The sequence below is a fragment of the Arthrobacter sp. ok909 genome, assembly GCF_900104405.1.
GTDB classification, from domain to species: Bacteria; Actinomycetota; Actinomycetes; order Actinomycetales; family Micrococcaceae; genus Arthrobacter; species Arthrobacter humicola.
The window spans coordinates 1-57,143 of record NZ_FNJS01000014.1 but is presented as its reverse complement, the minus strand read 5'-3'; the positions used below and the strand labels follow the sequence as shown (position 1 = coordinate 57,143).

50 protein-coding genes and 1 pseudogene (1 of these 51 running past the window's edge) are annotated in these 57,143 nt (G+C 66.6%); 32 read left to right on the top strand and 19 right to left on the bottom strand.

Translation table 11 applies throughout. The features are described from left to right. The 3 genes from BLR03_RS12855 to BLR03_RS12845 form a co-directional block, all read left to right on the top strand. A protein-coding gene (locus BLR03_RS12855; RefSeq protein ID WP_175460530.1) for a sugar ABC transporter ATP-binding protein crosses the window boundary here: on the top strand, positions 1-1,263 show its 3' portion. 288 nt of this gene lie to the left of the window's left edge; only the last 1,263 of its 1,551 coding nucleotides appear in the window; its start codon lies beyond the left edge, outside the window; its stop codon occupies positions 1,261-1,263. Between the two features lie 68 nt (positions 1,264-1,331). Then, on the top strand, positions 1,332-2,294 hold the full coding sequence (locus tag BLR03_RS12850) for an ABC transporter permease (protein ID WP_175460529.1): 963 nt from the start codon (positions 1,332-1,334) through the stop codon (positions 2,292-2,294). Positions 2,295-2,345: 51 nt separating this feature from the next. Then, entirely contained in the window at positions 2,346-3,140 is a 795-nt protein-coding gene (locus BLR03_RS12845; RefSeq protein WP_091253099.1) for an SDR family NAD(P)-dependent oxidoreductase, read from the top strand. 444 nt (positions 3,141-3,584) lie between these two features. Here the strand turns inward: BLR03_RS12845 and BLR03_RS12835 are convergent, their stop codons facing one another. Next, positions 3,585-5,402, bottom strand: coding sequence for a glycoside hydrolase family 15 protein (locus BLR03_RS12835; RefSeq protein WP_091253095.1), 1,818 nt, complete (start codon positions 5,400-5,402; stop codon positions 3,585-3,587). An 871-nt stretch (positions 5,403-6,273) separates the two neighbouring features. On the opposite strand from BLR03_RS12835, the gene BLR03_RS12830 reads away from it, so the two are divergent. Together BLR03_RS12830 and BLR03_RS12825 are read left to right on the top strand one after the other, a co-directional pair. Then, positions 6,274-6,657, top strand: coding sequence for a VOC family protein (locus tag BLR03_RS12830; protein ID WP_091253093.1), 384 nt, complete (start codon positions 6,274-6,276; stop codon positions 6,655-6,657). Between the two features lie 178 nt (positions 6,658-6,835). Then, positions 6,836-7,612: a DUF4386 family protein gene (locus tag BLR03_RS12825; protein WP_091253208.1), complete on the top strand. Its 777-nt coding sequence runs from the start codon at positions 6,836-6,838 to the stop codon at positions 7,610-7,612. Between the two features lie 126 nt (positions 7,613-7,738). On the opposite strand, the gene BLR03_RS12820 is transcribed toward BLR03_RS12825, so the two are convergent. The 3 genes from BLR03_RS12820 to BLR03_RS12810 form a co-directional block, all read right to left on the bottom strand. After that, positions 7,739-8,659 carry an aldose 1-epimerase family protein gene (locus BLR03_RS12820; RefSeq protein ID WP_091253091.1) on the bottom strand — a complete coding sequence of 307 codons (921 nt, stop codon included), beginning with the start codon at positions 8,657-8,659 and terminating at the stop codon, positions 7,739-7,741. A gap of 86 nt (positions 8,660-8,745) precedes the next feature. After that, positions 8,746-10,002, bottom strand: a complete 1,257-nt coding sequence (locus tag BLR03_RS12815) for an ROK family protein (protein WP_175460528.1) — start codon at positions 10,000-10,002, stop codon at positions 8,746-8,748. Between the two features lie 10 nt (positions 10,003-10,012). Further along, positions 10,013-11,272, bottom strand: a complete 1,260-nt coding sequence (locus BLR03_RS12810) for an FAD-binding protein (RefSeq protein WP_175460536.1) — start codon at positions 11,270-11,272, stop codon at positions 10,013-10,015. Positions 11,273-11,518: 246 nt separating this feature from the next. Between BLR03_RS12810 and xylA the strand changes: the two genes are divergently transcribed. Both xylA and BLR03_RS12800 read left to right on the top strand, forming a co-directional pair. Then, positions 11,519-12,709, top strand: coding sequence for a xylose isomerase (xylA, locus tag BLR03_RS12805; protein WP_091253089.1), 1,191 nt, complete (start codon positions 11,519-11,521; stop codon positions 12,707-12,709). 19 nt (positions 12,710-12,728) lie between these two features. After that, positions 12,729-14,270, top strand: a complete 1,542-nt coding sequence (locus tag BLR03_RS12800; RefSeq protein ID WP_091253087.1) for a xylulokinase — start codon at positions 12,729-12,731, stop codon at positions 14,268-14,270. Positions 14,271-14,283: 13 nt separating this feature from the next. Here BLR03_RS12800 and BLR03_RS12795 read toward each other — a convergent pair whose 3' ends face one another. Beyond that, a complete protein-coding gene (locus BLR03_RS12795; protein WP_254788463.1) occupies positions 14,284-15,351 on the bottom strand; it encodes a LacI family DNA-binding transcriptional regulator in 1,068 nt (355 codons plus the stop codon). A 290-nt stretch (positions 15,352-15,641) separates the two neighbouring features. Here BLR03_RS12795 and BLR03_RS12790 point away from each other — a divergent pair, with 290 nt between their 5' ends. The 7 genes from BLR03_RS12790 to BLR03_RS12760 are packed head-to-tail and all read left to right on the top strand — an operon-like array spanning position 15,642 to position 22,909. Further along, positions 15,642-16,961 carry an extracellular solute-binding protein gene (locus tag BLR03_RS12790; RefSeq protein WP_091253201.1) on the top strand — a complete coding sequence of 440 codons (1,320 nt, stop codon included), beginning with the start codon at positions 15,642-15,644 and terminating at the stop codon, positions 16,959-16,961. Positions 16,962-16,965: 4 nt separating this feature from the next. Further along, positions 16,966-17,868 carry a carbohydrate ABC transporter permease gene (locus BLR03_RS12785; RefSeq protein ID WP_091253085.1) on the top strand — a complete coding sequence of 301 codons (903 nt, stop codon included), beginning with the start codon at positions 16,966-16,968 and terminating at the stop codon, positions 17,866-17,868. Beyond that, the gene (locus BLR03_RS12780) at positions 17,868-18,770 is read left to right on the top strand and encodes a carbohydrate ABC transporter permease (protein WP_091253082.1); all 903 of its coding nucleotides are present in this window, start codon (positions 17,868-17,870) and stop codon (positions 18,768-18,770) included. Before BLR03_RS12785 ends, BLR03_RS12780 begins: the two co-directional genes overlap by 1 nt. A 60-nt stretch (positions 18,771-18,830) precedes the next feature. Beyond that, on the top strand, positions 18,831-20,042 hold the full coding sequence (locus tag BLR03_RS12775; RefSeq protein WP_091253080.1) for a Gfo/Idh/MocA family protein: 1,212 nt from the start codon (positions 18,831-18,833) through the stop codon (positions 20,040-20,042). 11 nt (positions 20,043-20,053) lie between these two features. Further along, the gene (locus BLR03_RS12770; RefSeq protein ID WP_091253078.1) at positions 20,054-21,058 is read left to right on the top strand and encodes a sugar phosphate isomerase/epimerase family protein; all 1,005 of its coding nucleotides are present in this window, start codon (positions 20,054-20,056) and stop codon (positions 21,056-21,058) included. Between the two features lie 34 nt (positions 21,059-21,092). After that, positions 21,093-21,794, top strand: coding sequence for a ThuA domain-containing protein (locus tag BLR03_RS12765; RefSeq protein ID WP_091253076.1), 702 nt, complete (start codon positions 21,093-21,095; stop codon positions 21,792-21,794). Then, positions 21,779-22,909: a Gfo/Idh/MocA family protein gene (locus tag BLR03_RS12760; protein WP_091253074.1), complete on the top strand. Its 1,131-nt coding sequence runs from the start codon at positions 21,779-21,781 to the stop codon at positions 22,907-22,909. The genes BLR03_RS12765 and BLR03_RS12760 overlap by 16 nt, the downstream gene beginning before the upstream one ends. Positions 22,910-23,130: 221 nt before the next feature. Here the strand turns inward: BLR03_RS12760 and BLR03_RS12755 are convergent, their stop codons facing one another. Beyond that, positions 23,131-23,403 (bottom strand): FadR/GntR family transcriptional regulator, encoded by a 273-nt coding sequence (locus BLR03_RS12755; RefSeq protein WP_254788461.1) that lies wholly within the window; start codon positions 23,401-23,403, stop codon positions 23,131-23,133. A gap of 5 nt (positions 23,404-23,408) precedes the next feature. Between BLR03_RS12755 and BLR03_RS25305 the strand changes: the two genes are divergently transcribed. Continuing rightward, positions 23,409-23,531, top strand: coding sequence for a phosphogluconate dehydrogenase C-terminal domain-containing protein (locus BLR03_RS25305; RefSeq protein ID WP_139184547.1), 123 nt, complete (start codon positions 23,409-23,411; stop codon positions 23,529-23,531). Positions 23,532-23,626: 95 nt separating this feature from the next. On the opposite strand, the gene BLR03_RS12750 is transcribed toward BLR03_RS25305, so the two are convergent. From BLR03_RS12750 to BLR03_RS12730, 6 genes are all read right to left on the bottom strand, one after another. Continuing rightward, positions 23,627-24,268, bottom strand: coding sequence for an NADPH-dependent F420 reductase (locus tag BLR03_RS12750; protein WP_091253072.1), 642 nt, complete (start codon positions 24,266-24,268; stop codon positions 23,627-23,629). Between the two features lie 47 nt (positions 24,269-24,315). Then, positions 24,316-24,459 (bottom strand): hypothetical protein, encoded by a 144-nt coding sequence (locus tag BLR03_RS24420; RefSeq protein ID WP_175460527.1) that lies wholly within the window; start codon positions 24,457-24,459, stop codon positions 24,316-24,318. Between the two features lie 129 nt (positions 24,460-24,588). Next, on the bottom strand, positions 24,589-25,935 hold the full coding sequence (locus tag BLR03_RS12745; RefSeq protein WP_254788459.1) for an LssY C-terminal domain-containing protein: 1,347 nt from the start codon (positions 25,933-25,935) through the stop codon (positions 24,589-24,591). A 113-nt stretch (positions 25,936-26,048) separates the two neighbouring features. Further along, entirely contained in the window at positions 26,049-27,494 is a 1,446-nt protein-coding gene (locus BLR03_RS12740; RefSeq protein ID WP_091253068.1) for a S8 family peptidase, read from the bottom strand. A 131-nt stretch (positions 27,495-27,625) separates the two neighbouring features. Then, positions 27,626-28,996 (bottom strand): ammonium transporter, encoded by a 1,371-nt coding sequence (locus BLR03_RS12735; RefSeq protein ID WP_254788457.1) that lies wholly within the window; start codon positions 28,994-28,996, stop codon positions 27,626-27,628. A gap of 309 nt (positions 28,997-29,305) precedes the next feature. Beyond that, positions 29,306-31,489 carry a transglycosylase domain-containing protein gene (locus BLR03_RS12730; protein WP_091253197.1) on the bottom strand — a complete coding sequence of 728 codons (2,184 nt, stop codon included), beginning with the start codon at positions 31,487-31,489 and terminating at the stop codon, positions 29,306-29,308. 174 nt (positions 31,490-31,663) lie between these two features. Here BLR03_RS12730 and BLR03_RS12725 point away from each other — a divergent pair, with 174 nt between their 5' ends. After that, complete coding sequence (locus BLR03_RS12725; RefSeq protein ID WP_217639782.1) at positions 31,664-32,746, top strand: LLM class flavin-dependent oxidoreductase; 1,083 nt, start codon at positions 31,664-31,666, stop codon at positions 32,744-32,746. Between the two features lie 72 nt (positions 32,747-32,818). On the opposite strand, the gene BLR03_RS12720 is transcribed toward BLR03_RS12725, so the two are convergent. The 3 genes from BLR03_RS12720 to BLR03_RS12710 all read right to left on the bottom strand — a co-directional run bounded on the left by BLR03_RS12720 (position 32,819) and on the right by BLR03_RS12710 (position 36,103). Then, entirely contained in the window at positions 32,819-33,796 is a 978-nt protein-coding gene (locus BLR03_RS12720; RefSeq protein ID WP_091253066.1) for a CapA family protein, read from the bottom strand. A 32-nt stretch (positions 33,797-33,828) separates the two neighbouring features. Continuing rightward, positions 33,829-34,065, bottom strand: a complete 237-nt coding sequence (locus tag BLR03_RS12715) for a DUF2630 family protein (RefSeq protein WP_091253065.1) — start codon at positions 34,063-34,065, stop codon at positions 33,829-33,831. 163 nt (positions 34,066-34,228) lie between these two features. Next, positions 34,229-36,103, bottom strand: coding sequence for a Na+/H+ antiporter (locus BLR03_RS12710; protein ID WP_091253063.1), 1,875 nt, complete (start codon positions 36,101-36,103; stop codon positions 34,229-34,231). A gap of 176 nt (positions 36,104-36,279) precedes the next feature. On the opposite strand from BLR03_RS12710, the gene BLR03_RS12705 reads away from it, so the two are divergent. From BLR03_RS12705 to BLR03_RS12685, 5 genes are all read left to right on the top strand, one after another. Next, entirely contained in the window at positions 36,280-36,846 is a 567-nt protein-coding gene (locus BLR03_RS12705; RefSeq protein ID WP_091253061.1) for a type 1 glutamine amidotransferase domain-containing protein, read from the top strand. A 196-nt stretch (positions 36,847-37,042) separates the two neighbouring features. After that, positions 37,043-37,456, top strand: a complete 414-nt coding sequence (locus BLR03_RS12700) for a VOC family protein (RefSeq protein ID WP_091253193.1) — start codon at positions 37,043-37,045, stop codon at positions 37,454-37,456. Positions 37,457-37,621: 165 nt separating this feature from the next. After that, a complete protein-coding gene (locus tag BLR03_RS12695) occupies positions 37,622-37,831 on the top strand; it encodes a hypothetical protein (protein WP_091253059.1) in 210 nt (69 codons plus the stop codon). 106 nt (positions 37,832-37,937) lie between these two features. Next, on the top strand, positions 37,938-39,992 hold the full coding sequence (gene glgX / locus BLR03_RS12690; RefSeq protein ID WP_091253058.1) for a glycogen debranching protein GlgX: 2,055 nt from the start codon (positions 37,938-37,940) through the stop codon (positions 39,990-39,992). Next, positions 39,989-40,795 carry an alpha/beta fold hydrolase gene (locus BLR03_RS12685; protein WP_091253056.1) on the top strand — a complete coding sequence of 269 codons (807 nt, stop codon included), beginning with the start codon at positions 39,989-39,991 and terminating at the stop codon, positions 40,793-40,795. Before glgX ends, BLR03_RS12685 begins: the two co-directional genes overlap by 4 nt. A gap of 45 nt (positions 40,796-40,840) precedes the next feature. Here the strand turns inward: BLR03_RS12685 and BLR03_RS12680 are convergent, their stop codons facing one another. Continuing rightward, entirely contained in the window at positions 40,841-41,575 is a 735-nt protein-coding gene (locus BLR03_RS12680) for a GAF and ANTAR domain-containing protein (protein WP_091253055.1), read from the bottom strand. A 251-nt stretch (positions 41,576-41,826) separates the two neighbouring features. On the opposite strand from BLR03_RS12680, the gene mgtA reads away from it, so the two are divergent. After that, positions 41,827-44,556: a magnesium-translocating P-type ATPase gene (gene mgtA / locus BLR03_RS12675; protein ID WP_091253053.1), complete on the top strand. Its 2,730-nt coding sequence runs from the start codon at positions 41,827-41,829 to the stop codon at positions 44,554-44,556. A gap of 118 nt (positions 44,557-44,674) precedes the next feature. Beyond that, positions 44,675-46,045 carry a phosphoribosyltransferase gene (locus BLR03_RS12670; RefSeq protein ID WP_091253052.1) on the top strand — a complete coding sequence of 457 codons (1,371 nt, stop codon included), beginning with the start codon at positions 44,675-44,677 and terminating at the stop codon, positions 46,043-46,045. Positions 46,046-46,133: 88 nt separating this feature from the next. Here the strand turns inward: BLR03_RS12670 and BLR03_RS12665 are convergent, their stop codons facing one another. Further along, entirely contained in the window at positions 46,134-46,955 is an 822-nt protein-coding gene (locus tag BLR03_RS12665; RefSeq protein WP_217639781.1) for an SRPBCC family protein, read from the bottom strand. After that, entirely contained in the window at positions 46,952-47,422 is a 471-nt protein-coding gene (locus BLR03_RS12660) for a universal stress protein (protein ID WP_091253050.1), read from the bottom strand. The genes BLR03_RS12665 and BLR03_RS12660 overlap by 4 nt, the downstream gene beginning before the upstream one ends. 174 nt (positions 47,423-47,596) lie before the next feature. Between BLR03_RS12660 and BLR03_RS12655 the strand changes: the two genes are divergently transcribed. Both BLR03_RS12655 and BLR03_RS12650 read left to right on the top strand, forming a co-directional pair. Further along, a complete protein-coding gene (locus BLR03_RS12655; RefSeq protein WP_091253190.1) occupies positions 47,597-48,469 on the top strand; it encodes an NAD-dependent epimerase/dehydratase family protein in 873 nt (290 codons plus the stop codon). Between the two features lie 53 nt (positions 48,470-48,522). Continuing rightward, positions 48,523-49,554 carry an aldo/keto reductase gene (locus BLR03_RS12650; protein ID WP_091253048.1) on the top strand — a complete coding sequence of 344 codons (1,032 nt, stop codon included), beginning with the start codon at positions 48,523-48,525 and terminating at the stop codon, positions 49,552-49,554. Positions 49,555-49,580: 26 nt separating this feature from the next. On the opposite strand, the gene BLR03_RS12645 is transcribed toward BLR03_RS12650, so the two are convergent. Beyond that, entirely contained in the window at positions 49,581-50,372 is a 792-nt protein-coding gene (locus BLR03_RS12645; protein WP_091253046.1) for a FadR/GntR family transcriptional regulator, read from the bottom strand. A 141-nt stretch (positions 50,373-50,513) separates the two neighbouring features. On the opposite strand from BLR03_RS12645, the gene BLR03_RS12640 reads away from it, so the two are divergent. The 7 genes and pseudogenes from BLR03_RS12640 to BLR03_RS12610 form a co-directional block, all read left to right on the top strand. Further along, entirely contained in the window at positions 50,514-51,809 is a 1,296-nt protein-coding gene (locus BLR03_RS12640) for an ABC transporter substrate-binding protein (protein WP_091253044.1), read from the top strand. Positions 51,810-51,923: 114 nt separating this feature from the next. Further along, positions 51,924-52,892 carry a carbohydrate ABC transporter permease gene (locus tag BLR03_RS12635; RefSeq protein WP_254788455.1) on the top strand — a complete coding sequence of 323 codons (969 nt, stop codon included), beginning with the start codon at positions 51,924-51,926 and terminating at the stop codon, positions 52,890-52,892. Beyond that, positions 52,889-53,779, top strand: a complete 891-nt coding sequence (locus tag BLR03_RS12630) for a carbohydrate ABC transporter permease (RefSeq protein WP_091253042.1) — start codon at positions 52,889-52,891, stop codon at positions 53,777-53,779. Before BLR03_RS12635 ends, BLR03_RS12630 begins: the two co-directional genes overlap by 4 nt. A gap of 7 nt (positions 53,780-53,786) precedes the next feature. After that, positions 53,787-54,935, top strand: coding sequence for a galactonate dehydratase (gene dgoD / locus BLR03_RS12625; RefSeq protein WP_091253040.1), 1,149 nt, complete (start codon positions 53,787-53,789; stop codon positions 54,933-54,935). 5 nt (positions 54,936-54,940) lie between these two features. Continuing rightward, a complete protein-coding gene (locus BLR03_RS12620; protein ID WP_091253038.1) occupies positions 54,941-55,615 on the top strand; it encodes a bifunctional 4-hydroxy-2-oxoglutarate aldolase/2-dehydro-3-deoxy-phosphogluconate aldolase in 675 nt (224 codons plus the stop codon). Continuing rightward, positions 55,612-56,580 carry a sugar kinase gene (locus BLR03_RS12615; protein ID WP_254788453.1) on the top strand — a complete coding sequence of 323 codons (969 nt, stop codon included), beginning with the start codon at positions 55,612-55,614 and terminating at the stop codon, positions 56,578-56,580. Before BLR03_RS12620 ends, BLR03_RS12615 begins: the two co-directional genes overlap by 4 nt. A 69-nt stretch (positions 56,581-56,649) precedes the next feature. Then, positions 56,650-57,143: pseudogene (locus tag BLR03_RS12610) on the top strand (bifunctional D-altronate/D-mannonate dehydratase); the annotation flags it as partial.

Below are 57,143 nucleotides of genomic sequence, written 5' to 3'. Positions count from 1 at the left end.
GGCCTTATTCCGAATCTTTCCATCACCGAGAATTTCGAAGCCTCAAGACGATACGGGACTGGGCTCTTCTCACGGATCCCGTGGTCCCGGATGCGAGAAAACACCACCGCAGAGCTGGCACTTCTCGGGCACCCGGATCTTGACCCCGGCACGCCGGTCGGTCGTCTCCCGATCGCCCAACAGACCATTGTCGCCATAGCGCGCGCGCTGAGCTCGGCCGGCGAAGGGGCCAAGATCCTCGTCCTAGACGAACCTACGGCTGCTCTGCCTGACTCGGAAGCCGCGTTGCTCTTCAAAGCAGTCCGACGAGTCGTGGACAGGGGCGTGGCCGTCCTCTACGTCACCCACAAACTCGAAGAGTTGTCCGCATTTGCAGACAGGGCGACCATCCTGCGCGATGGCCGGAACGTGGAAACGGTCGACATAGCCGATACCGACCGGGACAGCCTCGTTCGGCTGATCGTTGGACGAGACGTGGAGGCCGTCACCCGCGCACATGGGCCACAGTCCACCGGACGAGAGCTCATGAACGTCCGCCGCATCTCCGGAAAGCGGCTCCGGGACGTCTCGTTCACAATCGGGGCGGGAGAAATCATCGGGATCGCAGGAATGCTGGGATCAGGCCGGAGCGAACTCGCCCGGATTCTCTTTGGTGCGCAGGAACCCTTGAGCGGCACCATCACTGTCCAGGGCAAAGAGTGTCGGTTCAGGACGCCCCGGGATGCGGTGGCGCGGAAGATTGCCCTAATCCCGGAGAACCGGCGTCGGGACGGCGGGGTGCTCGACATGAGCGTCGGAGAGAACCTCACAATGCCATCAATCGGCCGGTTCTGGCACGGCGTCAGGCTGTCCAAAGCCGCGGAACGGCAATGGATATCGCAACAGATCCGCGACTACGACGTCAGGCCGGCTTCGTCCGGCAGGCTGTTCCGGGTGCTCTCCGGGGGAAACCAGCAAAAAGTCGTCATCGCCAAATGGTTAGAGACCAATCCCGACATTGTCATCTTTGACGAACCTGTCCAAGGAGTGGACATTGGTGCGCGGGCGGAAATATTCGACCTCATTAGCAGTGCGGCGGAACGGGGGGCCGCGGTCCTGTTGATCTCCTCCGAGATCGAGCAGATGATTGCCCTCAGTCATCGGATCCTCACTCTCCGGCGCGGACGGATCGTCGCCGACGAATCAACCACAGGCCTGACCGCCGGCAAGGTCACACAGTCGATGTACTTCGACGGTGAAAGAACTAAGGAAACAACACAATGACTTCGACCCTAGACCCGACGTCCGCAACACCGCCGACTAGCGACCCCCGGAAAACCGGGAAGCGTTTGATGAATAGACGGCCCAACGAACCTCTGTCGTTGTTCTTTGCCCGGATAGCACTGCCGCTGCTCCTGGTGCTGTTGATTGTCGTTTTCTCCGTTGCGGCCCCCGAGACATTTGCGACTGTCGACAATCTCAAGACGGTGCTGAATCTTCAGGCGGTTCTGACGATCCTGGCAATTGGACTCCTCCTGCCGCTCATCGTCGGTGAACTTGATCTCTCCGTCGCTGCCAACCTGGGCCTTGGACTGATTCTCGTAACTGGCCTGACATCCCAGCAGGGCGTGTCGGCGGTCCCTGCCATCATCATCGCCGTTGCGGCCTGCACCGCCGTCGGCCTCATCAATGGACTGCTGGTCAGCAAGGCCGGGATCAATTCATTCATCGTCACTATTGGCATGAGTACGATCCTCACGGGGCTGATTGGCGCCTACACGCTCGGAAACGTCTTCTACGAGAACATCCCCAAGGAGCTCACAGAGCTGGGACAAGGCAACCTTCTTGGCATTCCGTTGCCCGTGCTCGCCGCGGCAGCCATTGGACTGATCCTCTGGTACATACTGTCGCAGACACCTGCAGGGCGGTTTCTTTACGCCATTGGGGGATCACGGGACGCCGCACGGCTCTCGGGGATCGCGGTACCCCGGCTCACAATCGGCGCATTCGCCGGCGCAGGCGCCCTAGCCGGCATCGCCGGCGTCATCCAGGCAGGAATCCTCGGGAGCGGCAGCCCTACAGTGGGGCCACCGATGTTGCTGCCGGCCTATGCCGCAGTCTTCCTCGGCGCCACCGCATTCCTCCCCGGAACCTTTAATGTCTGGGGGACCATTGTTGCCGTTATCACTCTCCAGGTGGGCACCACAGGACTGGCCCTCATTGGCGCGCCGTTCTGGATTGAACCATTGTTCACCGGTACTGCCCTCATCGCCGCCGTCGCCGCCACCCGGTTCCTGCGCGGCGAGGCCACCTAAGCCGGGCATGAAAGCCCAAGAAACCACCACATCAACGAGAAGGCGATTCACATGAACATCAATCTTGCGGGCAAGAAAGCTCTGGTAACAGGGTCCAGCCAGGGTATAGGCCTCGCCATCGCCAAGGGTCTCGCTGCAGCGGGAGCCACCGTGACAATCACGGGTCGCAATCAGGAGCGGGTGGAGAAGGCTGCCCAGACCGTAAACAACCTCAACCTGCCGGGACGACTCACACCGCTTGCGGTTGACCTCTGCACAGAGGAGGGAACTGCCAAACTTTTCAGTGCGCTCCCTGCCGTGGACATCCTGATCAACAATCTGGGCATCTTTGAGCCCAAGTCGTTCTTCGACATCGATGACGACGAATGGATCCGGTATTTCGAAGTCAACGTCCTCACCGGAATTCGGACGGCCCGCCAGTATCTCCCCGGAATGATGAAGGACGGCTGGGGCCGCGTTGTATTCATCTCGAGCGAATCAGCGTTGCAGATTCCGCCCGAGATGATGCACTACGGCGCAACAAAAACGATGCAGCTGGGCATTTCCCGCGGTCTGGCGGAACTGACTGCCGGGACCGGCGTCACCGTCAACTCTGTCCTGCCCGGACCGACATTCTCAGAAGGCGTGTCCGAATTTGTCGTGAAGATGGGGGGAGATTCCCAGCTCTCCGCCCAGGAACAGACAGATGATTTCGTACGGGAACACAGGCCCACATCGTTGCTGCGCCGCGCGGCCACGACAGACGAAGTTGCCAACTTGGTCGTTTATCTCAGCTCACCCCAGGCCTCGGCGACTGTGGGCGCCGCTGTTTCCGTTGATGGCGGGACCCGGCGCGCGATCTTCTAAGCCGCCGTGAAGGCCCAACGCAACTGTGGAGGGCGGCAGGTACAGAGGCGTGGAGAGGGAACCCATGGCACAGCGCCGGCCCTCTCCACGCCCGCCCCTGTCATGACTTGTAGGCCCCATGATCTTTGTTCCAAGAGGGCCATTTCACCAACTAATCGCGTGCAGGCAAGACCGTGAAGCGGGCACTGTGTTTGCTGGACGGAAAGGAATGGGAGGCCCAGGATTTCGCGGCCAAACCCAAGGCCTGGAGGATGCGCCACAGAAGCCACCTCATATGCCTTGGCTGCGGCTCTCGCGCCTTCTTTCGAGACACCTCCAGGCACGGGAGCCGGGCATTCTTCGGCGCGAAGCCTCACGGGTGGGCCTGTCCCGTCGTCTCCTATAGTTACGGCGTCTTCAGGTACCTGCAGTAACGAACCGCATTGAGTCGGCCTGCCCATTGGTTCAATGCCTCGGTTGGAGGCTTAGGCGGTCCACGCCGTGCATGGCATCTGCGGCCCGCACCAGGGTCAGGTGGGAGAAGGCCTGTGGAAAATTTCCCGCCATCCGCTTGTCCTTCATTGAGTATTCTTCGCTGAGCAGGCCGAGGTCGTTGGGGAGTCCCACCAGCATGTCCATCAGGTTCCCGGCATCGGTCCGGCGGCCCGAGCGCGCGTACTGTTCCACCAGCCAGAAGGAACACGCGAGGAATGGATGCTCACCCGGTTCCAATCCGTCAACTCCCGTCTCGGTGCGGTAGCGCAGCAGCAGGCCCTCCGCGGTGAGAAGCTCCTTTTCCAGCTGGGCGACGGTGCCGAGCATGTGCTCATCGTCGTAGGCCAGGAAGCCAACCTGCGGCAAGGCCAGCAGGGCAGCGTCCGTCTGCTGACCGCCGTAGGTTTGCGTGAACGAGTTGAGGTCCCGGTTGAATCCGAGATCCATGACTTCCGCGGACAATCTCTCACGGAGCCTCTCCCAATGCTCCACAGGACCCGGCAGGCCGTGATCGCGAACGGCCCTCACCCCGCTGTCAAAGGCGGCCCACATCATCACTCTGGAGTGGGTGAAATACTGGGCATCGCCACGCACTTCCCACAGGCCGAAGTCTTTGTCGTCGAGGTGATTTTCCACGGACCCGAGGAGCGCCCGCTGAAGCGCCCAGGAAAAATGGTCTTCTTTTCCCCCGGCGAGACGAAGCCGTTCAAGCGCCACCATCACTTCGCCGACGACATCGGCCTGGTACTGGGCGACGGCAGCGTTACCGATGCGCACCGGCCTGGCGTTCCGGTATCCGGGAAGGTGGGGCAGCTCCTTTTCCGCCAGGTCCCGTTCGCCCCCCACCCCGTACATTATTTGCAGGTCCTCGGGATCGCCGGCGAGGGCGCGCAAAAGCCAGTTACGCCACTTCAGCGCCTCGGTCTCATAGCCGTGCGTCAACATGGCCTCCAACGTCAAAGACGCATCGCGCAGCCAACAGTAGCGGTAGTCCCAGTTGCGCGTCCCGCCAAAATCTTCCGGCAGGGAAGTGGTGGGCGCGGCGACAATGCCGCCGGTCTCATAGTGGGTGAGCGCACGCAGCACCAGCAGCGAACGCTTCACTGCCCCGCCGTATCTGCCGTCATCGCGGCAATTGCCGGCCCAGGTGGTCCAATAGTCCACGGCGAGTTCGAGGGCATCATCGACATTGACGGCCGCCGGCACATCCTCGTGTGAAGGGAACCATGTCAGTTCGAAGTCCACGGTCTGCCCCTGTGCAACCGTAAATTCCCCGGCATGCCGGTGACCTTCGGCCATCGGAAGGTAGTCTCCCCGTAAGGCGAGGGCGTCCGGGCCCGACATGGCCAGCAGTATCTCCGCACCCCGAACCGCCGCGCTATCAAGGACCCGGCTTACCCAGGGCAACACGGTGGCGTATTGGGGTCGGATTCTTATCTCCTGGCGCATGAGGACGGTCCCGCTCAGTCCTGTCACGCGACGGACAAGACGCGAACGTCGGTCACCCACCGGCATGAATTCCGTCACCAACACCCGTCCGGTGTCGGTCTGCCACGTTGTCTGGAGTACGAAGGTCGAGTCCACATAGTGACGATCAATCACGACGGCCTCCGGCGGGCTCGGCGCCAACAGCCATCGGCCGTGTTCCTCGCTCCCGAGTAGGGCAGCAAACACCGACGGCGAGTCGAAGCGAGGGAAACACAGCCAATCCACGCTGCCCTGCCGGGAAACAAGAGGTCCGGTGTGAAGATCGGAAAGCAGCGCATAATCCTCTATCGGTGCGGCCATGCTTCACTCAATCACGACGGGACGGAATCCAGATAGGCTCTGTCTTTGCCCGCCTCTCGGATTCCACTGGGCTACTTCCGTCTGTGCTGAGCATCCGGCCGCAGGAACCGTATGTCACGCAGTGGTTTGCTTCATTCCGGGGAGCAACTCAGGCGCGGGGGAGTCGAAGTCCTGGGGTGCAGTCGAAGAATGCCGGCTGTACAACGCGCGCAAACGGAATGATGAGCCATTGGTTCCCGTAGAACTCCACATAGGAGTCAGAGGGGCAATGCGCAAAGGCTTCTTCGCGAGTCATGTCGGCGTTCCCTTCCATGGTGTCGAGCGGGTAGGCTCTGCCCGGGCCGCGTCATCCTGACGCTCTTCAGCCTTGAGACTTCCTGACCGCCGAGCGTGATGTCGGAGTGTTGTTACTCATCATAATAGCAGGAATTTTCCACCTAGTTATCGTTTTGGAAAGAAATTTCCCGTTGAAGACCTGCCCGACCTCCTCCCGGGCAGGTCTTCAACGACTTGGTCCCTCCGCGAGGCCTTGCTTCCCGGATTCAGCGCCCGCGGTTGTGCATGACGTGCTTGGTGTGAGAGTAGTCATCGAGGGCGTAAATCGAGAGATCACGCCCAGGGTTCCCTGGGTACTGCCGGGCATGGCTCTCTGTGGCGCTATCAGCAGGGCTTGATCACGGCGGCGCGAGACAACGACGCCGGCACGGCTGCTTCCATTAATGAGGCATCACTTCTCGATGCCTCGGAGCGGATCAAAGCACGGCTTGCCCCGCACAGAACGTTGGCTAGCCGTCGACTCCTGCAACGGGGACCGCACGATCGATGAAGAGCTCCGGACGCCGGTGCCAGGTTGTGCCGTAGGGTAGCGGTCATGGAACTCCGCCTCGAGGTCGTCCAGGTACCCGTCGCAGACGTGGACCGGGCCAAGGCCTTTTACACTGACAAGCTCGGCTTCATGCTGGATCACGACGTCGAACACATTCCCGGAATGCGGGTAGTCCAGCTCACCCCGCCTGGCTCGGCAGCCTCCATTGTCATCGGAACCGGGATGACCAGCATGGTTCCCGGCAGCTTGGAAGGTCTCCAACTGGTCGTGACGGACATGGCTGCCACGCGGAGCGAGCTGCTCCGACGAGGCGCGCCCGTCAGTGAGGCCCAAGACATGGGCGGGTTTGCCTTCGCGTATTGCAGTGATCCCGACGGCAACCGCTGGGTGATTCAGGAAATCCCGTCGAAGGACACACAAAGCCGCTAACCGCCCGGGCTTACCGAGTTTGCGAGTTGCAGAGTAACGACGGTGAGAAGTTCCGGGCCTGTGCGCTGGCAAGGTGCACGGCAGCAACGAGCCGTGGCATCGTGGGCGCGACCGGCGTAGCCTGCGCTTAGGCGAAAACAGCGCGTACCTGCGCGTCGGCACGAAGCGGGCGATGCCCATGAAGAAGTTCGAAACAGAAGACAGTCACAGCCAGCCGACGGCGGCTCCGGCCGAACCGGGCCGCCTGTCAACGTCCTCTGGCCCGCTGCGCCTCGCCGCCACCCTGGCGTTTGCCGGTTTCGTCGTGTCCGTGGTTGCCGGGCTGTTCCACGCCGAGTCGGCCAGCGCGAACGACCACCCTGCGACGTTCGCGGAGTACGCCCGCAGCGGCATCTGGACGGCCGTCCATCTCGGCCAGTTCGTCGGCATGGCGCTTCTCATCGCGGGGCTCCTGGTCCTGCTGGTGGTCCTGAAAGCGCCGGACGGGGCCATGGCCTGGACTGCCCGGTTCGGCGCGGCGGCGGCGGTCGCGGCACTGGCACTTTATGCGGCGCTCCAAGCCGTCGACGGGGTTGCCCTCAAGCATGCCGTGGACGCGTGGGCTGCCGCGGCGGAACCGGAGAAGGCTGCCCGGTTCGCGACCGCCGAGGGCATCCGGTGGCTGGAGTGGGGCATGCGCAGCTACCAGAGCTTCATGCTGGGCGCGGCACTCCTCCTGACCGGCGCCGTGGTTGTCAGAGCGCGCCGCGTCTCCCAGCTGATCGGCTACCTCATGGCACTGTCCGGGCTCGCCTACGTTGCCCAGGGCTGGATCATCGGGGCCGAAGGCTTCTCCCCGGCCAACGCCATTCCCACGCTGGCAGGCATTGTCCTGATCCTGGTGTGGACCGTGTGGTTGCTGCTCAGCGCGTGGTTCGGCAAGGATGCGCCGTCGCGGGAAATGAGACGCGGGTAAGAGGGGCCACGCACGGCTGAATTCGCCGGAGAGCCGCCGGTTCGCCGGAAAGCTCCGGCGAATTCGCAGGTTTCCGGCGAATTCGCGCGTCGGAGCCGGAAGCACAGCGGACATCGGCTCCTTGGATCAGGGCAGCCGGTAGCGGATACCCCAGCTGAGGTCCCAGGTCTCGCCGGGGGCCAGCCAACGCAGCCCCTCGCCGCTGTTGAAGGCGTCGGCCGGAGCCGTCATCGGTTCCACCGCCACCGCAGTGACCGGGCCGTCTGCGCCGGGGAAGACCCGGGTCGTGAAGGCCTGGATGTAGCCAAAGGACGCATCCATGAACAATTGCACCTGGCTGCCGTCCGGGGCCTCCAGATAGTGCAGCGAGCTGCCGTCCGAGTCCCGGCGGACGTTGCCCCACGCATCGTCGAGGGTGACGGCGCCCACCAATTGCCCCGTCCGGAAGTCGTGGCGGGTTCCGTGGACAGCCGTGGTGGCGCCGGTCGGATTTAGCCGGTGGTCGACTTCGATGTGGGTGTCGGCATTGATGACGAGCGTCAGGTCCTCGCTCGGCACGGCACCCAGCCGGAGGAAGGGATGCGCTCCGACGGCGACCGGGGCGGCACGGCTGCCGGTGTTGGTCAGGCTGTGGGTGACAAGGAGTCCGTCCTCGGTGAGCTGGTAGCGGACCGCCGTCGAGAGTTCAAAGGGGTAGCCCGGTTCGGCCGCGACGTCGGCGGCGAGCGCGATGCTGTCGCCGGTCCGGTGCGCGACCCTGTACGCGGCGCCGGACAGCAGGCCGTGCAGGGCGTTGCCGTTGCCCGGTTCCGTGATCTCCAGTTGCTGCGGGACGCCGTCGTAGGTCCACTTGCCGTCGGCCACCCGGTTGGGCCACGGCACCAGGACCCAGCCGGCACACGACGGCGGCGCGGACTGGGCGGGATAGTCCTGCACGAGGGCGACGCCGTCGATTTCCAGGGCACGCAGGCTGGCGGCGATTTCCGTCACGACGGCTTTTTGGCTGCGGCCTCCCAGTGTGGCCTGCAGCTCGAAGTGCGCACCCATCGGTGAATCTGTCTGGTGCGGCCTCGGCTGGTTCTGTACGGCTTGGTGTTGTACTGCCTGATTCTGCACTGCCTGATTCTGCACGGTCAGCCTGTCTGTGACGTGGGTGAGGGCACGGTGCCCGCGGTTGTGCCGAAGCCGGCGGGATCGGCCAGGAACGGGGTGAAGGCCAGTTCCGCGGCTCCGATCATCATCAGATCAGAGCCGAGGGCTGCGCGGTAGATTTTTGCCTGGCCGGCGGGGCCGTCCATTGCCTGGGACAGCAGCATTGCCTGCAGCGACCCCGGGGCGAGCGCGTGCAGCGTTCCCAGAAAGCCGTCAAGGACTATTGCGTCGGGGTTGAAAATGTTCACAGCGTTGCGCAGGGCTATGCCCAGATAGGTCAGTTGCCGCGCGACTTCGTCGCTGAGATCGGCGCTGTTGCTGTTCCCGAGGGCTTTTTCAACGTCGGCGGTGTCGCCGCTGCTCAAGCCGGCCAGTTCGAGGAGCCGGACTTGGGAGACCTCGGTTTCCAGGCAGCCCGTGGCACCGCAGTGGCAGGTGGTGCCGTCCGAGCGGACAAAGGTGTGGCCGAGTTCCCCGGCATAGCCGGAGGCCCCCCGGAGCAGTTGCCCGTCCGCGATGATCCCGCCGCCGATGCCGCTGGCACCACCGTTGAGGTAGATCAGATTGCCCGGCCGGGCACCAACACCGGCACCAACACCGGCGCCAGCGCCGAAAATCAGCTCGGCTTCGGCGCCCAGGGAGGCGTCGTTGGCGGCCTGGCAACGGTAGCCGGTGGCCTCGCTCAGCATCCGGGCGACCGGCTCATTGCGCCAGCCCAGGTGCGGCGCGTGCCGCACGACGCCGTCGTCGCGGTTAACCAGGCCGGGCACGGCCATGCCAATGCCGGTGATCCGGTAGGAGGCATCCAGCTCGGACCGCATCCCGGCGATGACGGCCGCTGCGATATTCACCGCTTCCCGGGCGCTCGGAATCCGTTCCGTTTCGAAGCGGATCTTCTTTTGGACCTTCCCGCCGAGGCTGACCAGGCCGATGGTGACGGCGTCGACTTCCGGGTTGACGGCCAGCGCGGCAATGGTCGGGCTGGGGTGGACCTCGGGACTGGGCCTGCCCACCTGGCCTTCCCCGGCGGGCGCCGTTTCATAGACCAGCCCCAGCGAGGTGAGCTGTCCGATCAGTGTCCCGACCGTGGAGCGGTTGAGCCCCGTGTGCCGGGTCAGTTGGGCGCGGCTGAGGACGCCATGGTGATGGACGAGGGAGGTCAGCAGCGACAAATTGTTGCGGCGCGACGGATCCGGCTCACCCGCCGGGGCGGAGGGATGGGTACGTGGAGGCATCATCGTGACACTATCAGCGGCCGAACACCGTGCGGTCCAGGAAGGCGTTGCGGAATTTTCCGGCCGGATCCAGCCGGCCGGCCAGTGCGGTGAAGTCGGTAAAGCGGGGATACAGCGGGACGAGGCTGGCGGCGTTGCCGTGGAACAGTTTGCCCCAGTGCGGCCTGGTGCCGAATGGGGCCAGCTCCGCTTCAAGGAGCAGCAGGACTGCCTTGACCGCGGGTTCGTCCTGGCGCCAGGTGAAGTGCAGGCCGATTCCGTCGCGGCCGTAGTTGGGGCTGAGCCACAGCTGGTCGGCTGCGATCGTGCGGATTTCCCCGACCAGGAGCAGGGGAGTGACGAGCTCCGAGAGGCTCCGCATCGTGCGGAGGGCGTCGACGGCGTGCTCGCGGGGGATCAGGTACTCGCTTTGGAGCTCGTCGCCCTTGCTCGGGGTGAATTCCATCCGGAAGTGGGCGAGCCGGTCCGACCATGGTCCGGGAACGCCGAGCTGCTGCGTGCAGTTGCTGCCGGAGACGCCGGGCAGCGGGTGCCGGGCCTGGGTGGCGGGCGTGCCGGCGAAGAATTTAGGTAATCCGGCGGGCAGAACCGCCTGGTCCGTGCGGTTCTTGAGCCAGGCCTGGCCCACCGTGGGCCCGCTCCAGTCGGTGAACAGACTCACGCTGTAGGCCGCTGACGTCACGTCGTCGAAGCCCTCCAGGACTTGTTCCCAGTCAAGGCCCTCAAAGACACTCTGGGCAATCTCGAAGCTCGGTTCGATATCCAGGGTCAGGCGGCTGACGATGCCCAGTGCGCCCAGGCCCACCACCATCCCGTCAAAGTCGGCGTCGCCGCGCCGCGCCGTGACGACGGTGCCGTCGGCGGTGACCAGCTCAAGCCCCGCCACGGCCGTGGCAAGGTTGCCGTTGCCGTCGCCGGAGCCATGCGTGGCGGTGGCAACGGCGCCCGCCACCGAGATGTGCGGCAGCGAGGCGAGGTTGTGAATGGCAAAGCCCTGGCGATGGAGCTCCGCCGCGAGCGTCCCGTAGCGCGTGCCGCCGCTGACGGTGACGGTCATGTTCTGCGGATCGACGCTGATGCCGGCGTCGAGTTTGTCCAGCACCACCAGGGTCCCGGTGGTGTCCGCAATGTCGTTGAAGGAATGGCGGGACCCCAGCGCGCGGACCTTCCCGGTGCCGGCCACCAGATCCTGCAGTTCCGCCATGCTCGCCGGATGGGCGATCCGCGGTGCCTGGTAGCCGTAGTTCCCCGCCCAGTTACGTCCGGTCACCATCTGATCAATCACGGTTGGATCCTTCACTCGGGGCCTCGCTGCTGGTTCTTGTCTCGCTTGGCGCTTATTTGCAGTTTTTCACAACATAACAGGCATGCGGGCAATCCGCTAGAGTGCCGCCTAAGTGACACGTCCATGTCTCTTTCAAGTGGTTGACATCACCAAAATCCATAATATGTTTGTCTCTAGAACAATTTAGTTTGAACCACCCCTACTCGGTAACCGCACACACCTCTGGAGCATTCAATGGCGATTCAGCCCACCCGTGAAGACAAGTTTTCCTTCGGCCTCTGGACGGTGGGCTGGGAGGCCCAGGACCAGTTCGGCTCCGCCACCCGCCCGCCGCTGGACACGGTCGAAGCCGTCAACAGGCTCAGCGACCTCGGCGCCTACGGCATCACCTTCCATGACAACGACCTCTTTCCCTTCGGCTGCTCAGCCGCTGACCGCCAGCGGGAAATCGACCGGCTGACCGGGGCGCTGAAGGCCACCGGGATGATCGTCCCAATGGTCACCACCAACCTGTTCAGCCATCCCGTCTTCAAGGACGGCGGGTTCACCAGCAACGACCGCGGCGTCCGGCGCTTCGCCCTGCGCAAGGTCCTGGACAACATTGACCTCGCCGCTGAGCTCGGTGCCGAAACCTTCGTCATGTGGGGCGGCCGCGAAGGCAGCGAATACGACGCCGCCAAGGACATCCGCGGGGCCCTGGAACGCTACCGCGAAGCAGTGAACCTGCTCGGCGACTACGTCACTGACAAGGGCTACAACATCCGCTTCGCCATCGAGCCCAAGCCGAACGAACCCCGCGGCGACATCCTCCTGCCGACCCTGGGCCACGCCCTGGCCTTCATCGAAACGCTCGAGCGCCCCGAACTGGTGGGCATCAACCCCGAAACCGGGCACGAGCAGATGGCCGGACTGAACTTCACCCACGGCATCGCCCAGGCGCTCTACCAGGGCAAGCTCTTCCACATCGACCTCAACGGCCAGCGCAGCATCAAGTTCGACCAGGACCTGGTGTTCGGCCACGGCGACCTGCAGAACGCGTTCTCCCTGGTGGACCTGCTCGAAAACGGCGGCCCCGACGGCGGGCCCGCCTACGACGGGCCGCGCCACTTCGACTACAAGCCCAGCCGCACCGAGGACATCGACGGCGTGTGGGACTCCGTCGCCGCCAACATGCAGACTTACCTGCTGCTCAAGGAACGCGCCAAGGCCTTCCGCGCCGACCCCGAGGTCCAGGCCGCACTGCAGGCCTCCCGCGTCGCCGAGATCAACGAACCCACGCTCAACCCGGGCGAAGGGTACGAGCAGCTCCGCGCGGACCGCGCTTCCTACGAGGACTTCGACGCCGACGCCTACTTCGGCGGCAAGGGCTTCGGCTTCGTGAAGCTGCAGCAGCTCTTCATCGAGCACCTGCTCGGCGCCCGCTAATACCGTGACGGCTGCTCCCATGACCCTTGTTGCCGGCGTCGACTCCTCCACCCAAAGCTGCAAGGTGGTGGTCCTGGACGCGGAAACCGGAAAGCTGGTCCGCGAGGGCCGCGCCGGCCACCCGGACGGAACGGAGGTCCACCCGGACCACTGGTGGCAGGCTCTGTCCGAAGCGTTCGACGACGCCGGCGGGCTGGCGGACGTCAGCGCGCTGTCGGTGGGGGGCCAGCAGCACGGCATGGTGCTGCTGGATCACGCCGGCAATGTGGTGCGGCCGGCGCTGCTGTGGAACGACACCCGTTCCGCCGCCGCATCGGCCGCACTCACCGACGAAGTGGGGGCGGACGACTTTGCCCGCAGGACCGGCCTGGTCCCGGTGGCCTCCTTCACCATCACGAAGATCCGCTGGGTCCGGGACCACGAACCGGACCTGGCGGACCGGGTGGCGGCCGTTGCGCTGCCCCATGACTGGCTGACCTGGCGGCTCCGCGGCTATGGCCCGGCAGCATCCAGCCCGCTGGGCCCGAACCTGGACCAGCTCACGACGGACCGCTCGGATGCCAGCGGAACGGGCTATTGGAGCCCCTCCGCCGACGACTACGATCTCGAGCTGTTCAAGCTGGCCTTCGGTCGGGACGCCAGGGAAGCTACCGGGAAAGCCGGGCCGGGGGACTCCGGGACCGTTATTCTGCCCCGCGTTCTGGGTCCCGGCGAGGCTGCCGGGGAGATCCACCCCGTCTGCTTCGGCTCCCCGGCTGAGCTGTCAGGCCAGTCGGGATCAAACTCGGCAGGAGCCGGGCGAGCAGGATCCGGGCCCCGGATCCTGCTCGGTGCCGGTGCCGGGGACAATGCGGCCGCCGCGCTGGGCCTGGGTGCCAAAGCCGGGGACGTGGTGGTGTCCGTGGGCACCAGCGGCACGATGTTCTCCGTGGCGTCGCAGGCCGTTGCCGACCCCAGCGGCACGGTGGCAGGCTTCGCGGACGCCAGTGGAGAATACCTGCCCATCGCCGTCACACTGAACGCCGCGCGGGTGCTTAGCTCGGTGGCCGGCATCCTGGGCGTGGATTTCGATGAATTGTCGCGCCTTGCCCTGGACGCCGATCCCGGCGCCGGGGGAGTGGTGCTCGTGCCGTACTTCGAAGGCGAGCGCACCCCCAACCTGCCGCACGCCAAGGCCAGCATCCATGGGCTCAGCATTGCCTCCAGCACCCGGGGCAACTTTGCCCGGGCCGCCATCGAAGGCATGCTCTGCGGGCTGTCCGGCGGCCTGGATTCCCTCCGCGCCCAGGGCAGCCCGGCAACACGCCTGCTCTTGATCGGCGGTGCCGTGCAAAATCCCGCGGTGCAGGCCATCGCGGCCCAGGTCTTCGACCTGCCGGTCGTGGTCCCGAGTCCGGGGGAGTACGTGGCCCGGGGTGCGGCCGTGCAGGCAGCCTGGGCCCGCAGTGGCACCCGGCCGGCGTGGCCCGTTGCCGTGGACGCCGCTCCGGACCCGGACTTCCACCCGGAAATCCGGCAGAACTACCTGAGGGCGAGCCGCCACATTGACCCTGGCGACTGAGCCGCCGCGGCGGCTACGGCCGCGGCGCGTCCGGCGTCGGGTGCCCGGCGGCGGGAGGGGCCGTCGATTCCCGGACCACAAGATGGGTGGCCAGTTCGACCCGTTGCGAGTCGAGCTCCTCGCCGTTGGCCTGCCGGAGCACGGTGCGCAGGGCGGCGCGGCCCATCTCCTGCAGCGGCTGCGTCACGGTGGTCAGGGCGGGGATGGACTGCTCCGCCTGGTACGTGCCGTCGAAACCCACCAGGCTCAGGTCCTCGGGGATCCGCATTCCGTGCCTCCGGGCTTCGGCCAGGACGCCGAGGCCGATGCTGTCACTCCCGGCAAAAATGGCCGTCGGCGGCTCGGGGAGGGCCATGAGCGTCTTGAGGCCGCGGATTCCGTGTTCCGGACGGAACTTGTCCAAAATGACGTAGTCGGGCCGCACCTGGACTCCCTCGGCCATGAGAGCCGCCATGTAGCCGTGCAGGCGGGCCTGGTTACATTCCGCCGACTCGGGCCCGCCAAGGTACGCGATCCGCCGATGGCCGAGTTCGAGCAGATGCTCCGTGGCCGCCTTCCCGCCGGCCCAGTTGGTGGCACCCACGCTGACAACCTCCGACGGCGGCGGGTTGAGCGGATCGATTACCACCACGGGAATGTGCCGGCGGCGGAAAGCACTCAGCTGGGCCGTACTGAAGCCGGACGTCACCACAATCAGACCGAGCCGGCCCTCGTCCAAAATGCGCTGGGCCCGCCGCTCCGGGCTGAGCGTCATGGCGGCCGGGTGCCCGGTCACATCGATCAGTACCTGGACGTCCGCCGAGGCGGCCTGCTCCAGCACGCCGTTCAGGACCTCGACGGAGTAGGCCGAGTACAGCGAGTCGAACACCACTTCCACGATTGCAGGATGATCCTCGGCGTGTTTGCGCTGCTGCGGTGACTGGTATCCCAGGTGTTCAAGCGCCGCCAGGACCCTGGTGCGGGTACTCTCCGCAACGTCCTCCCGCCCATTAATGACCTTGGAGACCGTGGGGGAGGAAACGCCGGCCTCCCGGGCTACGGCGGCAAGGGTTGGCCTGCCGGGACCCTGCACTATGGACACAATGGCTCCTGTACGTTCGAAATATTTCGATAGAAAAAAGTCTCGCCCTGTTTGCCGAATGCGTCAAGTCCGCGGTGCCTGGAATACCTGAAGTTTCTGAATCCGCCCTTGACTGTGATTGCAGTCACCATTAGTTTAGTTTCACAAGTCGCAGACTTTTACGAAACTTTTCGAAATATAGCTTTACCCCCATCAGCAGCGGCAGTGCAGCCTTCTTCGCGGAGGGTTGGGCTGCCGCCACTCACAACCGGGCCATCAGCGAAGACCCCGGAAGACGAATGGAATCCCAGATGAAAAATCGTACGTTTCGCAGTGCCGCGATAGCTTGCTCCGCAGTCGCAATTTCGATCAGCCTGGCCGCTTGCGGCTCCAGCGGCCCGGCAGGTTCTGGTGCAAGTGCAGACTCGGCCACCATGTGGGGGCTGACAGGCGGCAACCAGCCAGTGCTGCAGAAGTCCGTCACGGACTGGAACTCCGCCCACCCGGATTCGTCCATCAAACTGGATTTCTTCGCGAACGACGCCTACAAGACCAAGGTGCGCACCGCCGTCGGCGCCGGTCAGGGCCCGACCTTCATCTACGGCTGGGGCGGCGGCGTACTGAAATCCTACGTGGATGCCGGGCAGGTGGATGATCTCTCCGGGTTCCTCAAGGACAACCCCGACGTTCAGGACCGCTACCTTCCGGCGGTTCTGAAGAACGGCGTCATCGACGGCAAAACCTACGCCCTGCCGAACAACAACGTGCAGCCGGTGGTGCTGTACTTCAATAAGGACGTCTTCGCCAAGGTGGGTGCCGAGGCTCCCAAGACCTGGGACGAGCTCATGGCGCTGGTGCCGAAGTTCAAGGCCGCGGGTATTGCCCCGTTCTCGCTCGGCGGCCAGTCCCGGTGGCCGGACCTGATGTGGCTTGAGTACCTCGTGGAACGCATCGGCGGCCCGGAGGTGTTCGCCAACATCGCTGCCAACAAGCCCAACGCATGGTCCGACCCCGCGGTCACCGAGGCACTGACCAAAATCCAGCAGCTCGTGGACGCCGGCGGCTTCGTCAACGGGTTCTCGTCCATCGCGGCGGACAGCAACGCCGACCAGGCACTGCTGTACACCGGCAAGTCGGCCATGATCCTGCAGGGCGGCTGGATCTACCAGAGCATGAAGAAGGACGCTGCCGACTTCGTCAAGAGCGGCAAGCTCGGCTTTACCACTTTCCCCGCGGTCTCCGGCGGCAAGGGAGATCCGGCAAATGTCGTGGGCAACCCCTCCAACTTCTGGTCCGTCTCCTCGAAGGCCACCGACGGCCAGAAGAAGGCCGCCCTTGAGTATGTGAAGGACGGCATGTTCTCGGACAGCAACATCCAGGGCCTGATCGACTCCGGAGCGGTACCGGTGGTTAAGGGAATCGAGAGCAAGCTCGCCGCGTCCCCGGACAAGGACTTCCTGTCCTACGTGTATGGCATGGCAAAGAATGCTCCGAGTTTCACGCTTTCCTGGGACCAGGCTCTCAGCCCGGCTCAGGGGGACGCCATGCTGGCCAACCTTGACCAGATCTTCCTGAAGAAAATCACCCCGGAGCAGTTCGTGGGCACGATGAACGCGACGATCGGGAAGTAATCCAGTGTCCACCACATCCGGTTCCTCCCGGCGGGCCCTTCAGCGGGGCCCGTCGGGGTGGCTGGCCGCACCGGCCCTTGCCTTCTTCTTGTTGTTCGCCATCATTCCGCTTGGCGGCGTCCTGTTCCTGAGCTTCACGTCGTGGGACGGCCTGGGCGAGATCAAGCTGGACGGGTTGTCCAGCTGGACCACCGTCCTGACCGACCCCGTCACCGGCAACGCCCTGCTGGTGACGGCGAAGATCATGTTCTTCTCGTTCATCGTCCAGGCCCCGATCAGCCTTCTGCTGGGGGTCTTCACCGCCGGTGGCCAGAAGTACCGCGCGGCTTTGGCTGTCCTCTACTTCGTGCCGCTGCTGCTGTCCTCGGCCGCGGTGGCCATCGCGTTCAAAGCCCTCCTGGATCCCAACTTCGGCCTGGGTGCCGGACTCGGCATACCGGCTTTGTCGCAGGACTGGCTCGGTAATTCGGACCTGGTGCTGTTCGTCGTGGTGTTCGTGATCGCCTGGCAGTTTGTCCCGTTCCACACGCTCATCTACCAGGGCGGAGTGCGCCAGATCCCCGGGTCGCTGTACGAGGCCGCGCAGATCGACGGTGCCGGACGGATCCAGCAGTTCTTCAACATCACCCTGCCCCAGCTGAAGTACACCATCATCACCTCCTCCACGCTCATGGTGGTCGGATCGCTGGCGTACTTTGACCTCGTCTTCGTCCTCACCGGCGGCGGCCCCGGCTACGCCACACGGCTGCTCCCGCTGCACATGTACCTCACCGGGTTCAAAGCCAACGACATGGGCGCCGCGAGTGCCCTCGGCGTCATCCTCGTGGTGATCGGCCTCGCACTCGCCCTGCTGCTGCAGAGACTGGGCGGAAAGAACCGCAACGCAAGCCAATTGGAAGGTGCCTGATGGCGTCCCTGACCCAACTCCCCGTCCCGCACTCAGCACCCGCCCGCCCCGCCGCCAGCCCTCGTCCGCGGACCAAGGCATCCGGACGGTCCCGCCCGAACGTCCTCGGCGGCCTCGGCGGCTGGCTCTGGCTGGCCATCATCATCGTCCCCGTCTACTACGTGGTGGTGACGAGCCTGAAGAACCAGGCAGGCTTCTTCACGTCCAACCCGATGATGCCGCCCACCGAGCCCACCTTGGACAATTACAAGCTGGTGGTGGAGAACGACTTCGTCCGGTACTTTGCCAACAGTGTCATCGTCACCGTGGGCAGCACCATCCCGGCGCTGCTGGTTTCCTTCATGGCGGCCTACGCGATCGTCCGCGGCAAGAGCCGGTTCCTGAACTGGACCAACAGTTTGTTCCTGCTGGGCCTGGCGATCCCGCTGCACGCCACGATCATCCCTATCTACTGGATGATCACGCGGGCCCATTTGTACGACACCCTGCTGGCCCTGATCCTGCCCTCCGTCGCCTTTGCCATCCCGATTTCCGTGTTGATCCTGTCCAACTTCATGCGGGACGTGCCCAACGAACTCTTCGAATCCATGCGGTTGGATGGATGTTCCGACTGGGCCATGATGTGGCGTCTGGCGCTGCCCATGACGAAACCCGCGGTCATTACAGTGGGCATCTACAACGCGCTTGGAGTGTGGAACGGCTTCCTGTTCCCGCTGATCCTGACGCAGAGCCCGGAGACCCGGGTGCTGCCGCTGTCACTGTGGACGTTCCAGGGCGAGTTCAGCGTCAACATCCCGGCCGTCCTCGCCGCCGTCGTCCTCGCCACGCTGCCGCTGCTGGTGGTCTACGTGATCGCCCGACGCCAGCTCCTCAGCGGACTCACAGCCGGCTTCAGCAAATAGCGCGCCGGTCCCCGAGCCGGGGAGCCATCAATCTCCACCCGTTCTTTGAAAGGATTACCGATGACTGACCCGACGAGCCTGCGTGTGGGGATGGTGGGCTACGCGTTCATGGGGGCCGCGCATTCCCAGGCCTGGCGGAGCGCGCCGCGGTTCTTTGACCTGCCGCTGCGCCCCGAATTGACCGCGATCGCGGGCCGGAACGCCTCCGGGGTGCGTGCCGCCGCGGACAAGATGGGCTGGGCGTCCGCCGAGACGGACTGGCGGGCGCTGATCGAACGGGACGACATCGACCTGATCGACATCTGCACCCCGGGCGACACCCATGCCGAGATCGCGATCGCCGCGCTCGAAGCCGGCAAGCATGTCCTGTGCGAGAAACCGCTGGCGAACTCCGTCGCGGAGGCCGAACGGATGGCCGCGGCCGCCCAGGCCGCGGCGGGCCGGGGCGTGTTCTCGATGTGCGGCTTCAGCTATCGCCGCACCCCGGCCCTGGCCCTGGCCCGGCGGATGGTGCAGGAGGGCCGGCTGGGCCGGATCCGGCACGTCCGGGCGCAGTACCTCCAGGACTGGCTCTCCGACGCCGATGCCCCCTTGACCTGGCGGCTGGACAAGGCCAAGTCCGGTTCCGGCTCCCTCGGGGACATCGGAGCCCACAGCATCGACACCGCCCAGTGGATCACTGGACAAAGCATCACCGGGGTCTCGGCCCTGCTGGAGACCTTTGTCGCCGAACGCCCCCTCGCCGGGGACCTCGTGGGCCTGGGCGGCCACGGCGCCACCGGTGCCGACGCGGTCCGCGGGCCCGTGACCGTCGACGACGCCGCCATCTTCACCGCCCGCTTCGCCGGCAACGGGGACGACACCGCCTCCAACAACGGAACCGGGCCCATCGGTGTGTTCGAAGCCACCCGGTTCGCCCTCGGCAGGAAGAACGCGATGCGCATCGAACTCAACGGCACCAAAGGCTCGCTGGCCTTCGACTTCGAGGACATGAACTCCCTGTCCTTCTACGACGCCGCCGACGGCCCGGACGCGGGCTTCCGCAAGATCCTCGTCACCGAGCCCGAACACCCCTACACCGGGAACTGGTGGCCCACCGGTCACGGCCTGGGCTACGAGCACCTCTTCACCCACCAGGTGGTGGACCTCGTCAACGCGATCGCCGCCAGCCGGCCGCCGACGCCGTCATTCGCCGACGCCCTCCAGGTCCAAAAGGTCCTCGCCGCCGTCGAAGCCAGCGCCGAAGCCGACAGCCGCTGGCAGAAAGTCTGAGAGGACACACCATGACACGACCCATCACCCTTTTTACCGGCCAGTGGGCCGACCTTCCCTTCGAGGAGGTGGCGCGACTGGCCGGCGAGTGGGGCTTCGACGGCCTTGAGATCGCCTGCTGGGGAGACCATCTGGACCCGCAGCGGGCCGTTGAGGACGACGCCTACCGCCAGGGCAGACTGGACATCCTGGACAAGCACAACCTCAAAGTCCACGCGATCGCTAACCATCTGACCGGCCAGGCCGTCTGCGACAACCCGATCGACGAACGCCACGAGGGCATTCTCCCCGCCTCCGTGTGGGGCGACGGCGACCCCGAAGGGGTCCGCACCCGCGCCGCCGAAGCCATGAAGACCACGGCCCGGGCGGCCGCCAGGCTGGGCGTGAAGACCGTCACCGGCTTCACCGGATCCTCGATCTGGAAATGCGTCGCCATGTTCCCGCCCGCGTCGGACGCCATGATCGAACGCGGGTACCAGGACTTCGCCGCCCGCTGGAACCCAATCCTCGACGTTTTCGACGAGGAAGGGGTCCGCTTCGCCCTCGAGGTCCACCCGTCCGAAATTGCCTACGACTACTGGACCGCCAAGCGGACCCTCGAGGCCATCGGGCACCGGGAGAACTTCGGATTGAACTTCGACCCCTCGCACTTCCTCTGGCAGGACCTGGACCCCGTCATGTTCCTACAGGACTTCGCCGAGAAAATCTTCCACGTTCACGTAAAGGAATCCGTCCGGCAGCTCAACGGCCGCAACGGCCGACTCGGTTCCCACCTTCCGTGGGCCGATCCGCGCCGCGGGTGGGACTTCGTCACGGCCGGTCATGGCGACGTCAACTGGGAACCGATATTCCGGACCCTCAACGCCATCGGCTATCAGGGGCCCACCAGCATCGAGTGGGAGGACGCCGGCATGGACCGCCTGGTCGGCGCACCGCAGGCCCTCGCACTGGTCAAGGACCTCGCCACCATCACACCGCCCGCGGCCGCGTTCGATGCGGCCTTCGCCGCCCGCTGAGCCGGCCACGACACACCAACAACAGAGGAACCCCATGACAAACGACCACAAAACCGCACTCGTGGTGCGCGGCGGCTGGGACGGACACCAGCCCGTAGCCGCGACGGAGGAATTCATCCCGTACCTGAAAGCCAACGGCTACGAGGTCCGGGTAGAGGAATCGCCCAAGATCTATGCCGACGCCGACTACATGGCCGGCGTCGACCTCATCCTGCAGTGCGTGACCATGTCCACCATCGAAAAGGACGAGTTCGAGGGCCTGCGTGCCGCTGTCGAAAACGGCACGGGCCTGGCCGGCTGGCACGGCGGCATCGCGGATTCCTACCGTGATACCTCCGACTACCTGCACCTGATCGGCGGCCAGTTTGCCTGCCACCCGGGCAAGCACCCGGATGAGCGGACCGGCGGGCAGCCCGACAACTACGTCCCGTACACGGTCAACATGCTCCCGGCGGCCGCGGACCATCCGATCACGGCAGGCGTCGGCGACTTCGACCTCGTCACCGAACAGTACTGGGTCCTCGCCGACGACTACATCGACGTCCTGGCCACCACCACCCAGAAAGTCCGGGAATGGGACCCGTGGCACCGGGAGGTCACCTCGCCGGCCATCTGGACCCGGCAATGGGGACAGGGCAGGATCTTCGTCTGCACCCCGGGACACCGCGTCGAAATCCTCCAGGACAGCAACGTCCGCACCATCATCGAAAGGGGCCTGCTATGGGCAAGCCGTTAGACACAGACCAGCCAATAAACGTTGGAATCATCGGCTGCGGAGCCATCATCGCCCAGTATCTGGCGAACTTCCGCCGTCTCGAGGACATTAACCTCGTCGCCGTCGCGGACCTGGACCCCGCGCGGGCGCAGGCCGTGGCCGACTCGTACGACGGCGTCCGGGCGCTCAGCGTCGATGCGCTCCTGGCGGACGACGACGTCGAACTCGTCCTGAACCTGACCATCCCCGCCGCCCACGCCGAGGTCGCCCTGCGCGCGATTGCCGCCGGCAAGTCCGTCTACGGTGAGAAGCCGCTCGCGGCAACGACGGCGGAGGCCCGGCAAGTGCTGGACGCCGCGCGGACAGCCGGCGTCGTGGTCGGCTGCGCCCCTGACACCGTGCTCGGCACCGGGATCCAGACCGCCCGGAAGGCGATCGACGACGGGCTCATCGGCAAGCCCATCTCCGCGACCGCCACCATGGTCACCCCCGGTCACGAGCGCTGGCACCCGAACCCGGACTTCTACTACCAGCCCGGCGGCGGACCGCTCCTGGACATGGGACCGTACTACGTCTCAGCCCTCGTGACTTTGCTGGGGCCGGTGGTCTCGGTGATCGGCGCAGCCAGCCACACCCGCGACGAGCGGACCATCGGCTCGGGCCCGCGCGAGGGCCAGACGGTGCCGGTGGCGATCGACACCCACGTCACCGGCGTCCTGGTCCACGCCTCGGGGGCCCTGTCCACGCTGGTGATGAGCTTCGACGCGGTGAAGACCAAGAGCCCCAACATCGAGGTCCACGGCGAGCGCGGTTCCCTGGTGGTCCCGGATCCTAACCACTTCGACGGCGACGTGCAGCTCTTCGCCCTCGGTGCGGACCACTGGGAGACCCTGCCCGTCTCCGCCGGCTATGCGGACTCGGGGCGGGGCTTCGGCATCGCAGACCTCATCCGCACCCCGGCCGGCCAGGAGCCCCGGGCGGGAGGCGCCTTGGCCTTCCATGCCCTGGAGGTGATGGAGTCCGTCCTGGAGTCCGCGCACACGGGTGCACCGGTCCGGATCAGCAGCACGGTCGTGCGCCCCGCGCCGGTCGGGCTCGCCACCCTGGCCTCGTCCGCCCTGGCGGCTGCCCCCTAGAGCCCGCCCGGCTGCTCTCTCCCAGCCGTGCCCGGCCCGAAGTCGCCGGCAAGCTGCCCATTCGCCGGAAAATTCCGGCGAACCCGCAGGTTTCCGGCGACTTCGTGCGTTGGGGGCGGAATCGGAGGGGCAGAACCGTCAGTCCGTAGCGCCCCGGTCGGCGTCGAACCCGGCCAGGAGGCGCCGGGACGCTGTGTCCATGTGGGAGCGCATGGCTGCCGTCACGGCGGCCTCGTCCCGGGATTCCAGGGCGCCGAATTGCCGCGCATCCGCTCCAGGGCGTCGTCGGTAATCCGCTGAGCCGCCAACTGGCCGGCCTGGACTTCGAGTCCGCCGCGCAGTTCCACCAGTTCCCGCGTGCGGGGGAGGAGCTCGGAAATGCCGTCGCGCAGGTAGGTTCCGGACCCCGGCCGGACAATGACAATCCCGAGGATTTCCAGGGCTGCGAGGGCCTCGCGGACCGCGGAGCGGCTCCAACCCGTTCTCCTAGGCATGCGAAATCGCCATCCAGTACGGCAAGGACACCATCATCAAGGACGACTGGAAGAAGATCTTCGACGACTCCGAACTCGACTACGTCATCGCCAAGATGCTCAAGCTCGAACCCGCCGTCCAGGGCTAGGCCACGGCCGAATTCGCCGGAAAGCTGCGAGTTCGCCGGAAGTTTCACGCGAACTCGCAGGCTTCCGGCGAATTCGGGCGTCGGCGCCGGGGAGGTCAGATGGTGCGCGGCGCCTTGGCCAGGTTCTCAGTGAGCTCGGCCGCGGTCAGCCGGACCACGTAGGCCGGGCGGTCCCGTTCCACGCGCCAGCTTTCGGAGAGCGGGCCGACGTTGACGGTGTCGAAGCCGAACTCGTCGTAGAGCCGGGCCACGAGTTCGGCCGCGTCCGGGTAGTCGCTCGCCGTGGCCAGGGCCCGGCGGTCGGGCGTGCCTGCCGGGGTGCCGTCCGTGGTGATCTGGGAGAACAGGATGTGGTTGAAGGCCTTGGCGACCTTGGACTGCGGCAGGTGCTCCTGCAGAAGGCCGGAGGTGGTGGCCTCGCCGGCATCCAGGGCGGGGAAGTGACCGTCGCGTTCCCAGTAATAGTTATTGGTGTCGAGGACGATCTTGCCCGCCAGCGGTTCCACGGGCACGTCCGGGATCGCCTTTAGCGGCACAGTGACGATCGCGAAGTCGCCGGCCGCTGCCGCCTCGGCCGCGGTTGCGGTCCGGGCCTTCGGTCCCAGTTCCGCCGCAAGGTCCGCGAGGGTTTCGGGCCCGCGCGAGTTGCTGATCACGACGTCGTAGCCGAGCTCAACTGCTTTGCGGGCGAGCTGGCTGCCAATGCGTCCTGCACCGATGATTCCGATAGTTGTCATGTCCGGCCCAACACCAATGCGGGCGAAGATATTTCGCCGGATACCGGCTATGCGCCCGGTTCCTCGTCGATGTCCGGCCCTTCTGCCGCGTCCTGGGAATGAGCACGGTCGACAAAGGGTGCGGCCGTTGCGTCACCCTCGGCGGGGCTCTCGCTGTGGACGCGCTCCGTCGCTTGTGCATCCTTAGTCATGTCCGCTCCTCTGCTGCGAATCCTGTGGTGAACGGCCCGCTGCCGGTACTTTTATCTAGCGCCCGGGCTTTCCGGGATGTCAAGATCCATCCGGGCCGGCATGTTCGGCAATGGTCGACGACGGTCCGTTCAGTTTGCTGTCCGGCCGCCGGCACGACTGGAGTACCGTTTTGGTTCCTTGCGCGGGCGCAGGGCATAGTCCCGAGACCGCTTGCTGGACAGCGCCAGGAGCAGCAGGATGTCCAGGGCCAGGCCGGGAAGATTGGACTGCAGGGTGATGTCGGGACCGCCGCGGAAAACGTCGAACGCCTGCAGGCAAATGGCCGCCGTGCTGAGGGCCATGGCCCCGGTCCGGGCCCAGTTCCGTCCGAGGAACACGAACCAGGCCAGCAGGACCTCGACCAAGGCAAAGAGCAGGACCGTCACCGTCGCGATGGTGACGGCCACCTCGGCCTGGGCCTCCGTGACCACCGGTCCGGCTTCGGGCTGCAGCAGTGAGCTCACGTGCGCATCCCGGAGGAGCACCAGGGAGAAGGCCAGTAGGACGGCTGCGGCTGCGCGGGCCCCGACCAAGACAGCACCGACGATCGTGGGCGCCGGGCGCTTGTTCCGGCTGTCAGTGGCGGATCCGGCGGATTCGGCCGGCGCCCCGGCAGTGTTCCTCAGATCAACGATGGGGAGATCGCCGTCGGTAATAATGGTGTCGCCTCCGCCGTTGCGGGCATGGTACCCGGTCGAAAAGTCGCGGATCACGCGGACCTCGGCACCCGGGTCGGCCCCGGTGATGGCTGCGACGACGTGATCGCGTTCGACGTCGGTGTGCTCGTCGATCTTGTGGGTGATCTGCAGGGTAAACAGGGACAGCCCGACGCTGCGGTCATACGTTCCGGCGGCCAGCCAGTCGACAGCCAGTCCGCCGGGGAGCAGCCAGCCGGGTGGGCACCGCCAGAAGCGGACGTGGTGGCGCTTGCCCGGGGTGCCGTCGACTTCCTGCTGATAGGCAAAATCCTGCTGGCGGCCGAACAGGAACAGGGGACTCACCGGGGCCTCGAGGTAGCTACGGCGCAGGAGCGTGGAGGTGACGATGCGACGGCTGCTGGCCAGCGTCACGTCGTCGGCCAGGGTCCAGCCCGCGGTCTGCATCACCCGATGCACCTGCGGTTCCGATCCCAGCAAAGCCACATTGACGGGGTCGCCCAGCAGCCCGTCGCTGGTGCGCGCCCGGCCGATGAAGTAATCGGGAACATACAGGCGGGTCAGGATGCGGTGGAGCCGGGGGAGCACCAGATAGGCGAGCAGGCCCCAGAAGATGAAGAGGAACCAGACCTGCGCCCAGCCCCACTGGAAGCTCAGCTGCACCAGCAGGGAGGTCAGCCAGACCGCCGAGACGCCGCCCACCACGAAGAACATGGTGTCCAGCCGCGAGTACGGCACGGCGCCGGCGGGGGCTGTGACCTCAACCGCTTCCTTGGTCATGGCCGCCATATTACGCGTACTGGCGTGCAGGCGTCGTCTGCGGGCGCCGGTTTCCGGGCTGAGGCCGGCCGCCCAGCGGCAGCCGGCCTCGGCCCAGTCTCACAGCCGGATTGTCAGAAGCTCACCGTCTCGGTCAGGTAGCCGAAGTACTTCCCGCTGATCGGGTGGATGGGATCGCCGCCGAAGCCGTAGTCGTGGTGGCGCTTCGTGTAGGACGCCGTCAGGTGCAGATATTGCTCCATGACGTCCTTGCCTGAGCCGGTGCACTCCTTCTGGCTGATGCACAGGGCCACAGACCCGGCCACAGCCGGGCTGGCGAAGCTGGTGCCATGGTTCACGGCGTAACCCCCCGGCGCAGTGGAGAGGATGCACACTCCGGGGGCGGCGACGGTGTGGGCCTTGTCATCGCTCGTGGTGGCGAAGTTGGAGAAGAACGCCGGCTGGTCATCTTTTTGCCCATACTTGGAAAAGTCCACTGTGCCGCAGGCAGGGGCGGCAAGGCCGCCGGGCTTTCCGTCGAAGTCGCCCATGGCCGTGGCGGTCAGCACCTGGTCATAGGTGGCCGGCACGGTGTTGGCGAAGTCCTCCCCGGCGTTCCCGGCCGCGACAGCGTAGGTGACGCCGGCCCGGACCGAGCGGCAGATGGCGTAATGCATCGGGTCCGTGCCCTTCCCGCAGTTGGGCGTGTCGGCGCCGCCGCCGGCGATGCTGATGTTGGCCACGGCGATGTCATTGCTCGGGTCGTCGTCCTTGCGCGTCGAGGTCACCCAGTCAATCGCGCAAATCAGGCTTTCCTCGGAGATCAGGCCGGCGTCGTCAACCACCCGGACGGACCACAGCGGCGTGCCCGGCGCGGTTCCCACGACGCCGAAGCGGTTGTTCCGGGCGCCGATCACACCCGCGACAAACGTCCCATGCCCCAAAACGTCAACGGGGGTCACGTCCACGGGCGAGCCGGACTGGCAGTCAACGCCGCCCTTGACGTTCAGGTCCGGGTGGGTGGCATCGATGCCGCTGTCGATCACGGCGACGTTGACATTGATCCGGTCCGGCCCTTTGTCGAGGGCCTTCCGGACATCGGAGTCCGTCCCGGCGATCCGCTGCCGCCAAAACGGGGTCTGTTGGGTGCTCGCGGACGCAGGATCGCTCGGCTTGTGGAACGTTCGGCCCATCGTGACGAAGTCGACGCTTGGATCAGCCTGGACCCGTTGCGCCTGGGACGCCGTCATGGTGGCCGAGTAGCCGTTCACGGCGCTGCGGTAGACCTTCGAGGCGGTGAATCCGTAGGCGCTTTGCTGGGCGGTCGCCGCGGCTCCGGCGTCCACGACGCCGTCCTTGAGCACCACAATGTAGTTTTGCCGGGTCTCGGCTGCGGCCGTGGGGACCGCCGCCGCCAGGCCGCCAGCGGTGACCAGCGCAAAGGCGGCAATAGCGGCGAGGGCGCGCCGGAACCTGAGTGTGTCCGGTCTGGGAAGGGGACCCCGCCGGTGTTTGCGCGGGACACGCGCCACCGATGTTAGCTTCGATCTTGATGCCTTGCGGCCGGCTTGGCTGAACATCGTGGCCTCCCATTAAGCGAGTTCGCTAATTCGAGTGCCCCCCGCCCAACATCTTAGGCCTCAGACCCTGCCAGACACAGGGACCTTTGGAAAAACTTGTGCGGCCGTCCGGCGCACTAGCAGCGGCCGCCTCAGACGAGGCTGTCTTCCTTTACCGGGGCCGGTACAGGGGCCGGCCGATCTTCCGGCGTGCGGGCGGTGGCGTGGGCGGCCGTCGCGGCGTGCACAGCGTGGGCGGCATGGACATGGTGACCGAACGGGTTGAACCGGCTGAAACCGAGTTCGGCAAAGGCGTAGGCGGTCTCGGCGTGCTCGGACCGGTCGACTCCGGCAAGTTCGTCCTCGTGGCTGACCCGGAATCCAAGCGTCTTGTGGATGGCGAGGCCGATCACCGCGGTCCCGAGTCCGGACACCGCCACCGTGATGAGGACCGCCACGGTCTGCGCGATCACCTGGTGCAGGCCGCCGCCGTAGAACAGGCCGCCGCCCGCGCCGTTTACCGGGAGGGCGATGAAGCCCAGCGCGAGGGTGCCGATGAGGCCGCCGCCGAGGTGCACGCCGACGACGTCGAGCGAGTCATCGAAGCCGAACTTGACCTTCAGGTCCACGAACACCGCGCAGGCTGCACCGGCGACAAAGCCCAGGCCGAGCGCGGCGAGCGGGCTGATGTTGGCGCACGACGGCGTGATGGCCACCAGGCCGGCGACGGCGCCGGATGCGGAGCCCAGGGAGGTGGGGTGGCCGTGCCGGATCTTTTCCGTGACCAGCCAGCTGATCATGGCCGCGGCGGGGGCCGCCAGGGTGTTCACCCAGATCAGCCCGGCCTGCTGCACGGTGGTGGCTGCGCCGGCGTTGAAGCCGAACCAGCCGAACCAGAGGATGCCAGCGCCCAGCATGATGAAGGGGATGTTGTGGGGGCGGTGGCCGGGGTCCTTGCCGAAGCCGTGCCGGTTGCCCAGGATCAGGACCAGCACCAATGCCGCGGTTCCGGACGCGATTTCCACCACGGTTCCCCCGGCGAAGTCGATGACCTGGCCGAAGACGGCGCTGACGGCACCGCCGGCACTCATGAGGCCGCCGCCCCAGACCATGAAGGCCAGCGGGCAGTAGACGAGGGTGATCCAGATGGGGACGAAGAGCGCCCAGGAGGTGAACTTGGTGCGGTCCGCGATGGCGCCGCTGATGAGGGCCACGGTGATGATGGCGAAGGTGGCGCTGTATCCGGCCTTGATCAAGTCCGGCGAACCGATGATGTTGCTCAGGCCGAAGTTGGCGAACGGGTTGCCGAACACACCGAGGACACCCTTGCCGGTGCTCATCGAGTAACCCCAGAGGACCCAGACGACGCCGACGATCCCGATGGAGATGAAGCTCATCATCATCATGTTGAGCGAGGCCTTGGCCCGGGTCATGCCGCCGTAGAAGAGGCCCAATGCCGGGGTCATCAGCAGAACGAGCGCTGCCGACACAATCATCCAGACGCTTCCAGCAGTGAGTTCCACCGGCGGGTCCCTCCTCGTAAGTCTGTCGTACCGGGACACGTTGCCGCCGGCCCCTCGATCCGGATTTAATCCTCGCGGAGGCATGTTTCCGGCAATGGGGCGCAAAGTTGCGGGCAGGTTACAGGAATGGCGGTGGCGTGAAGATCGCGTGACCGCCATGTTTCAGGAATGTAAACGCAGCCTCTTGGCCGGGTCGCTGCTGTCTGCTCCGCCGGCGCCGGCGGGGCGGAATGGCGGGGCTGTGGGGGACGTCCCGTGGCTGAGGGCTGTGAGATGTCGTCCGCGGCGGATTTTTGGCGGCGCGGGGCCTCAGCGGGAGGGACTGGGAGACGGGCTGGGCGTCTTGGCTTTGGAATCAGGCGGGGCGGGGAAAGCGGCAGCCGGGTAGAGTCCGGCCGCGTCCATCATGTAATTCGCCCACTGCGGGCCGGCCAGCATGTAGCCGTCGATTGCCTTGTAGAACTTGCCGTTGATGGTGATGTTCCGGCCCGCCCGCTTCTGGCCTTCCAGTGTGTCGCCGAAGTAGGACGCGGTGGCGAGTCCGGTGGTGTAGCCGACAACCCACGTGGAGCCGTTGGTGTTGGACGTCCCGGTCTTGGCCGCCACGGGGAACCGGCTCTGGACCTTGGGATTGATGTACACGCCGGAGCCGCGTTTCAGTACGTCCTGCAGCACGGCGTTGACACCCCGGGCGACCTCGGGCTTGATGGTGTTCCGGCAGTCGCTGGTCTGGGCCGGAAGCTTCTTTCCGGCGGCATCCCTCACCTCCAGGATGGCGATCGGCGCGCAGTACCTGCCGTCGTTGGCGAACGTGGCGAATCCGCTGATCAGGTTGAGCGGCGAAACGCCGATGGCGCCGAGCAGATTGCCGAGCTGGTGCATGTTGATCGGAGCGTTGTCCAGGCCGCTGTGAAGTCCCGCCGCGTTGACCATCTTCTGGATGCCGCAAAAGTCCAGCTGTGCCGCGGTGGCGAAGGTTGCCGTGTTGATGGAGTTGTACAGGCCGTAGTTGATGGGCATGGGGCGGTAGTAGCCGGGATCGTTGTTCTGGAGGTCGTCATCCGCGCCGAGCCCGGCGATCCTCTGCGGCGTGCTGTAGCCGCCGAGAACCCTGCCGCAGCTGTCCCTCCACCGGAATCCCACCGGGTATGACCTCCGGGACGCGTCCACGACCGCGGTGGGGGACTTGCCTTCATTGAGCCACTCGGCGAAGGTGAAGGGCTTCATTGTGGACCCCGGCTGGAAACCTCCGGCGCCGTTGAGGTCGTTGCCTTGGGCATCCTTGGAATCGACGTTGAAGTTCAACTGGGTGTCGAACTTCCCGTCCTCGGGAATGAACACCGTATTTTGGGCCATGGCCAGGATCTTGCCGGTGCCGGGCTGGATGGAGACCAGGGACGCGCCCCATTTGTCCGGGTTGGCCCCGGCGGTCGCGTCCACTTGCGTCTGGGCGGCCGCCTGCAGCCGGCTGTCCAGTGTGGTGGTGATGGTCAGGCCGCCCCGGTACAGCTTCGCCTGCCGGGTGGCGGCGTCCACGCCGTAGGCCGGGTTGTTGAGGATCAGATGCGAAATATAGTCGCAGAAATACGGGGCCATGTCTGCGGCCGCACAGCCCTGCTTCCCGGGGGTGACGGACAGTCCCACGCCGGTGGCGGCGGCGGCGTCGTGCTCCGCGGGGGTGATCTTTCCCAGGCGCAGCATGCTGTCCAGAACTTGGTTGCGCCGCCCGAGGGAGGCCTCCGGATGCGCAACGGGATCGTAGTAGCTGGGGCTGTTGACCAGCCCCGCGAGCAGCGCGGCCTGCGGCAGCGTCAGGTCCTTGGCCGAGGTGCTGTAAAAGTGCCGCGCCGCCGCTTCAATGCCGTAGGCGTCCCGGTTGAAGAAGACGATGTTGAGATAGCCCTCCAGGATCTGGTCCTTGGTGTACCTCTTCTCCAGTTCCACGGCGAGCTTCATTTCCCGCAGCTTGTCGCCCAGGTCCTTTTGTGCGCTCAGGAACATCGCATCGCCGTTGTCCTGGGACAACTTCGCCTCGTTGAGCACGTTGGAGACGTACTGCTGGGTCAGGGTGGACGCACCCTGCCGGCCGCCGTTGCTGGTCAGGTTGTGTGCCAGCGCCCGCATGATTCCGCGGAGGTCCACCCCGGAATGCTCGTAGAAGCGGTTGTCCTCGATGGAGACGATGGCGTCCCTGATGAACGGGGACATTTGATCGAGTGGGACCTTCACCCGGTTCTCCGTGTAGAACGTGGCGATGGGGCGCCCGTCCGAGGTCAGCACCTTGGTGGAGAGCGGCGGCGTTTCAACCGCGAAGTCGGAAGGGAGGCTGTTGAAGAATGAGATCGAGCCGCTGACGGAAGCTCCCGCTGCGGCAACGCCGGGAATCACCAGGCCGGCAGCCAGGACTCCGCAGAGAGCGCTCACCGCCAAGAAGCCGGCGAGCCAGCCCATGGTTGAGGCCAAACGGACGAGTAATCGGTTCTTCGGCGCCATTCTGGTCCAGCTATCAGGCTCAAGATTTTTGCCCAGAATACGCCGGATGGGGACCTTCAGCCAGAGCATAAGGGGACCTTCCTGAAGAGTCCGCCGGCGCCGCCCGGCCTGGGTGCCGGGCGGCGCCGGCACGGCCGCGGGCAGCCGGAATGAAATGGATTGATTGAATGTTCAATGAATATGGACTTTGGTATCTTCACTTTTGGCGAACTTTCCCGCAACACCCGCACCGGCACCGCGCTGTCCCCGAAGCAGCGGCTGAAGGAGATCATCGAACTCGCCAAGCTGGCCGATCAGGCGGGCCTCGCATTCCTGGGGCTGGGGGAGCACCACCGGCGCGACTTCGCCCTCTCGGCCCCGGAAATCGTGCTGGCCGCGATTGCCCGGGAAACATCCAATCTCCGGCTGGGCACGGCCGTCACAGTGCTCTCCACCCAAGACCCGGTGCGGCTCTTTGAACAGTTCGCCACCCTGGACCTGATCTCGGACGGCCGGGCGGAGATCATTGCAGGCCGTGGTGCGTTCGTGGAGTCCTATCCGCTCTTCGGCCACAAGCTCGAGGACTACGACGCCCTGTTCGACGAGAAGCTGCGCCTGCTGCTGGAACTGCGGGACAACGCCCGGGACAACACCACAGTGCAGTGGTCCGGAACACTGACGCAGAGCATCCCGGGTATGGACATCGCTCCGCGTCCGGTGCAGGAGAAGCTGCCTGTCTGGGTGGGCGTCGGCGGCACCCCGGCGAGCTTTTCCCGCGCGGGCCGGCTGGGGCTGCCCTTGTTCATCGCCCTCCTGTCCGGGCCCGCCCGCTTCCGCCACCTCGTTGAGCTCTACCGCGAGAGTGCCGCCGCGGCGGGGCACGATGCCGGCGCACTGCCGGTGGGGGCCGGCGGCCACTTCTATACGGCACCGACGTCACAGCAGGCGCGCGACACGTTCTACCCCTACTACCGGGCCTACTTCGAACAAAATATGCCACGCCCGGTGGACCACTTCCCCCGTTCCACTTTCGATGCGTGGACCGAGCCGGGCGGCGGACTGCTGGTCGGCAGTCCGCAGCAGGTCACCGAGAAGCTCCTGGAGATCCACCAGACTCTGGGGAACACCCGATACTTGGCCCAGATCGGGCTGGGCGGCCTGCCGTTTGCCGAGACGGCACGGTCCATTGAGCTGCTCGCGACGGAGATCATGCCCGCCGTCAACCGGGAAGTCTCCGCCGGCCTGGCGGCCAGCCGATCCGGCGAAACGCTGGCCTGACGGCCGGCAGACGACGGCCGGTCACCGCCGTCGACTGTTGCCGTCGTCCGCCGGCCGTGCTGCGACGCTGTGTCAGGGCTGGTCCAGCGGGATTTCAAGGCACCGGGCGGACGCGTTCCAGGTGGTTCGCGTGCCCAGATGCTGGCACAGCCGCTGCATCCGGGCGGCAATATCGGCCGCCGACCCCCGGGCCAGGCGGGCCTGAAATCCGGCGATGACGGTGGGGTGCAGCCGCAGCGTGCGGGGCTTGTTGGCCTCGGTGCCGAGTACGAAGAGGAACGACTGGTCATTGCGCTCGACGGGGTCCACGGCGTAATCGTCAACGAAATCCCCGGCGCTGTAGATGATCGGACGGTTCCGGTGGATCCCCACGCCCCGGAAGACATGCGGGGAGTGGCCAAACACGACGTCGGCGCCGGCATCTATGAGGTCGCGCGCGAGGTCCTGATGCCGCGCCGGGGCGTCCGAGCCCCAATTGCCTCCCCAGTGGGCCGACACAATGAGGAGCTGGACGCGGGCCTTGGTCCGCCGGACCAGGTCCAGGAGCGCGGCTCCGCGCTCGCCGCCGTCGTCCACGGGAACGTAATAGACCCCGGGGGCCGCGGCGCCGGCTTCCCAGTCGGGCTGGTTGTCCGTGAAGGCGATGAAGCCGACGGCGGTGCCGCCCACCCGCCGCACGGCCGGGCGCCGGGCCGTGTCCAGGTCCGGGCCGGCCCCGGCGTGCAGGATTCCGGCGCCGTCAAGTGCCGGGAGCATTTCCCGGAACGCGTCCGCGCCGAAATCCAGGACGTGGTTGTTGGCGAGGGAGACGACGTCGATCCCGGCCGCGACCAGGCTGTCCACGTTTTTCAGGTCCGAGCGGAAGTGGAAGATCTTCCCGGGCTCCGGCTCGCCGCCGGACGCCAGGACACATTCGAGGTTGGCGACGCGGACGTCGGCCTCCCGGAGGATCTCCAGCGTGTCGCCCCAGGGATAGGCAGGATTGGCCGTGGCCAGATGGCGGTTCACCAGCCGGCCCAGCATGACGTCTCCCAGCAGCGCGATCTGCATGGCGATCGGCCCGTCAGCTCATGCCCCGAGGGCTAGCTCTGGTAGCCCTCGACCTCGCTGGCCGGCCGCACCTCCGCCTCGTCCGGGTTCTCGCCGTAGTCCTTTTTTGCCCGCCGCTGGCGCAGCAGATCCCAGCACTGGTCAAGCTGTTCTTCCAGCTGCTGCAGCCGGAGAACATCCGGAGCCCCGGGCGGGGCTGAGTCTTCGCGGAGGCTGTGTTCTTCCTCCACCAGGGCCTTGATCCGTTCCAGGATGTCTTGGTTGTCCACAGTGTCCTCTTCTCGTCCGACGGCGGCAGGGCCCGGGACCTCCGGGGTCCCTGGCCAGATCCCTTTCCAGCCTACGGAGGCGGAGCGGCCGTGAACAGAGGCTCCCGCCGGCGCCGGCGCCGGCACCACGCACCTGCGTCCGGTGCGCGCGCAAGCCGGCGGCTCAGCCGAGGAGTTCGTCCGGGTAGCACCAACGCCAGTCCTCGTCCGGCTCAATGCTGCGCATCACGGGGTGGCCGGTGGCCTGGAAGTGCTTGTACGCATGGGTTCCCGGGGAGGAATCGCAGCAGGCCACGTTGCCGCAGTGCACGCACATCCGCAGGTGCACCGGCGTGGTGCCGTCCCGCTCGCACGCGGCGCAGACGGGATCCGGCGGGACAACCGGGTCCGGGGCGGATTCCAGGTGGGAACAGACCCCGCCGGGCCGGGCAATCCCTTCGCCGCCTCCTCCTCCAGTGCTGTCCGGTTCCTCCAGGGAGGCGTCCAGCATGGACTCCTCGACATCCAGTCGGTCAAGGACGTCAGCCAGGACCTCGTGGGCGTAGGCGCCGCCGCGCCGCAGTTCCAGGACCTTGGCGCGCTCGGCATCGAGCATCGCCAGCCGCAGCTGGGCGTAGCGCTGGCTGGGGGTGGCGGCTTCCGCGGAGGGACGGCCCAGCCGCTCCCACGCGGCCAGCCCGCGCTCCTGCGTGCGCCGTTTCAGCATCGCCACGACTTCCGGGGGATCGGAGTCTGAGCGCAGTTCCTGCAGCCGCTGCACGCCCGCCGCCGTGGCCAGCTGCATGAGCGAGGCCTGGTTGAGCGCGTCTTCGCGCGGATCCGGTCCCTTCACGCGCAGGACCCGGACCAGGGCCGGGAGTGTGAAGCCCTGCAGGGTGAGGGTGCCGCCCACCACCACGAGGGCCATCAGGATCAGGACGGACCGGTGCTCCAGCCCTGCCGGCAGGACCAGGACGGCGGCAAGCGTCACCACGCCGCGCATGCCGGCCCAGGAGACGATCGCGGCAAATTGCCAGGGTGGCGCGGGATCATTGCGCCGGACGGCAGGAATGAGCCGGGGCAGGTACGTTGCGGGAAAAACCCAGATCGGGCGCAGGACCAGTACGGCCAGCAGCACCACGGCGCAGCCGAGCCAGATCCGGTTCGGCCCCAGCGAGTCATCCTGGACGCCTTCGATAATGGTCCGGACCTGCAGCCCTATCAGGAGGAAGACGGAATTCTCCAGCAGGAACTGGACCGTATGCCAGTTGCTGCGTTGGCTCAGCCGGGCCGCCCCGTTCGGCATGGACGGGGCCTTGGTCCCCATGATCAGCCCCGTGACGACGACGGCCAGGACGCCGGAAGCGTGGATCGCCTCGGCCGGGAGATAGGCCACGAGCGGCGCGACCAGGGAAGTGGAGGTGTTGATGGACACGTTGCGGATCCGTTTGCGGAGCGCGGTGAGCACGAAGGCCGCGGCAATGCCCACCACCAGGCCCCCGCCGGCTGCAAGGAGGAAGCCCCCGGCGATGGCCGCGGCCGAGACCGTGCCGGCGATGGCGGCGATGGCGGCGCGCAGGCAGACCAGCGCCGTGGCGTCGTTGACCAGGGATTCGCCCTCCAGGATGGTCACAATCCTGCGGGGCATGCCCACCTTGCGTGCAATGGCCGTCGCTGCCACGGCGTCCGGCGGTGCGACGACGGCGCCCAGGGCCATCGCCGCCGCCAGGGGAATCTCGGGAAACAGCCAGAAGACCACAAAACCGATGCTGACGGTGCCGAAGATGACGTAGCCCACCGAGAGCAGGCCGATGGCGCGGCGGTTGGACCTGAAATCGAACAGCGAGGTCTGCAGGGCCGCCGCATACAGCAGCGGCGGCAGCAGCCCGACCAGCACGAGCTCCGGATTCAGCTCGATCGTCGGGACGAACGGGAGGAAGGAGCACACGACGCCGGCCAGTACCAGCAGCAGCGGGACGGAGACGTTGATCTTGCGGCCCAGCGCGCTGCCGGCGCAGACAATGGCGACCAGGGCCAGCAGCCCGTAAGCGACTTCCATTGGCCCATTCTGTCAGCTTGCCGCCGCCCGCCGGAGGGTTCTCCCGCATCGCATAATCAGCTTGCTTATTACTTTGCTGCTTCCTAGAGTTGAAACCGCAAGCCCAATGATTCCTGCGCGGGCGCCGGTCGCGGCCCAGGGCCGCCCGGATCCGCGCCCCGGTATGAGGAGGACACATGTCAGAGCACAACATTGCGGGCAAGAAGGTCGCGTTCCTGCTGACGGACGGGGTGGAGCAGGTGGAGCTGACCAGCCCGTGGAATGCCGTGAAGGAAGCCGGCGGAGTGCCCACCCTGGTCTCACCCAAGACCGGAAAGCTGCAGGGCTATGACGGCACCGAGAAGGGCCAGACGTTTGCCGTGGACCTCGCCGTCGGGCAGGCCGATGCCGCCGACTTCGACGCCCTCGTGATCCCCGGCGGCGTGGTCAACGCGGATCACCTCCGCGTCGACAAAGACGCCCAGGCGTTCACCCGGGCGTTCTTCGAACAGCACAAGCCGGTGGCCTCCATCTGCCACGGCCCGTGGCTGCTGATCGATGCCGGCGTGGTCAGCGGCAGGAACGTGACCTCGTACCACACGCTGCAGACGGACCTGAAGAACGCCGGCGCGAACTGGAGCGACCAGGAAGTCGTGGTGGACCAGGGTCTCGTGACGAGCCGCAACCCGCACGACCTCCCGGCCTTCAACGCCAAACTCCTGGAAGAAATCGCCGAAGGCGAGCACGCCGGCCAGACGGCCTAGTGGACAACGGCTAGAACTGGGAGCCATTCCGGCCCGCCACAGCGGCCGACGGCGGTGAGCACCGCCGTCGGCCGCTGTTCTTTTGTTGTCTGCCGGCAGCCTACCCACCCCGCCGGTTTTGAGGCAGGATATGCCGTGTAACGTGCACCGCCGCTTCGGCCGTCCCGGCCTGCGCCCCAGCAGCAAGGAGTCCCGCATGACCACGCTCAATCCCTACCTCGGCTTCCGCGACAACGCCAAGGACGCCATGACGTTCTACCAGTCGGTGTTCGGTGGCGAGCTGACCATGAGCACCTTCGCCGAGTACCACGCCAGCGAGGACCCGGCGGAGCAGGACAAAATCATGCACGGCCAGCTCCGGACCGACGGCGGCCTGGTGCTCATGGGGGCAGACACCCCCAACAGCATGGACTACACCCCGGGCAACAACTTCTCCGTTTCACTGAGCGGATCCGACGAAGCCGAGCTCCGCGGCTACTTCGAGAAGCTGGCCGACGGGGGCACCATCGCCATGCCGCTGGGGAGAGCGCCCTGGGGCGACATCTTCGGCATGTGCAAGGACAAATTCGGCGTGGACTGGCTGGTGAATGTCGGTCCCGAGGCCACCTGAGCCGGACCGGCGCCCCGCGGCGGGGCTCAGGGAACGCGCAGCCCCAAAAGACGGTGCCGGTTCACGGCGCAAGGCGCCTCCGCCCGGCCTGCAGATAGAGCTATCCTGAAGGCGGCCAGGACAGTGCAGATTCGAGTCCATCCTCCTGGCCGAGAGAGGCATGCCATGACCGAGAAGCTGCACCTCAGCCCGGACGATGAATTCCCCGAGGACCTCAGCAAAGTCGAGGACAAGGATCTCCAGGTCCTCGACAGCCAGGTCCAGCGCCAGCTCGACTACGAGTACGTGGCGGAGGGAGAGCCGAATCCGGAGACTGAATTCCGTCATTATGACCTCGATGAGGAGTTCGAAGAGCGGGACAAGCGGGAGACCTGAAGAGCCGGAACCGGCCCCGGCAGGTCCGGCCTTTCGCATGGCGTCCGTAATCTAGTCAGCATGCTTACTACACTGGGGTGACCATTCTGCAGAGAAACGAGCACCCATGACCCCGGCAGCCGCCCCGCTTTCCCTCCCGTACCCCCTTGGGGTCACCCTGCGCCAAGACGGCGCCAACGTCGCCGTCTATTCCCGGACTGCGGACTCCGTGGAATTCTGCACCTTCGACGCCGACGGCCACGAGACCCGGACAACTCTTCCGGAGCGGACGGGGCACGTCTTCCACGGCACCGTCCCCGGCGTCACCGTGGGTACCCGCTACGGCCTGCGGGTCGACGGCGCCTGGAACCCCGCCGCCGGCCTGCGCCACAACGTCAACAAACTGCTGCTGGATCCGCACGCCACCGCAATTGAGGGCGGCTATGACTGGGGCCAGGCGGTTTTCGCCCATGACCTGAACAACCCGGCCGAGTTCGACTCCACAGACTCCGCCCCGGCTGTTCCGCGCTGCGTGGTGACAGACCCGTCCTTCGACTGGGACGAGGGCACCCCCGATGTCGCGCCGCGGATTCCGCTGGCCGACACCGTGGTCTATGAAGTCCATGTCAAGGGCTTCACCCGGCAGCACCCCGAGGTCCCGGAAGAAATCCGCGGCACTTATGCCGGCCTGGCGCACCCGGCCGCCATCAAGCACCTCACCGACCTCGGCGTCACCGCCGTCGAACTGCTGCCGGTGCACCAGTTTGTCCAGGACAGCCATCTGGAAGAAAAGGGCCTACGGAACTACTGGGGCTACAACAGCATCGGCTTCTTCGCCCCGCACGGGGACTACAGCGCCGCCGGCGACGGCGGAGGGCAGGTCGCCGAGTTCAAGGCGATGGTCAAGGCCCTCCACGCGGCCGGCCTCGAGGTGATTCTGGACGTGGTCTACAACCACACCGCCGAGGGCAACCACATGGGCCCGATGCTGTCCTTCAAGGGCATCGACAACGAGGCCTATTACCGGCTGGTCGAAGGCGAGGAATCCGCCTACTTCGACACGACGGGCACCGGCAACAGCCTCAACGTGGGGCACCCGGCGGCGCTGGGCCTCATCATGGATTCGCTGCGCTATTGGGTGACAGAGATGCACGTGGACGGATTCCGCTTCGACCTCGCCACCACGCTGACCCGCCAGGACGGCAGTGCCGATCTCCACAGCGCCTTCCTCACCCTGATCCAACAGGATCCGGTACTCGCCCCGGTGAAAATGATCGCCGAACCGTGGGACACCGCCGGCTACCAGGTGGGCGGGTTCCCCGCCGACTGGTCTGAATGGAACGGCAAGTTCCGCGATGACGCCCGTGACTTCTGGCACGGCGGCGACAACGTCCTGGGCGACTTCGCCCAGCGCTTCCTCGGCAGCCCCGACGTCTACGAGGGCAGCCGCCGGGCCCCGGTGTCCAGCGTCAACTTCATCACCGCCCACGACGGATTCACCCTCGCGGACCTGACGGCATACGACGAGAAACACAACGAAGCCAACGGAGAAGACAACAACGACGGCGAGAGCGATAACCGCTCGGCCAACCACGGCGTCGAAGGACCCACCGACGACGCCGGGGTCAACGAACTGCGTGACCGGCAGCGCCGGAACTTCCTCGCGACGCTGCTCCTGTCCGCCGGCGTGCCGATGATTCTCGGCGGCGACGAGATGGGCCGGAGCCAGGGCGGCAACAACAACGCCTACTGTCAGGACGACGAGATCTCCTGGTTCGACTGGAACAAGGTCGACGACGGGCTGCTGCGGTTCACCACGGAGCTGATTGCCCTCCGCCGCGAGAACCCGGCGCTCCGTCCGGCCTGGTTCCGACACGCACCCGAGGCAGGCAGCGCCGACACCGTCCGGGTCCTCCGCGCCGACGCCGAGGGATTCACTGCTGAGGATTGGACAGCCGATCACCGCGCCATCGCCTTCGTGCTTGAGCACGATGGCGCCGATTCCTTCGCCGTGCTGCTCAACGCTGCCGAAAACGGCGTCGAATTCACCGTCCCGGCCGCTCCCGCGCAGGAATGGGAACTCGTGCTGTCCACCGATCCGGAGCAGCAGGTCGAATCGCCCGTGAGCACGTTGATCGTCCGCGACCGGTCCGTTACCGTCCTGCGGTCACGCACGGCATGACCGACCCGGTCCGTGTGGAAGTCCACGCGGCGGGCCATACGGGCCACGTTTTCGCGACGCGGGAAGCCGCGTTGCGGAGGCGGGGCGGCGCGGCCGCGCCCGCCGTCGTGCTCCTCCACGGGATCGGCGCCTCACACCGCTACCTGCGCCGCCTGCACCGGCTTCTTGCCGGCTCTATGGACACCTATTCCATTGACCTGCCGGGTTTCGGCGCCACGCCCAGACCGGAACATACGCTCTCCATCGCCGAGCACGCCCGCTACGTCGTGGGCGCCATGGAACAGTTGGGCGTGACCGAGTTTGTGCTCGTGGGGCACTCGATGGGAACACAGTTCGCCACCGAGGCAGCGCTCCAGGAGCCCGGGCGGGTCTCGCACCTGGTGCTGATGGGGCCGGTGGTGGACCCCGAGCGCGGCACCGTAGCGCAGCAGGCCCTGGCGCTGGGCCGGGACTGCCTGTTCTACGAAAGCCCTTCCTCCAACGCCCTCGTCTTCACCGACTACCTGCGGTGCGGGCCCTCCTGGTACGTCAAAACACTGCGGGTCATGATGGAGTACCCCATGGTTCAGAAAATCACCGGCATCACCGCGCCGGTCCTCGTGGTGCGCGGAGCCAACGACCCCGTGGCGGACGCGGACTGGAGCCGCCGGCTGGCCGGACTCGCACACCTCGGGCAACTGCTGGAAGTCCAGGGCACGGGGCACGTGGTGCAGCACAACCGGGCCGTCGAGGTGCGCGACGCGATTCTGGCTTTCACGGGCATGCGCGCGCCGGCAGGTGAGACGCTGCCGGGCCCGGCGTGAACGGCCCGGGAGATACGCGCCGGCGGTGAGGCCTCGAAGCCGGGGTTAAACCTCGAAGTGCGTCCGGGTGGGGCCCTGGCCCAGTGCCTCGACGACGCCGGCCGCGAGGGCGTGGAGCTTGATGTTCCGGGCGCTGGATGCCGACTTCAGGAGCTCGAACGCTTCGTCCTGGCTACAGCGGTTCTGCGCCATGATGATGCCGACCGCGACGTCGATCCCGGTCCGCGTCTCCAGGGTGGCCTTGAGGTTGGCCGCGGTATCGCTGCTGTGAGCGAATCGCACCGCGAGACGCAGAGCCATGGACGTCTGGTGGACGAAGTCGCGGGCCAGTTCCGTGGCGCGGTGATCGAACCGGCCAAGCCGGTGCGAATACAGGTTCAAGGCGGCGCGGGTCTCGCCTTCCAACAGGAACGGCAGCGCCAGAATGGACCGGAAGCCGTGCCCGCGGACCGTCGCGGCGTACTGGGGCCAGCGGCCGTCCCGTTCCAGGTCTGCAATGTGGACGGCTTCCTGCTCCCGGGACGCCGTCATGCAGGGGCCGTCGCCGTAGGCGTACTGGATTTCGTCCATGGCCTGCGCGGCGGGGCTGCTGCTGGCGACGGTTGCCGCTTTCCGGTGCCGCAGGAGCGTGATGCCGCAGAGGATCTCGTCCCCGGGCTCTGAGAGGCTGCGCGCGGACACACGGGCGAGTTCGCTGAGGAACTCCTCCACGTCCGAACTGCTGAGCACCAGTTCATGCAGGTGCTGGTTTATTGAATTTGCGGTTGACTCGCTGACCACTTCTCTGTTGTGCCGTTTCCCTCAGGTCAAGACGACCCGGCGGTGCTTCCCACCGCGGCAAGTGGCGGATACGGCAGCGGCCGGCCGGATCGAAGAACAATCCAACGGCTTGCTGCAAAACCGTACCGGGAGATTATATACATCCGGATACGCGGGGCTCCAGACGGCGCCCGCGGGGCCACAGACTGCTGAACCGTTTCGCTTGGGCACGTAGGCTTTGCCTTAAGTGAATTGTCGTGAACGGATGCCGCATGCCAGAGCTCGACGTCAAGGAGTCGCACTCCCTTCCGCTGGCGATTTCCCGTGCCGGGGGCCAGCCCGTGGCTGCCGTGCTGGGAGAGCTGGGCTCGGGTGAGACCGGACTGACCGCCGCCGAAGCGGACAGGCGCCTCGCGGAGCTGGGGCCCAACGCGGTGCGGACCCACATGGCCAGCGCGTGGTCGGTGCTGGGCCGGCAGCTGGCCAGCCCCATCCTGATCCTGCTGCTCATCACCGCAGGGCTTTCGCTGTTCCTCGGGGACGCCACGAATGCGATCGTGATCGGCGTGATCCTGCTGGTCAGCGTCGGGCTCGGATTTAGTAACGAATTCCGGGCCGAACGCGCTGCGGAGGCATTGCATTCGCGCGTCACGCACCGCTCCGTCGTCGTCCGCGACGGGACCGCCCGCGAGGTCGAGGTCACCGCCCTGGTGCCCGGCGACGTCGTCCATCTGGGGATCGGCGCGATCATTCCGGCTGACATGCGGGTGCTGACCGCGAAAGACCTGCTGTGCGATGAAAGCATCCTGACCGGCGAATCGCTGCCGGTCGGCAAGGACCCCGCCCCGGTCGCCGGCGCAGTGGCGCTGGGTGACCTGACGTCGTGCCTGTTAATGGGGACCGTGATCCAGTCCGGCTCCTGCACCGGGGTGGTGGTCGCCACCGGCGGGCGGGCAGAGTTCGGCCGGATCGCACTGGGACTGGGCGAACGGCAGCCCCAGACCGAGTTCCAGCTGGGCCTCAAACGCTTCTCCTTCCTGCTGCTGCAGGTGGCCATCGGGCTGACCTCGCTGATCTTTGTCGCGAACCTGCTTCTGCACCGCCCGGTGATCGAATCGCTGCTGTTCTCGCTGGCGATCGCGGTCGGCATCACCCCGCAGCTGCTGCCGGCCGTGGTCAGCACCAGCCTGGCCACGGGTACCCGGCAACTGGCCCGGCGGAAGGTGCTGGTGAAGCGGCTGGTCTGCATCGAGGACCTCGGCGACATGGACATCCTGGTCACGGACAAGACCGGGACTCTGACAGAGGGCCGGATCAGCTTCACGGCCGCGCTGCCCGCCCGCCCGGGCATCGCCCCCGCTGACCTGCTCACGCTGGGGCTGCTGGCGACCGAGGCCGACTACGCAGAATCCCAGGCCTCCCCGGTGGGCCTGAACTCGCTGGACGCCGCCCTCTGGGCATCACCGGAGGCCGCAGCGTTCCAGCCCGCCCGCTACAAACGCCTGGACGTGATCGACTTCGACCACCTGAGGCGCCGGACCAGCGTGCTGGTCAGCGACGACGGCGGCCCCGCCCGCCTCATCACCAAGGGCTCGCCGGAGGACGTCCTCGCCTTGTGCGCGGACACCCCGGCGGACGTTCAGGCGTTGCTGAACGAGCAGTTCGACGCCGGATCCCGGGTGGTGGCCGTCGCGAGCCGCCCCGCGGACGGACTGGAGGACCTGACCCCGGCCGACGAGAAAGACCTGGTCCTGGCCGGGTTCCTCATCTTCCTGGACAGGCCCAAAGCCAACGCCCGGGCTTCCCTCGACCAGCTCGAGGCGCTGGGCATCTCGGTCAAGATCGCCACCGGTGACAACGCCAGGGTCGCCGAAAAGGTCTGCGATGAACTCGGCGTCCTCTCGGGCGGAACGCTCAGCGGTGCCGCGGTGGAGGCCATGTCCGACGACGAGCTGGCCGCCGCCGCGCGCGAGGCGAGCATCTTTGCCCGCGTTTCGCCCGAGCAGAAGGCCCGGATCATCCGGCTGCTGCGCAAGAGCGGCGGCGCCGTGGGGTTCATGGGCGACGGCGTCAACGACGCCCTGGCGCTGCACGCCGCGGACATCGGGATTTCCGTCGACAGCGCCACCGACGTGGCCAAGGACGCCGCCGACGTCGTGCTGCTCGACAAGGACCTGGGGGTCCTGGCCGAAGGCGTCATGGAAGGCCGGCGGATCTTCGCCAACACCATCAAGTACGTCCTGATGGGCACCTCCAGCAACTTCGGCAACATGTTCAGCGCGGCCACGGCCTCGGTGCTGTTGAGCTTCCTGCCCATGCTGCCGGGCCAGATCCTGCTGAACAACCTGCTCTACGACGCCGGCCAGCTGGCCATCCCGGGCGACCGGGTGGACAAGGAACAACTGCTGGCCCCGTCGCACTGGGACATTGGCTTCATCCGGCGCTTCATGTTCTTGTTCGGCCCCATCAGCTCCATCTTCGACTTCGCGACGTTCGCGCTGATGCTCTTCGTCTTCGACGCGGTTCCCGGCGAATTCCGCGCCGGATGGTTCATCGAATCAATCGTCACGCAGACGCTGATCATCTTCGTCATCCGGACCCGGCGCGTGCCTTTCTTCCGGAGCCGGCCGTCGGTGGGCCTGGTGAGCGCGTCCCTGGGCGTGGTGGCCCTCGGGGTGTACCTGCCGTTCTCGCCGTTGGCCGGGGTGCTGGGCTTCGATCCGCTGCCGACGCCGTTCTTCCTCGCCTTGCTCGGGATGGGCGCGGTGTACCTGGTGCTGGTTGAACTGGCCAAAGTCTGGTTCTACGCCCGGGCCGCGCAGCAGCCTCTCCCGCCCCGTCCCGTCCGGCTCCGCGGCCGGACCCACCGCATCGCCCGGCGGGCCGCACGCTTCAGCATCCCGGAGGCCCGGCCGCTGCTCGTCAACCGTGGCCCGGGCTGGCGGCGCCGGCGCAAAATCGGGCACAAAGGCCCTCACCGGGTGACAGCCTCGGGCGGATAGTTGGAGGGAGCGGCCACCTGGCCCATTTCCGGCTCGCCGGGCCCGCAGGGACACCAGTTTCAGCGGTCCAGGACTGATGGGGCCGATGGCCGACATTTCGACTGGAAAGCCATAACCCATGACCATTTTTCAAGACAGGGTCGACGCCGGGAGGCAGCTCGGCCGGCGTCTGGCGGAACTGCGTGGCCAGGACATCGTGGTCCTGGGACTCCCGCGCGGCGGCGTCCCCGTCGCCTTCGAGGTTGCCGCCGCCCTGGACGCCCCCCTGGACGTGATCGTGGTGCGAAAGCTTGGACTTCCGTACCAGCCGGAGCTCGCCATGGGCGCGATCGGTGAAGGCGGAGCCAAGGTCCTGGACGAACAGGTCCTGGCCCATGCGCGGGTCAGCGCTAACGAACTCCAGGCAGTTGAAGACCGCGAACGCGCCGTGCTGGAAAACCGGGTGGTCCTGTTCCGGAAGGGCCGGACCCGGCAGGACCTGACCGGACGCATCGCGGTGATCGTCGACGACGGGATCGCCACCGGCTCCACCGCCCGTGTGGCCTGCCGGATCGCCCGCAAACAGGGGGCGGCGCGGGTGATCCTTGCCGTTCCGGTTGCCCCGGCGGATACCCTCGCCAGCCTCACCGAGCCGGATGAGGTGGTCTGCCTGGCAACGCCGCGCCAGTTCACGGCGGTCGGCTACCACTACCGGGACTTCTCTCCCACCGACGACGACGAGGTGGTGCGCCTGCTCGATCTTGCGGCCAAACGCCTGGAATCCGCGCCGCCGCCGTCCCGTACGCCGTACTTCACCCACGCGGACAGCGCCGCCGACGTCGAAGAGGAAGTGGAGATCCCGTCCCGCGGGGTGCGGCTTCAGGCCCAACTCCACCTTCCGGTGCCGGCCCGGGCCGTGGTGCTGTTCGCCCATGGCAGCGGCAGCAGCCGCCACAGCCCCCGGAACCGTTACGTGGCCGGGGTCCTGCAACAGGCCGGGCTCGGCACACTGCTGCTGGACCTGCTGACGCCCGCGGAAGAGCGCAACCGCGCCAACGTCTTTGACATCGAACTCCTGGCCCGCAGGCTCTCCTCGGCCACCGACTGGCTTGCCACCCGGGCAGATACGGCCTCCTGCGCCGTGGGTTACTTCGGTGCCAGCACGGGCGCCGGGGCCGCGCTGTGGGCGGCGTCGGAGCCCTCGGCACGGATCGCGGCCGTTGTGTCGCGCGGCGGCCGGCCCGACCTCGCCGGCCCGCGGCTCTCCGCCGTGACCGCGCCGACGCTCCTGATCGTGGGGAGCCTGGACCATGAGGTCCTGGAGCTCAACCGCAAGGCCAAGGCCATGATGCGGTGCCCCAACCAGCTTGCCGTCGTGCAGGGGGCGACGCACTTGTTTGAAGAACCGGGCACGCTGGCCGCGGCGGCCATCCTGGCCCGGGACTGGTTTGTCGACTACCTGCTCCCTCCGGACGGCACCGGACCGCGTGCCGGCGCCGCGGGCGTTTGATGAACACAGATGCTTGAAGAACACGGGCGTTTGATGAACGCAGATGCTTGATGAACACAGGCGCTGGAAAACACAGCAGCTTGAAGAATCAGACGCCGTGCGCCTTGCCGTGACCCCCGCCGCGGGCCTTGCCGTAACGCCCGCCGCGCGCGTTGGCCCGGCTTTCGGCCCTGGCGCGGATGCCGAGGAGCATCCGCCGCTCCATGACGAACTGCACCGGCTCCAGCAACGGGCGGAGCACCAGCCCCGAGGCCAGGGGCGAATAGTCGTACCGGGTGCGCGACACGAGCCGGCTGGCATGGGGGCCCGCAGGCCGCAGTACGAACGTCCACCCCGCCTCCAGCCAGGGCCCGGCGGGAGGCACACTGGCCGGTGACACCCGCCCGGTCCGCAGATCGATGGTTCCGCCAAGGCCCAGCACTGCCCGGGACTGGAGAAGCCTGACCGGCAGGCCGCCGTCGCGGGAAAGCGGAATGATGTCACCGATCTCCAGATGCTGCAGTTCCGGCAGAATCCTGTCCGCGCTGTGGATGCCCAGGCCCGCGGCGTTCTCGAGCCAGTCGTAGGAGTACATGCCGCCGCGGCCCGCGCCCAACTGGACAAGCCACGGCCAGACGTCTGATACCGGGGCCGCGATGGTGACGGCCCGGGTACTTTGCATGCGCGGCGCGGGCACGATCTCGTCCCCGGGCAACGGCCCGGCGGCCTCCTGGGTGGTGGCTCCCCAGCGGAGGAGCCTCGGCCGGACGGCCAGGACATACGCGGCACCCGCCGCCGCCGCAGCAAGCGCCGCGAGCGGTCCGCGGATCCGGGGCGGAATGTGCGGGCCGCTCAGGCTAGGGACCTCAGCCGGCGCTGCGGCAGCACGGGCGGTCCTGCGGGGTGCCGGTGCGGGGCCGGCGAGGTTCATCCCGTGGTCCGGTCCCTCAGGTCGTCCGCGCTCTGGCCGACCACCAGCACCGGGCAGTGGGCATGGGCCACGCAGGCCCCGCTCACCGAGCCCATGACCTGATGGAGGAAGCCGCCCTTCCCGCGCCTGCCCACCACGAGCAGCTGGGCGTTCTTGCTCTCGTCGATAAGCGCCTTGGCCGGCGCCCCGAACTTGACCGAGCGCGTCAGTCCTTCCGGGCGGGCGTCCCCGAAGGCCCGTTCCAGCGCCTGGTCCACGAGGCGTTTGGCGGTCTCTTCCAGCTGCGCGGTGGTAGGCGTGCTCTCCTCCGGCAAGTGGGACGCCAGGAAGAAGTCGGAGGTGCCCAGGCACGTGATGACCTCCAACGGGACGTTCAGACTCGTGGACATGCGCCCGGCGAGGCGGAGCGCCGTCGTCGAAAACTCGGATCCGTCCACGCCCACGACAATGCGCTGATCACCGTTCATGGCCCCCAGCCTGCCCCCTGCCTCCGGGACTGCCTAGGGCCGAAAGTCACGCGGGGCTGGGCAGAGCACCCGGCTCCCCTTAGGGTGGAACGGTGACTGCCGGCGCCGGACCTGGGGCCGGAGCCCGTGCCGGACCATGACGGTCTGCAGATCCTGCCACCCGAGGAGTTCCTGATGAGAGTTGCTGTTACCGGAGGAAGCGGAAAGCTGGGACGGAGCGTCGTCCGGCGGCTGAGGGAGGACGGCCACGATGTGACCAACCTGGACCGGACGGGCGCGCGCAGCCCCGGGTTCACGGAGGTGGACCTGCGCAACTACGGCCAGGTGGTGGACGTGTTCCTGGGCTTAGAGGACCGCCACACCGGCTTTGACGCCGTGGTGCACCTGGCCGCGATTCCCGCCCCGGGGCATGCCCCCGATGCCGCCACGTTCGAGAACAACATGCAGTCCACCTACAACGTGTTCCAGGCCGCCCGCCGTGCCGGGATCAAGAAAATTGTCTACGCCTCCAGCGAGACGGTACTGGGGCTGCCGTTCGACATCGACCCTCCCTACATTCCGGTGGACGAGGAATACCCGGCCCGGCCGGAAAGCACCTACTCCCTGGTCAAGCACCTCGAGGAGCAGATGGCCATCCAGTTGACCCGCTGGGACCCGGAACTGAGCATCACGGGCCTGCGGTTCTCCAATGTGATGGACCCGGAGGACTACGAGGAGTTCCCCTCCTTTGACCACGACGCGACCCTGCGCAAATGGAACCTCTGGGGCTACATCGACGGCCGCGACGGCGCCCAGGCCGTGGCCCGCGCCCTGGCGCACGGCAAGCCCGGCTTCGAGGCCTTCATCATCGCCAACGAAGACACCGTGATGAGCCGTTCCAGCGCCAGCCTGGCCGCCGAGGTCTTCCCCGACGTCAAAGTGGTCAAGGAGCTTGGCGAGCACGAAACCATGCTCTCGATCGACAAAGCCAAACGCCTCCTCGGCTACACGCCCGAGCACACCTGGCGGACCTACCACTCGAACCGGACCACCCCGACCGAAGACTGAAACGCCCGCGGCTGAAGAAGCCGGGACCAATCCACCCACCCCTAAGGAGTTCCATGCACTACCGCACCCTGGGCAACAGCGGCGCCGTCGTCTCCACCTATGCGCTGGGCACCATGACCTTTGGTGCCGAAGCCACCGAGGAGCAGTCCCGCGCCATCCTGGATGACTACTTCGCGGCGGGCGGCAACTTCATCGACACCGCGGATGTCTATACCGCGGGGGTGTCGGAGGAAATCATCGGCCGCTGGCTGGCCGACCGGGCAGACGCCCGGGACAGGGCCGTCGTGGCCACGAAGGGCCGCTTTCCGATGGGCCAGGCCCCCAACGACGTCGGGACCTCCCGCCGCCACCTGGTCCGGGCGCTGGATGACTCGCTGCGCCGGCTGGGCGTGGAGCAGATCGACCTCTATCAGCTGCATGCATGGGACCCGATCACTCCCCTGGAGGAGACCCTCCGGTTCCTGCAGGACGCCGTCACCAGCGGCAAGATCGCGTACTACGGCTTCTCCAATTTCCTGGGCTGGCAGCTGACCAAGGCCGTCCACGTAGCGAAGGCCCAGGGCTGGAGTGCCCCCGTGACGCTGCAGCCGCAGTACAGCCTGCTGGTCCGCGAGATCGAATCGGAGATCGTTCCGGCCTCGCTCGACGCCGGGATCGGGCTGCTGCCATGGTCGCCTTTGGGCGGCGGCTGGCTGTCCGGCAAATACAAGCGCGACCAGCCGCCCGCCGGGGCCACCCGCCTCGGCGAAAATCCGAAACGGGGGATGGAGGCGTGGGAGGCCCGCAACGCCGACCCGCGCACCTGGGACGTGATTGCTGAAGTCCAGGAAACCGCCGGCCGGCATGGCGTGAGCCCGTCCCAGGTGGCCCTGGCCTGGCTGGCGGACCGGCCGGCCGTCACCTCGGTGATCCTGGGCGCCCGGACCGTCGAGCAGCTCGCGGACAACCTGGCGGCGGCGGACCTCCGGCTCACCGCGGGGGAAACAGAGCGGCTGACCGAGGTCAGCCGGCCGCGCGTCGGCGTCTATCCGTACGGGCCGATGGCCCAGGAGCAGCGCAGCCGGAAGCTCGAGGGCGGTCGCTAAAGAACAAACGCGGGGTCATTTCCCGCCTATCCGACCGTCGCGGATGGGCTGGAAGGATCCCCGCGGTGTGTCCCCGGCGCCGCACCGGGCGCGCCGTCTCGGTGGCCGGCCCAGATGTCGCCCATTTCCTCGGTGGACTGCTCCACAATCCGCTTCATCGCTGCATGGGCGGCGCTGGCCTCCCCGCGCTGGATCGCGTTGGCCACGTCCGCATGGAGCTGTAGAGCCTCATGGTGGGGCAAATGCGGCATGAGGCCGTGTTCGGTGCGCCCGGTCAGGACTTCGGTCACGAGGTTGTGCAGCTGCGAGAACATGACGTTCCCGGACGCGCGGAGGACGGCGGCATGGAACTCGATATCCAGCCTGAGGAATTCGTCCTGGTTCCCGCGCTGGCCCGCTGCCCACAACCGGGCGGCTTGGGACACAAGGTCGCTTCCGGTGTCCCACGAGGCCCGTTCGGCGGCGAGCCGGGCTGCCTGTGGCTCGACCGCGCCGCGGAGTTCGTTCAAGGCGCGCAACTGCTCCAGTCTCTTGGAAGAAGCCAGCCGCCAGCGGATGACCTGGGGGTCGTAGGCGTTCCATGACTCCTCGGGCTGCACAACGGTGCCCAGCCGCCGTCGTGATTCCAGCATGCCCTTGGACGAGAGCACCCGCGTGGCCTCCCGGACCACAGATCGGGAGACGCTGTACTGGGTCTCAAGCTCGTCCAGGCGCAGAATCGAATGCGGCGTCAGGGTCCCCTCGGCGATCGCGAGCCCTAGATTCTGGACCAGCGATGAATGCAGGTCAGGCGAGGACTCCGCCTTTGGAGTTTTCATGAATAAATCATACTGGCGGGGCGCAAGGGCTTGTTTAAATATGCTTTATTTCTCTAAGATCGCTTCCAGAGCAGATGTAAAGAGGCATTTGCAGCCGGCTGGACAGTGACGCCCAGCCCTTAATGAACTAGGGGAGTCGTAATGAAGCGACGTTCGATCATGCAGTACGCGGCTGTGGCCGCGGCACTGTCTCTGGGCCTCACCGCCTGTGGCGGAGCCAGCGGCAGCAGCGATGCCAAAGCGGCCGGAACCGTCCGGGTCACCCTCGCTAACCACGTCTGGACCGAAGGCATCAAGGCAGCCATTCCGGAGTTTGAGAAGTCCACGGGCCTCAAGGTTGAACTTACTCAGCTCGGCGAAGACCAGCTCTCGGACCAGTACAACGTCAAGCTCAACGCCGGCAGCGACGAGATCGACGTCATGATGTACCGCCCGCTGCAGGAGGGCAAGGCATTCGCCAAGAACGGCTACCTCGCTGACCTCACCAGCAAGGTATCCCAGGACGCCAACTGGGACTGGAAGGACTACCAGGACGGCCCGGTCAAGGCCAGCACCGTTGACGGCAAGGTCGTAGGCGTCCCGATTATCACCGAGCGCGAAGTCCTCTATTACCGCAAGGACCTGCTGAAGGCCGCAGGGCTTGAGGTTCCCAAGACCATGGATGAGCTCCAGGCGGCCGCCAAGAAGATCTCGGAGACGTCCCCCGACACGGCAGGCTTCGTGGCCCGTACCGGCAAGTCCGCCGCCGTGACCCAGTTCTCGAGCTTCCTCTACAGCTTCGGCGGCGACTTCACCGACGACGCCGGCAAGTCCGCCGTCGGCAGCGATGCCGCCAAAAAGGCCTATGCGTTCTATGGCGGCTTGATCAAGGATTTCGGACCGAAAAACGTCAGCACTGACATGAGTTGGCCCGAGGCGATGGCGATCTTCACGCAGGGTAAGGCGGCCTTCTACACCGAGGCAGATTCGCTGTACAAGAACGCCACCGACCCGGCCAAGTCCAAAGTTTCGGACACCGTAGGCTTTGCCGCGCTGCCCGCCGGCCCCGCAGGTTCCAAGCCGTACAACATCCCGTCGTGGGGCCTGGCCGTCAACAAGGCCTCGAGCAACCAGGAAAATGCCTGGAAGTTCATCCAGTGGGCTACCAGCAAGGACCGTACCCTGGCGGCACAGAAGGCCGGAGTTCCCGGGCCCCGCGCGTCGGTTTGGGCTGATCCTGAAGGAACGTCCACGTACCCGAAGGATCTGGCCGAGGCCATCTCCGCCAGCGCCAAGAACGGCGTGGGACACGACCGCCCGGAGGTCATCACCGTCGGCAAGGCCCGCGAAATCGTCGGCGGACCGATTGTTTCCTCGATCACCGGGGCCGATGTCCCCGCCGCGGCCGATACGGCCAATGGCGACTTCCAGAAGTTCCTGGACAGCGAAAAGAAGTAACACGCCGGGCGCATCACGTGGTGATCGCCCTCCGCAGTCCCCGGCGGAACGGCGGCTGGCTGCCGTTCCGCCGGGGCCATCTCTTCACTTCACCCCCAACTCCTTAGGTGAACCATGTCTGTATTGACCCCTCCCCGCAGTGCGAAGTCGGAGCCGCGGTCCGGCCGCAGCGCGCTCCGCACGCCCGGCCCGCGGGAGAACTTCTCCGCCTGGGCCAACCGGCACCGCAAATGGCTCTTCGCCGCGCCGGCCATGATCTTCGTGGGCGTCCTGATCGTCTTCCCCCTAGCCTGGACCCTGTACCTGAGCCTCACCGATTCACAGGGGTCCGTCCGGGCCGCGTCCGAGTTCGTCGGTCTGCAGAACTACCTCACGGTCCTGTCCGACGTCGAACGGTTCTGGCCCGCCGTCGGCCGAACGCTTTCCTTCACCGGGGTCGCGCTGGCCTGCGAGGTTGTTCTGGGCATGGGCATCGCCCTGCTGCTGTGGCGGCCCTTCCGCGGCGAAAAATGGGTGCGCGTCGCCATCCTGCTGCCGCTCGTCGCCACCCCGGTGGCCGTCGGCATGATGTGGCGGCTGATCTTCGACCCCAACATCGGCTTTGTCAACCAGCTCCTCGGCATGATCGGCATTCCGCCGCAGCCGTGGCTCTCCGGCCAGGACACCGCACTGGGCACCACGATCTTCATGGACATCTGGCAGTGGACCCCCATGGTGGTGCTCATCCTTCTCGCCGGCCTGACCTCGCTCTCCGAGGAGCCTGACGAGGCGGCTCGGATGGACGGCGCCAACGCCTTCCAGCGATTCTTCTTCATCACCCTGCCGCTCATGATGCCGACCGTCATCGTCGCCATCCTGCTGCGCGGCATCGATGCCCTGAAGACTTTCGACATCCTCTACGCCACCAAGGGCAAGGGCGGCGGATCCTTCCACGAGGTGGAGACGCTCAACGTCTACGCCTACGGCCTGAGCTTCGACTACAACCAGTACGGACTCTCATCCGCGGTGCTGATCCTGTTCTTCATGATCATCATCGGCACCATGTGGCTGCTGACCATGCGCAAGAAAGCGGTAAGCAAATGACCGTACTGCACGAAAACACCGAATCCCAGACCGCCGCCGCCGGGTACGCTCCGGCCCCGCGCCGCCGCAAGCCGCTGTCCACCCGGGCCTACAAGGTGTTCCGCGTCGTTGCGCTGGTCGCGGTGGTGCTGTTCCTGATCGCCCCGCTGTTCTGGATGCTTCTGGCGTCCTTCAAGACCAACGTGGACATCTACGACACGGCAAAGTCGTTCGTCTTTACCCCCACGGGCGAGAACTACGCCAACGTGCTGCAGCGGAACAACTACTTCATCTTCATCTTCAACAGCTTCTGGGTGGCGTTCGTCTCCACCGCACTGTCGCTGGTCCTCGGCGTCCCCGCGGCCTACGCGATGAGTCGCTTCACCATGCACCGCTCGGCCCTCGTGGTCCTGATGGCCCGCGTCATCCCGGGCGTCTCGCTGCTGGTCCCCTGGTACTATGTCTTCTCCAACCTGAAGATGGTGGGCGGCTTCGAGGTCCTGATCCTCAGCCACATGTTCGTCGCGCTGCCTCTGATCGTCTACATCATGATGAGCTACTTCGATTCGCTGCCGCTGGAGCTCGAGGAATCGGCCCAGGTGGACGGGCTCACCCCGATCGGGGCGTTCCGCCGCATCACGCTGCCGCTGTCCGTCTCGGGCATCGCCACCGCCGGCATCCTGTCCTTCATCTTCTCGTGGAACAACTTCATGTTCGCCCTGGTGCTCTCCGGGTCCAAGACCAAGACCCTGCCGGTGGCGATCTTCGACTTCGTCTCCTACGCCAGCATCGACTGGGGCGGACTGATGGCGGCCGCCACCGTGGTCACCATCCCGATCATGATCATTGCGCTCTTCACGCAGAAGTACATCGTCTCCGGCCTCACCGCCGGTGCGACCAAGGGCTAGGCAGCAGATGACACGCATCAGCAGGATTGAAACCTTCCTCGTCGCGCCGCGCTGGCTCTTCGTCCGGATCGAGACCGACAGCGGGATCGTCGGCTGGGGCGAGGCCAGCTGCGAGGGCCGCAGCGAAACGGTTCGCACCGCCGTCGACCAGCTCTCCGAGCTGCTGATCGGCAACGATGCGCTGCGGATCGAGGACCACTGGCAGGTCATGACCAAGGGGTCGTTCTACCGCGGCGGACCCATTCTGGCCAGCGCCGTCTCCGGTCTGGACCAGGCTCTGTGGGACGTCGCGGGCAAGCACTTCAACACCCCCGTGCACCAGCTCCTGGGCGGCCACGTCCGGGACCGGATCCGGATGTACGGCTGGGTGGGCGGGGACGAGCCCAACGAGGTGGCGGACCAGATCAGCGCCCAGCTGGAGGTCGGGCTCACCGCGGTGAAGATGAACGCCAGCGGCCGGATGAGCCCGGTCGCCTCGGTGGCGGAACTTGACGGCGTCGTCCGCCGGGTCGCCGCCGCCCGCGAGGTCCTCGGGGACCACCGCGACGTCGCCGTCGACTTCCACGGCCGCTTCAGCCTGGCCAACGCGCGCCGCGTCGCGCCGCTGCTGGAACCGTACCGGCCGTTCTTCCTCGAGGAACCCGTGGTTCCGGAAAACACGCACCTGCTGCGGGAGTTCACCTCCTCGACCACGACGCCGGTCTCCACCGGAGAACGGCTCTACAGCCGCCAGGAATTCCTGCCCGCACTGCAGGCAGGCATCGCAGTGGCCCAGCCGGACCTCTCGCACGCCGGCGGCATCACCGAGGTCCGCAAGATCGCCTCGCTCGCCGAAATCTACGAGGTCCAGTTGGCGCCGCACTGTCCGCTGGGACCACTGGCGCTGGCCGCCTGCCTGCAGGTCGGCTTCGCCACGCCCAACTTCCTGATCCAGGAACAAAGCATCGGCATCCACTACAACCAGGGCGCCGAAGTCCTGGATTACGTGGTGGACAAGACGCCGCTGAAATTCGTCGACGGATACATCGAGCGGCTTACCGGCCCGGGCCTGGGCATCGAGATCGACGAGGCCGTAGTCCGCGCCGCGGACAAGCGCGGCCATGCCTGGCGCGGACCCGTATGGCGCCACCCCGACGGCGCCTTCGCAGAATGGTGAATCACATGACTTCTGAGCTGACCCCGGAACACCTGTTGGCCGGAATCCGCGAGACCCGCCTTGTGGCGATCGTGCGGGGCACTGACGGCGCCGCGGCCGCCAAGGCCGCCCTCGCGGCGATGGAGGAGGGCTTCCGCTACGTCGAAATCGCTCTGACCACCCCCGACGCCCTTGCCGCGATCCGCACGGTCCGCGCAGCGGCTCCCGGCGGCTGCTTCGTCGGGGCAGGCACCGTCCTCACAGCCGCAGACGTGGACGACGTGGCCCGCGCGGGCGGCCAGTTCATGGTGACCCCCTCGCTGGCCACCTCCGTTCAGGAATCTGCGCGCCTCGGCATCCCCGTCCTCGCGGGGGCGCTGACCCCCAGCGAGGCCTACGAAGCGATGAACCGCGGCGCCACCGCGGTGAAGCTCTTCCCGGCGTCCATCGGCGGACCCGGCTACCTCAAAGCGCTCCGTGACCCCTTCCCGGGCATCCCGTTCATCGCGGTAGGCGGCGTCGGCCTGGACGAGGCAGCCGGGTACTGGGGCGCCGGCGCGATCGCCGTCGGGCTCGGCAGCCCGCTGTTCGGCGACGCCGGCTCGGGCGGCGACCTTGCCCCGATGCGCGAGCGTGCCCGCGCCTTCGTCGGCCTGGCGGCCGGTTTCGGCCGCCAGGCCGACGCGGAGCGCCTGCGGTGAACGTTGACCTGCTCACCCTGGGCGAATCGATGGTCTCGCTGCGGTCGGCGGGACCGCTGTCCGCTGGCGGCAGCCTGGGTATGCACGTGGCCGGAGCGGAGTCCAACGTCGCCGTCGGCGTCGCCCGGCTGGGCCACAGCGTGGCCTGGGCCGGCGTGGTGGGCGCGGACCCGCACGGTGAATACATCCTGAGGCAGTTACGGAGCGAAGGGATCGCTGTGCAGCACCGTGAGCACGCCAGCCGCAGCACTGGGGTGATGTTCCTCGAGCAGCGCACCGCCGACGTCACTCGAGCCTTCTACTACCGCGCCGGGTCCGCCGGATCGAGCCTGGGCCGGGACGACGTCGACCGGGCCTTCCGGAACGGGGCCCGGGTCGTGCACCTTACCGGGATCACCGCAGCCCTTAGCCAGGAGGCGCAGCGGGCGGTGGAGTATGCTGCCGCCCGGGCCGCCGGCGAAGGCCTGGAGGTCTCTCTCGACGTGAACTACCGCAGCAAGCTCTGGTCCCGGGACGAGGCGCGGGCCGTCCTCACCCCGCTGGCCCGGCATGCGACCATCCTGATCGCCTCTGACGACGAACTCGGGCTGGTTTCCGCAGACCCGGGGGATGCCAGCACCGCAGACGGCGCCGAATCGGCCGTGGCTGCCGAGCTTCTATACCGGGGGGTCCGGGAGGTCGTGGTCAAGCGGGGCGCGTCTGGCGCTGGCGTCCACACCGCCGCAGGGCGGTGGGAATCGCCCGCCGTACCCGTCACCAGCATTGACACCGTGGGCGCCGGTGATGCCTTCACCGCCGGTTACCTCTCCGCCCTGCTCGACGGCGAGGACGTGGCCGGCCGCCTGCACCGCGGCGCGCTCGCGGGAGCTTTTGCCGTCAGTACTGCCGGTGATTGGGAAGGCCTGCCCCGTCGGGACGAGCTGGTGCTTCTGGGGGCCACGCCCAGTGGAACCACCCTACGCTAGAGCCCTCCGTCTTCATCACCCGCGCGCCATCCACCGAACCACGACCACCGCAGAAAGCCTGGACCTGTTGTGAAAATCATTGCCGCTGAAGTCTTCGTGACCAGCCCCTCCCGGAACTTCGTGACCTTGCGGATCACCACGGAGGACGGCGTGACCGGCATCGGCGACGCGACGCTCAACGGCCGCGAGCTTGCCGTGGCCGCGTACCTGAAGGAGCACGTCGCGCAGCTGCTGATCGGCAAGGATCCGCACCGGATCGAGGACACCTGGCAGTTCCTGTACCGGAGTTCCTACTGGCGCCGCGGGCCGGTCACCATGGCCGCGATCGCCGCCGTCGACATGGCCTTGTGGGACATCAAGGGCAAGCTGGCCGGGATGCCGGTCTACCAGCTCCTGGGCGGGGCGTCCCGGAACGGGCTGCGTGCCTACGGCCACGCCTCCGGTGCGGACATCCCCTCGCTCTTCGACTCGGTCCGGGAGCACCTGGAGCTCGGGTACAAGTCCATCCGGATCCAGACCGCCATCCCCGGCATCAAGGCCGTCTACGGGGTCGCCGCGCAGGC

Coding starts and splice junctions, on each gene's coding strand:
- BLR03_RS12645 (WP_091253046.1), bottom strand. CDS start 50,372: ATGAAAACTCCAAAGGCGGAGTCCTCGCCTGACCTGCATTCATCGCTG.
- BLR03_RS12755 (WP_254788461.1), bottom strand. CDS start 23,403: ATGCCTAGGAGAACGGGTTGGAGCCGCTCCGCGGTCCGCGAGGCCCTC.
- BLR03_RS12660 (WP_091253050.1), bottom strand. CDS start 47,422: ATGAACGGTGATCAGCGCATTGTCGTGGGCGTGGACGGATCCGAGTTT.
- BLR03_RS12650 (WP_091253048.1), top strand. CDS start 48,523: ATGCACTACCGCACCCTGGGCAACAGCGGCGCCGTCGTCTCCACCTAT.
- BLR03_RS12745 (WP_254788459.1), bottom strand. CDS start 25,935: ATGACCAAGGAAGCGGTTGAGGTCACAGCCCCCGCCGGCGCCGTGCCG.
- BLR03_RS12830 (WP_091253093.1), top strand. CDS start 6,274: ATGGAACTCCGCCTCGAGGTCGTCCAGGTACCCGTCGCAGACGTGGAC.
- BLR03_RS12655 (WP_091253190.1), top strand. CDS start 47,597: ATGAGAGTTGCTGTTACCGGAGGAAGCGGAAAGCTGGGACGGAGCGTC.
- BLR03_RS12705 (WP_091253061.1), top strand. CDS start 36,280: ATGTCAGAGCACAACATTGCGGGCAAGAAGGTCGCGTTCCTGCTGACG.
- BLR03_RS12790 (WP_091253201.1), top strand. CDS start 15,642: ATGAAAAATCGTACGTTTCGCAGTGCCGCGATAGCTTGCTCCGCAGTC.
- BLR03_RS12665 (WP_217639781.1), bottom strand. CDS start 46,955: ATGAACCTCGCCGGCCCCGCACCGGCACCCCGCAGGACCGCCCGTGCT.
- BLR03_RS12750 (WP_091253072.1), bottom strand. CDS start 24,268: ATGACAACTATCGGAATCATCGGTGCAGGACGCATTGGCAGCCAGCTC.
- BLR03_RS12820 (WP_091253091.1), bottom strand. CDS start 8,659: ATGGGTGCGCACTTCGAGCTGCAGGCCACACTGGGAGGCCGCAGCCAA.
- BLR03_RS12770 (WP_091253078.1), top strand. CDS start 20,054: ATGACACGACCCATCACCCTTTTTACCGGCCAGTGGGCCGACCTTCCC.
- glgX (WP_091253058.1), top strand. CDS start 37,938: ATGACCCCGGCAGCCGCCCCGCTTTCCCTCCCGTACCCCCTTGGGGTC.
- BLR03_RS12700 (WP_091253193.1), top strand. CDS start 37,043: ATGACCACGCTCAATCCCTACCTCGGCTTCCGCGACAACGCCAAGGAC.
- BLR03_RS12710 (WP_091253063.1), bottom strand. CDS start 36,103: ATGGAAGTCGCTTACGGGCTGCTGGCCCTGGTCGCCATTGTCTGCGCC.
- dgoD (WP_091253040.1), top strand. CDS start 53,787: ATGACACGCATCAGCAGGATTGAAACCTTCCTCGTCGCGCCGCGCTGG.
- mgtA (WP_091253053.1), top strand. CDS start 41,827: ATGCCAGAGCTCGACGTCAAGGAGTCGCACTCCCTTCCGCTGGCGATT.
- xylA (WP_091253089.1), top strand. CDS start 11,519: ATGGCGATTCAGCCCACCCGTGAAGACAAGTTTTCCTTCGGCCTCTGG.
- BLR03_RS12800 (WP_091253087.1), top strand. CDS start 12,729: ATGACCCTTGTTGCCGGCGTCGACTCCTCCACCCAAAGCTGCAAGGTG.
- BLR03_RS12780 (WP_091253082.1), top strand. CDS start 17,868: ATGGCGTCCCTGACCCAACTCCCCGTCCCGCACTCAGCACCCGCCCGC.
- BLR03_RS12850 (WP_175460529.1), top strand. CDS start 1,332: ATGAATAGACGGCCCAACGAACCTCTGTCGTTGTTCTTTGCCCGGATA.
- BLR03_RS12635 (WP_254788455.1), top strand. CDS start 51,924: ATGTCTGTATTGACCCCTCCCCGCAGTGCGAAGTCGGAGCCGCGGTCC.
- BLR03_RS12640 (WP_091253044.1), top strand. CDS start 50,514: ATGAAGCGACGTTCGATCATGCAGTACGCGGCTGTGGCCGCGGCACTG.
- BLR03_RS12720 (WP_091253066.1), bottom strand. CDS start 33,796: ATGCAGATCGCGCTGCTGGGAGACGTCATGCTGGGCCGGCTGGTGAAC.
- BLR03_RS12685 (WP_091253056.1), top strand. CDS start 39,989: ATGACCGACCCGGTCCGTGTGGAAGTCCACGCGGCGGGCCATACGGGC.
- BLR03_RS12775 (WP_091253080.1), top strand. CDS start 18,831: ATGACTGACCCGACGAGCCTGCGTGTGGGGATGGTGGGCTACGCGTTC.
- BLR03_RS12620 (WP_091253038.1), top strand. CDS start 54,941: ATGACTTCTGAGCTGACCCCGGAACACCTGTTGGCCGGAATCCGCGAG.
- BLR03_RS12630 (WP_091253042.1), top strand. CDS start 52,889: ATGACCGTACTGCACGAAAACACCGAATCCCAGACCGCCGCCGCCGGG.
- BLR03_RS12730 (WP_091253197.1), bottom strand. CDS start 31,489: ATGGCGCCGAAGAACCGATTACTCGTCCGTTTGGCCTCAACCATGGGC.
- BLR03_RS12695 (WP_091253059.1), top strand. CDS start 37,622: ATGACCGAGAAGCTGCACCTCAGCCCGGACGATGAATTCCCCGAGGAC.
- BLR03_RS24420 (WP_175460527.1), bottom strand. CDS start 24,459: ATGACTAAGGATGCACAAGCGACGGAGCGCGTCCACAGCGAGAGCCCC.
- BLR03_RS12740 (WP_091253068.1), bottom strand. CDS start 27,494: ATGTTCAGCCAAGCCGGCCGCAAGGCATCAAGATCGAAGCTAACATCG.
- BLR03_RS12670 (WP_091253052.1), top strand. CDS start 44,675: ATGACCATTTTTCAAGACAGGGTCGACGCCGGGAGGCAGCTCGGCCGG.
- BLR03_RS12725 (WP_217639782.1), top strand. CDS start 31,664: ATGAATATGGACTTTGGTATCTTCACTTTTGGCGAACTTTCCCGCAAC.
- BLR03_RS12765 (WP_091253076.1), top strand. CDS start 21,093: ATGACAAACGACCACAAAACCGCACTCGTGGTGCGCGGCGGCTGGGAC.
- BLR03_RS12835 (WP_091253095.1), bottom strand. CDS start 5,402: ATGGCCGCACCGATAGAGGATTATGCGCTGCTTTCCGATCTTCACACC.
- BLR03_RS12845 (WP_091253099.1), top strand. CDS start 2,346: ATGAACATCAATCTTGCGGGCAAGAAAGCTCTGGTAACAGGGTCCAGC.
- BLR03_RS12810 (WP_175460536.1), bottom strand. CDS start 11,272: ATGGTGACCGGACGTAACTGGGCGGGGAACTACGGCTACCAGGCACCG.
- BLR03_RS12760 (WP_091253074.1), top strand. CDS start 21,779: ATGGGCAAGCCGTTAGACACAGACCAGCCAATAAACGTTGGAATCATC.
- BLR03_RS12825 (WP_091253208.1), top strand. CDS start 6,836: ATGAAGAAGTTCGAAACAGAAGACAGTCACAGCCAGCCGACGGCGGCT.
- BLR03_RS12815 (WP_175460528.1), bottom strand. CDS start 10,002: ATGATGCCTCCACGTACCCATCCCTCCGCCCCGGCGGGTGAGCCGGAT.